Raw genomic sequence first — 52,014 nt, 5'->3', positions numbered from 1 at the left:
CCACAAAAAAGGTTCCAAGCAAATTTTTTATTGCTTGAAACCTTTTTATTTACTATTTTTGGCTAGTTATGTCCCAGCCTCTTTTTGACAAGGGAAATTACTTCTCCTCTTGTCGAAATGATTCCATCTACTTTTACATTATTCGTTAAAAATTCTATCCCATATTTATCTGCTTTTAATCCACTAATCAGATCCGCATGCACATATATCTTTTTTCCATATTGATGAGCATATTTAACTAAATTTTGCAATTGGGAGACACGACTTTCTAATAAAATAATAGTCTCGTGGCCGCTCTCTAGGACTTTTTCAAAATCTTTGATCTTTCGAATTGCTGGTATAACTTTGTCTTTAAACAACATGAAAACCCCTCTGGATCGATTTTTATTTGTTTTTTCTTATCCCCTAAATAAGCTTCCTAATCCCGATAATTTTTTTCAGCAGCCGCTTGCACTTCTTCTAGTGACTTACCCATGCCCGCTTCTACAGCTGCCACGAAAGCACCTTCAAGAATTGGGGCTTCTACGACATGGACATTTTTATATTCGTTCATTTCCACTGCTAACTCGGCATTCATCTTAGCACTGCCGATGTCGTAAAATAGGAGAACTCCCTTTTCTCCCTGAACCTCTTCTATCGCCTGCTTTATTTTATCAATGTTCGTACCAATTTCTCCTTCTTCCGTTCCGCCTGCTACTCCAATCGAAACAGCTGGTACCATTTGCGTGATGATATCTCGAATCCCTTCCGTTACTTTCGAACTGTGAGATACGAGCACAATACTTACATTTGCCAATTTTTATTAGTCACCTTCCTTCAACACTTCAGCAAGGCTTGAGAAAATATAGAACGATGAAACCGAGCCAGGATCCAAATGACCAATCGAGCGTTCCCGCAAGTAGGCCGCTCTACCTTTCTTCGCCTCAAGGTCTTTCGTCGCTTCCATTGCTTCTTTCGCTACTGATTCAAAGCCTGCTGCATTGAAGCTATTTTGTCCATTCAAGTAATCGACAAGCGGCTCCCAGACGTCGACTAGTGTTTTCTCGCCCTTTTCTGCTTTACCTCGCTGCTTTATTCCTGCAAGTGCCTCTGCCAATCCGCTCTTGAACTTCGGAAAATCTAGCGTCTCACTACCTTTTACTGCCATCGATAGCTTTAAAAAAGCTGTACCATATAGCGGACCAGCCGCACCACCAACTTTCGATAGCAAAGTCATGGAGACACCTTTCAGTAGATCAGAAACATTATCATAATCAGTGGCAGTAATTTTCGCCTCTACTTCCTGAAAACCACGTGCCATATTAATTCCATGGTCACCATCCCCAATTGCCTGATCCAATTCAGTTAAATACGTTTTATTTTCCTGGATTTTTTCATTTGCTAACGTCATCCACTTCACTGTATTTGCTACATTCAATTCCATCTTTTCGCCCCCATTTCAGCGCCGGAATGCCGGTGCCTTTGATTTAGCATCCAACAGTTCCTTTAGTTCGTCATCAAGCTTTAATAAAGTTACGGAAACACCCGCCATTTCTAAAGATGTCATGTACTCTCCAACGAATGTATCATAAATACGGATGCCCTTACTCGTTAAAATTTCATTCACTTTTTTATTAACGATGTATAGTTCCATTTCTGGCGTACCTCCTAAGCCATTCACCATAACCGCAACTTCCGAACCTGTTTCAAGCTTAAGATCATCCAGTACCTTTTCCGTAAGTTCTGCAGCAATATCATCAGAACTCACAATCGCTTTCCGTTCAATACCTGGTTCCCCGTGAATACCAATACCAATTTCCATCTCATTTTCTTCCAGTGTAAAGCTCGGTGTCCTAGCGGCTGGTACGGTACACGGGGTAATCGCCATCCCGATGGAACGTACATTTTTGACCGTTTTTTCAGCGACTGCTTTCACCTCAGCAAGTGTTCCGCCCGCTTCAGCCTTTGCACCAGCTAACTTATGGACGAAAACGGTCCCGGCAATCCCTCTGCGACCGGTCGTAAATGAACTATCCTCTACCGCAACATCGTCATTTACAATAACCTGCTCTACACGAATTCCTTCCGCTTCAGCCAGTTCAGCTGCCATGTCAAAGTTCATCACGTCACCCGTATAATTTTTGATAACGAGTAACACACCCTCACCAGCGTCAACTGCTTTGATCCCTTCCAGCACCTGATCTGGGGTAGGTGAAGTAAACACTTCTCCAGCAACTGCAGCGTCAAGCATCCCCTCACCGACGTAACCAGCATGGGCCGGCTCGTGACCGCTCCCGCCACCACTAACTAAGCCAACCTTATTTGCAGCCGGGGCATCAACCCTTGCAATAACTGTTGTCCCGGGCAATAATCTAACTTCCCTTGGGTAAGCAGCAACAAACCCATCCAACATATCCCTAACAACCAAATTCGGATCATTAATTATCTTCTTCACAACCACTACCTCCTATTCAAAAATAATAACTAACCCCATTGTAGAACGGCACATGGGGTCAGAGCAAGTGTCCCAGCGTGGGACATAGGGTTGGGACACGGGGTCAGTGTAAATGTCCCAGTACAAAACTTTTACCCAATATGGGCAATAATCCCACGGCAAATCGTATATTTTATATTTAATTCAGCATCCACAATCAATAAGTCCGCATCTTTCCCCATAGTAATACTTCCTTTACGGTCATACACACTGGCTTGTTTTGCAGGGTTGACGGAAGCCATTTGAATAATATCCCGTATTCCAATCCCATCAAGAAGCTTAAACATTTTCTTGACTGCCTCTTGCATCGAAAGAATACTCCCAGCTAGCGTACCATCCGCAAGCACTGCCCGGTCCTCAGTCACTTTTACCGGCTGACCACCTAGTTCATAATCGCCTGGAGGGAGCCCCTTCGCACGCATCGCATCCGTAATCAATGTGAGTCGTCCGCTCCCCATATTATGGTATACCAATTGAAGCATTTCATCCGAAACATGGATACCATCCGCAATCAGTTCCGCATGTAATTCTTCCAGTAATAAAGCTGCACCGACCGCTCCAATGTCCCGATGATGAATTCCGTTCATCGCATTACATAAATGCGTCAATTGTCGTACCCCTTGTCGGACAGCTCTTTTAAGCTCTGAAAAACCTGCATCCGTATGTCCTGCTGAAACCGTAACACCTGTTTCATTTAAATATCGAATGAAATTTCCCTCTGGATCATGTTCAGGCGCAAGAGTTATCATTTTAATCTTATTCCCCGCAAGCTCTTGCCATCTATTGAAAAGTCCCATGTTTGGTTTCTGAATATATTCTACCGGCTGAGCACCAGCTTTCGTTTTTTCTACAAAAGGACCTTCCAGATGCACACCGATTACTTCCGATTTTCCTGGTTTGCTTTTAAAATTTGCGATATTTCGAAGTGCTTGCCCGATTTTTTCAGTTGCTTGCGTAATTGTTGTCGCAAGGAAAGCAGTTGTACCCTCCTTAGGCAAAAATTCAGCCATTATCTGAAGTGCATCAGGCATCGCGTCCATCACATCTGCCCCTGCTGCTCCGTGAATATGAGTATCGATGAAACCCGGAATAAGATATTCATGCTTAGCATCAATAACTTGTGCTTGCGGCGGAATATCCTCAGCCAAACCATCCTCTGCAACAATCTGCTCAATCAAGCCATCCCGGATAACTACCCTCGCCTCAGGGATGATCTCACTTTCCGTATACACTTGTGCATTCTTAACAACAATCATTTGTAGCTCTCCTTCCTGCTGCGGGACATTGGGGTCAGAGCACTTGTCCCGCCCTAGTGGGACAAGTGCTCTGACCCCGATGTCCCGTTCTTCCTATACTAGTGGTCTATACATCCTTACAATTATACATGTTGTCGTCTTTTTGATACAATTAGTGAAGATAAGTAGGGGGGTTTTTAGTATGATTGATAAAGATTCACCAATCCCAATTTATTATCAATTAGAAGTACGAATCAGGCAATTAATTGAAACGAACGAGCTAAAACCTGGTGATTTATTGCCATCTGAGCGAGAGTTCACAGAGAAATATAATATTAGTCGGATGACTGTAAGACAAGCGATCAACAATCTTGCAAGCGAAGGACTTTTATACCGTCAAAAAGGAAAAGGCACCTTTGTCGCGGAGAATAAGTTCGAACAAGATCTTTCCGGTTTAACTAGTTTCAGTGAAGATATGAAAAGCCGCGGACTCATCCCATCGAATAAACTGATCAGTTTTAAAACTATTTCAGGAAACACCGAGCTTGCCTCTATTTTAAAATTAAATGCAGCGGATACCATTTACGAAATCAAACGAATCCGCCTTGCAAACGATGAACCCGTTGCCCTTGAGACAGTGTATACTCCCAAAAAACTTGTCGGGGAAATGACGGAACAAGATGTCACAACCTCATTCTATCACTATTTGGAAAACAAGCTTCAATTGCAAATAGGGTACGGCACCCAGAGCATCGAGGCTGTACTTGCCACAGATAATGAAATCAACCATTTACGCATCAAAGAGGGGAATCCGATATTACTCATGAAACGGACAAGTTATTTACAAGAAGACTTAGAAACCCCTGTTGAATACGTGAAGTCCGCTTACCGTGCAGATAAATATATCTTCCATTTACAGATGAAACGGGAACCCTAAGGTATCCCCGTTTCATCTTTTTTTCGCTATTTTTTATTTCGGATGCTTCTTACCTCATCTGCCACTGCTTGAACCTGGGTACCAACGATAACCTGAACATTGTTTTTCCCAACAATTTGGACGCCCGGCACACCAGTTGCTTTAATTCTTGGCTGATCTACCTGTTGTGCGTCTTTAACTTCCAGCCTGAGCCGCGTCGCACAATTATCAACGGAGAGAACATTTTCATCCCCACCAAGACCTGCGTAAATTTCACGAGCCATCACTGCAAAGCGATCACCTGCACCAGAGGCTGATTCAGTCGCCGCTTCCACAACTTCATCATCATCTTCCCGGCCCGGCGTTTTCATATCGAACTTAACGATTAAGAAACGGAACAAGAAATAATAAATTACCGCAAACACAAGACCCTGCACAATAAGCATCCATGGCTGATTCGCAAGTGGCAACCGCGAACTCAAGAAAAAGTCGATTGCTCCGGCACTGAAACTAAAACCTGCCGTCCAGCCAAAGGCCGATGCAATAAATAAGGATAATCCTGTTAAGGCTGCATGCACAACATACAAGAATGGAGCTAAGAACATGAAGGAAAATTCAATTGGTTCGGTTACACCTGTCAGGAAAGCTGCAAAAGCCGCGGCCATCAGTAGAGAAGCAACTTGTTTTCTTCTTCTCGTTTTAGCCGTATGATACATTGCTAATGTTGCTGCTGGCAAACCAAACATCATAATTGGGAAAAATCCGGCCTGATACATTCCAGTTATCCCTTTTTCCCCTTGACCGGACCAGAAATTAGCAATATCGTTAATCCCAGCCACGTCAAACCAGAATACAGAGTTTAGCGCATGATGCAGTCCAGTTGGAATTAATAGGCGATTAAAGAAGCCATAAAGCCCAGCACCAACAGAGCCTAAGTTACTAATTGCCGTACCGAATGCTACTAATCCAGAATAAGCAATTGGCCAGATGAACAAAAAGAGTAAAGACAAAAGAAGCATCGTACCAGCTGTCATTATCGGAACAAGCCGTTTTCCACTAAAGAAAGCGAGCGCATCAGGAAGTTTCGTCTTACTAAATCGATTATACATCGCGGCAGCAATAAGACCTGAAATAATACCGACAAAGACGTTCTCAATATTGGCAAAAGCCGCATTCACACTTTCCGCTTCAATCCCCTGAAGGAGAGCCACATTATCAACAGAAAGCACTGTAGTAACAATCAAAAAGCCTACCAAACCACTAAGCGCTGCAGATCCATCCTTTTCCTTCGCCATACCGACTGCGACACCAACTGCAAATAAAACAGGGAGGAAATCTAAAATAGCACTACCGGCACTAATGAGGAAAGCTGCTACCTTATTCGCCTCACCCCATCCTTCCGGGTCAATCCCGTAACCGATCCCCATCAGGATCGCTGCAGCCGGCAGTACAGCTACAGGGAGCATGAGCGATTTACCAAGGTTTTGTAAATACTTCATCATAATAATCATCCTCTTCTAGAATTTAATGATGATAAAGCTTGTTCTTGGTCATTTTCCTTTCATCTTTCATGTTGGATTAATAAAAAACGCAATATGATAGCGCTGTCATTTAAAAGGAAAATTTATCTTTTGCTACTGCCCCCCTTCCATCTTCAAACTGATTGGTAGCACGTAAAAAAAGATTTATTCATATTTATTTTATCAAAATACAGTATGGTTGTCTATACATCTATACGTATGCAAATCCGTCATTATACCTAAGAAAACAGCTCTTTATGCTTTTTCATTAATTGCTCATTATGCTCATCAGCTCCATCCACATTCCCACTAAGGAAAACAGGCGGAGTAATCCCTTTCTCTGCCAGTGAGGCGATAGCTAGTGCGATAACACTATTTATAATCGCGGCATATGAATCATCCTAAATCCCCTTTCCATTTTCAAGGAGGGACATTGGGGTCAGAGCACTTGTCCCGCCCTAGTGGGACAAGTGCTCTGACCCCAATGTCCCACTTCTAAATCCTCGGTTTAATACTTTCGACAAACTTGGCTGCGGCGCGGGAGAGTGGGACTGTTTTTAAATGGACAATACCGATATACCGGCTCGGAATTTCCGCTTCCAGCAATACTTCATGGACAATACCGCGGTTTAAATACTCACGAGAAAACTCGCGAACAACACAAGATATGCCTAAGTTCCCTTTCGCAAAATCCATAATAAGATCATATGAACCAAGTTCGAATACCGGAGACAGTTCATATCCTCTTTCTTTAAAAAACGCATCCACATAATCACGGGAGACCGTATTTTTTTCAAAAGAGATGAGCGGTAGTTCCATTAAATGATCATAGCTGATCCGATGTTTCGAAATCCGTTTATATTTATCTCCGCAAACGAAAATATCATGGATTTCCATACAAGGCGTAACTTCAAACTGCTCATCATCAATCGGTAAATTACATACACCGACGTCCGCTTCCCCAGCTTTCAAAAAACCTAATATTTCCGGAGTCGTGCCATTTAACACCTTCAGCTTAATACCAGGAAATCGCGCATGAAACTCTTCCAAATAAGGTAATAAAAAATAACGGGAAATTGTATCTCCAACCGCAATTCGCAACTCACCGCGCCGGATTCCCTTATACGCTTGAATCTTATCTTCCGCAACATCAAGAATCCCGAGAGCTGAGCTGACATGCTCCTGCAGCACTTTCCCCTCTGTCGTTAACATAACGCCTTTTGGAGTCCGATAAAACAGCTGGACTTCGAGCCCCTTCTCCAGCCGGGAAATTGCTTGGCTCACAGCAGATTGAGTCATAAATAATTCTTTTGCCGCTTGGGAAAAGCTCTTATTTTGACTGACGATCTGAAAAACTCGATATAAATCCAAGTTCTCTATCATATAAATTCTCCTAATACTAGGTATAATAATTATTAATTTTACTTATATCACGAATTACAGGTATAGTAAAGAAGGAAAATCAAAAATTAATAGATATGTACATCATATATTCTCATGAAGATTAGGAGAGATCAGATTGGTAAGAGTAGTAGGTACAACCGCACGTGGACTCAGAGCACCGATTATCAATGAAGGCGATGACCTCGAGGAAATCGTCGTAGAAACCGTCTTACAAGCAGCGAAAGTCGAGGGCTTCCAAATTCGAGATCGTGACATCGTTTCCTTGACCGAGTCGATTGTTGCCCGGGCGCAAGGAAATTATGCTAGCATCGAAGCAATTGCTGAAGATACCAAGCGGAAATTTGGCGATAAAACGGTCGGAGTCGTCTTCCCAATCCTGAGCCGGAATCGTTTTTCCAGCATTTTAAGTGGGATTGCCCGCGGGGTTAAAAGAATTGTCCTCATGCTGAGCTATCCAGCAGATGAGGTTGGCAACCATTTAGTCAGCATTGATGACTTAGATGATAAAGGAGTCAATCCGTGGACAGATGTACTAACGGAAAAGGAATTCCGCGAGTTATTCGGAAATTGCAAACATCCATTCACTGGCGTCGATTATATTGAATATTACAGGAGCATTATCGAAGCAGAAGGAATTGAATGCGAGATTATTTTTTCCAATAACGCGAAATCAATCCTAGAGTACACGAAGCATGTCCTCACTTGTGATATCCACTCCCGTCACCGGACGAAACGGATCCTAAAGAAACACGGTGCGGAAACGATTTACGGACTGGATGATATTTTAACAGAACCGATTAATGGCAGTGGTTATAACGAAGCATACGGACTACTCGGTTCTAATAAAGCGACCGAAGAAAGTGTGAAACTCTTCCCGAATAATTGTCAGGAATTAGTAAACGGGATTCAAGCAAAAGTTAAACAAGCTACTGGAAAAACAGTTGAAGTAATGGTGTACGGCGATGGTGCATTCAAGGATCCGGCTGGAAAAATATGGGAACTAGCAGACCCTGTTGTATCCCCAGCTTATACGTTAGGTCTGGAAGGTACACCGAACGAAATCAAATTAAAATATTTAGCTGATAATAACTTTAGTCACCTGCGCGGAGATGAATTAGACGAAGCAGTTGCCGCGTTCATTAATAAAAAGGGTGATGACCTTGTCGGATCTATGGAGGCACAAGGAACAACTCCACGAAAACTAACCGACTTGATCGGCTCTCTATCTGACCTCACGTCAGGCAGCGGTGACAAAGGAACACCTTTTGTCTATATTCAAGGATATTTTGATAACTACACCGATGGAAAGTAATGAATTCAACTTTTGCACTGGCAAATTTCCTATCACTGCACGGAGAAGATTTTAAATAATACTGTTGACGGCTATAATAAACGGACAGCTTCACTGCTCGAATTAGAGTTGTTTTCAAGTGTTGATTAGATCTCTCTGACCAAACGAGCTGGAATCAGGAGGCGCAAAAGGGTGATCAAAAAAACATCCCTATTTATCCGAACGAAATCGAATTTAGCCAAATCGATTAATTAGAGCACTACTAATCGACTGAATGAAGGCTATTCTAGCTCGTTCGGGTGATTAGGACCCTTATAATCGACCGAACGAAGGAAAGTCTAACTCATTCGAGTAATTAAGACATCTCTAATCGACCGAACGAAATCTAACCTAATTCAAACGGACGATTAAAGATTAAAACGCCCCTATTCACTCGGCTAAATGTAGTCATCCACAGTATCATTACCATACAGTTCCCAAAGCAATTACAAAAAACGGGTCGCCAAGGAAAATTTTCACTTGGGGACCCGTTTCTATTCAACTTCCCGGCGAAGCGGCAGCTGCTGATTGATCTGCTTTCACGCAATCAATCGCGACAACGAGGGCAATCATCAGGCTTTCTTCGGATTCATCACTTATTTTAACTTGGTAACTATCGCCCCGAGTAAACCATTTTTTCTTCACTTCTCCAATAAACGCTCCGTGCTGATACACTTCAAAATCCATGCCCCACCAATCTCCTGTCACCTCTAAGCCAATCGCATCAATCGAATAGCGCGGTTTAAAAAAAGAAAATTCCTTTTTTATCGTAATGACTTCTTCACCGGCAACAGCAATGGTGAACTTCGGCATCCAGGTAAGCATTCGCTTCGTAATTCGGGCGACTTCCGCTTCTCTCTCATCCTTAATCGTATAGACTTTCGGGATTTTCATGAAGCTACCCTCTACGGTATATACATCCCGTTCATCTGCATCTTTTACCGTAAACCTGCCGCTTAAGCTAAGTATTTTTTGCTTTATATACAGTTCCTTCATAAGGTATCCTCACACTTCTTCGCCAGTTTAAAATTCTTCATACTCAGCTGGATCTTGGTTTTTCATTCTCCCGTCCGGACGACTCAATTCGCCGATCTTATTCATTTCTTCCTGTGATAATTCAAAATCAAAGATAGCAAGATTCTCCCGCTGACGAACCGGTGAAGTCGATCTTGGAATAGCAACCGATCCCAACTGATAATGCCAGCGCAGAATAACTTGAGATACGGACTTATTATGGCGTGACGCAATTGCCGTTAGAATATCGTTATCAAGCACGTTGTTTACACGTGCAAGCGGACTCCAGGATTGTGTCTGAACATCATTTTCTTCATGCCACTTCCGCTGCTCCTTCTGATTGAAGAACGGGTGCAATTCAATCTGGTTCACACTTGGCTTCACACCGGTTTCTTTTTCCAGCCGTTCAATATGTTCAGGCAGGAAATTACTCGTTCCAATTGAACGAACCAAGCCCCATCTTTTTGCATCAATTAACGCCTGCCAAGCTTCGACATACACGTCCTGCTTCGGATTCGGCCAGTGGATGAGGTATAAATCATAATAATCGAGATTCGCCCGGTACAAGGACTCTTGAATCGTCTGCACGGCCAAATCGTATTGATGGTATCTCCCTGGCAGCTTCGACGTGATGATTAAATCTTGACGCTGTACACCAGTTTTACGGACAGCTTCCCCAACTGTACCTTCGTTTTCATAGTTATAAGCGCTATCAAGCAGACGATACCCATTGTCTATCGCACTTATAATCGACCGGACCCCAGCGTTACCATTCATTTTATACGTCCCTAGTCCAATTGCCGGGATTGATAGTCCATCATTTAATGTAATTTCAGGAATCGATCTAATCATGTAAAACATCTCCTTTTCTATTGATTTCTCCATTTAAATGAGTGATTAAATTTAGTATAACACACTCACCGACCGGAATTCTGTTCCTTCCTTCTCCAACAGTCTATAATAGATCTAATGAAAGTCATCAGGGAAGGGAGGTGTTTCGGATGGTTGGTATGGGATACCGAACGATTAAAACAGCAGTCGGTGCAGGTATTGCGATGTGGTTTGCAAGTCTTGTTGACATTCAATTTGCAACCTTTGCAGCGATTCTTGTCATTATGTGTATTGAACGGACGAAAAAACGAACCATCTACACGATTAAGGATAAATTTTTCGCTTGTCTTCTTTCACTCGTTCTCGGTATGGTGGTCTTTGAATTATTAGGCTATCACCCGATTGTATTTGCGATTTTCATTCTTCTGTTTATACCGATCTTAATGAAAGCGCGGATTCAAAACGGATTTATCACAAGCATGGTTGTCCTCTCCCATATTTATATGATTGGAAATGCAAGTTTTGAAGTTTTCTTCCATGAACTATTTATCATTCTCACCGGGATTGGAATTGCATTCATTGTAAACAGTGTTATGCCGAGTATGAGAAAAGACATTGATAGGTTCAAATATGAAATTGAAGAAAAGTATGCAAAAATCCTCTATGAATTCCATGCTTTCTTAAAAGATAATCACCGGAATTGGGACGGACAAGAGATTAATGAAGCGGAAGAAATTATTAATCAAGCGAAATCGATGGCCATCCAAGATATTGAAAACAATTTATTACAAGAAAAAAGAACAGACTATCATTATTTCAGATTGCGCGAAGAACAGCTCGCCATATTGCGACAAATGCTGCCAATTATAGGCATCGTTTCCCTCTCAGAGATCCATGTGGAACAACGCGAAATGGTTGCCGACCTATTATTGAACATTAGCGAAAACGTCCGCACGAAGAACATTGATCCTGTTCTCGAAAAGTTAGAGTCTTACGAAGAAATTTTCCGTGAAAATGAACTACCAAAGACAAGAGAAGAATTCGAAGTGCGGGCCAATCTCTTTTACTTGCTTTTTGAAATTAAGAATTATTTGCTAGTGAAGAAGAAAGTGATGCGGCAACGCGAACCTTTTTCTAATCGCGCAGGTGTACGAGTGTAAAGTCTAAGTAAAAAACAAAGAACAAGATTGAATTTGGAGGAAATGAATCATGAAATTGACAGAGATCACCATCCGCCATTTACAAATGAAATTAAAATCTCCTTTTGCAACAAGTTTCGGAACGCTAGAAAATCGTGACTTTCTACTGCTAGAGGCAAAAGACGAAAGTGGAACGATTGGTTGGGGAGAATCGGTCGCCTTCCGTGCCCCCTGGTACACCGAAGAAACGATGATGACGAACTGGCATATGCTTGAGGATTTTCTTATTCCACTCCTCCTCAATAAAGAATTGCAGCACCCGGATGAAGTGCGTGACACTTTTTCCCCCATCCGGAAAAATAATATGGCAAAATCCGCGATTGAAGGTGCAGTTTGGGATATCTATGCCCAGCAAACGAACCAATCTCTTGCAGCGGCACTTGGCGGGAAGAGTGAACAGATTGAGGTTGGCATCAGTATTGGCATTCAGCCTACTACCGATGACTTGATCCAATTGGTTCATGGATATGTGAAAGAAGGCTATAAGCGTATGAAAGTGAAAATCAAGCCTGGTAAAGATGTCGAAGTAATCCGGGCGTTACGCGAACACTTCCCTGATTTGCCGATTATGGCAGATGCTAATTCAGCTTATTCATTAAAGGATCTTGATACGTTAAAACAACTTGATGAATTTAATCTCATGATGATTGAACAACCACTCGCTTCTGACGATATTATCGACCATGCCAAGCTGCAAAAAGAGCTGGAAACTCCGATTTGCTTAGATGAAAGCATCAATTCGTTGGAAGATGCACGAAAAGCGGTGGAACTCGGAAGTACGAAAGTTATAAACGTGAAGATCGGCCGTGTTGGCGGATTATCTGAAGCGAAAAAAATCCATGATTACTGTGCGGAGAAAGGTATCTCTGTCTGGTGCGGCGGGATGCTTGAATCAGGAATTGGCCGGGCCCATAATATTGCGCTAACATCGCTGCCGAATTTCACCTTGCCTGGTGACACATCCGGCTCCGACCGCTATTGGGAAAAAGATATTATCGCACCAGAAGTTATCGCGAATAACGGTTATATTACGGTTCCTAAGAAAGCTGGCATCGGATATGAAATCGACCGGGAAGCAGTTGATGCATTCACGTTCAGTAAGAAACATTATCGTTAAATTGAGAGCGAACGTTTTTCTTGTCAGTATTTAGGGAACGATTGAATATAGGTAATTTCGCTTCCCCATATAATCGACAACAATGAAAAAGGAGTGTTTCCTAAGTGACGACGTATAATAAACTTGTCCGCGACGGTATTCCGTCAATATTGGAACAAAACGGTCAAGCCTTCAATACCGAAACCCTTAACCAGGATCGTTATATTATGGAGCTAAAAAAGAAACTGAATGAAGAAGTGATGGAATATCAAGATGCAGCAAATGACGAAGATGCATTAGAAGAACTTGCCGATATCCTCGAAGTCATGCAGGCCCTTGTCGGTATCCACGACACCACGATGGAAGATGTAGAAAAACGTCGGGCCAAAAAGGCAGAGGAATATGGCGGGTTTGAAGAGAAGATTTATTTGGTTGATGTAGAGGAGAAATAGCGATGAGGTACTTAGACTTTCCCTAAGTGCCTCATTTTAACATGCCTTTTTTCCGGACTGCTCGAGCTTCCTCGCCCGGACATTCCCCTTATATATAAATTTCCCTGTCCAAAGAAAAGCACCAGTATCGCAAGCAAACCTGTACCAGTCAGAAAAGAGATGAGTGCACCTTCAATCGTCCCAATTCTCCGACCCAGTGAGGCGTTGACGGACGATTGACTGCCTACTAAAAGCCCACCCATCATCATACTTATTTGATTTACCAACTAAACTAAATGTCATTTCATTAATACCCAACCTCAACGACTGCATTCACAATATACATTAAATCATTTTCATCCTGTTGATCTTCAAGGAAAATACCGCTCGTTGTCGCCATGCCTCCAGCAACGGTTTCTACCGTTACCGTTCCATAAGGAAGCAAACTTTTAATTTTTTCATGGTCAAGCTTTTCCTCGTCTTTTGGTACAGCGAGCTTAACGTTCACCCGCATATTGTTCAAGTCTTGACTTGGCAGCATTTTCCTTATTCCTGGCATGGAATTATAATGGATCGCATCCATAATCGCACGTTCGGCAGCTACATTTATGTCCTGGCCGTGGAGATCAATTCCCATTCCTGCTTCGATAAATAGAATTTCTTTCAATTATATTTCCCCTTTCCATTGTTTTTTTACTTCAACTGCGTGAACAACTTCTGCAAATGTTCCTTGGAGTAACTCTAATGCGTCGTGATGTAGTTTTTCATTATCCGAGACGACACAATTAGAGGGAACCGTTACGAAAAAATCTCTCATAGAAGCATCACGAGCAGTCGTGTCAATACACACATTCGTGTAAGCTCCAATAATCGTAAGATGGCTTATACCATTTGAGCGTAATAAAAGCTCAAGATTTGTATGGACAAACGCACTATACCGATGTTTTACGACAACTTTTTCTCCTGGAAGCGGAGTGAAATACTCATGAATTTCCGCTCCCCAGCTTCCAGGTTCACAGTAGGATAAATTACTTTTCTGATTGCTTCGGCCGAATCGTTCATTTGCAGAAGGGGATTCCGTCCAAGCACTATGTTCCGAGATCACATGAATCACTGGAATCTCACATTCTCGTGCTGCTTCTAGCAAATCCTTCATCTGTTTCATTTTTTCATAAAAAGCATGAATATCTTTCCCGCGTTTACCTGCGGTGCCTTCCGGATGGCAAAAATCATTTTGTAAATCGACTAGAAGTAGAGCTACGTTCCCGTTTGTTGTATTCATTCTAAATCTCTTGCAGCTTTTTATACGTATTCACCGTCTCCTGATCCAGCAGATAAAGCTGATCAAGCAAAGCAGGGATGAACGTGCCCGGCCCTTCCGCCTTTTTCATCGCAAGTTCCGCAGCTATCCCGTAAGCTGCAGTCACTTCCACACTCGCCTCATACAAGTCTTCGGCAACACTTAAATAAGGCCCAACGAGAGACGAAAGCAGGCACCCGCTTGCCGTAATATTTTGTAGCATGGTATGCCCATTATTACAAAGACTCATGCGCGTTCCGTCTGTAATGACGTCTGTTTTCCCTGTTGCAATAACAACCGTATCATATTCTTTCGCTACTGTTTGAGCAATTTTCGGATCAATCGATTCAACCGTAGAGTCAGGGCTTTTCATAATATCAAGCGCTCCGCCAAGTACGGAAATTTCCCCAGCATTCGCTCGGATAGCAGCGAATTTCACCTTTTCCAATAATTCATTAATCACTTTCGTACGGAATTTTGTTCCCCCTGCTGCGATGGGATCAAGAATGACTGGAATTCCTTTTTCATTCGCTTTAAGGCCAGCAAGCAGCATCGCCTCGGCCCGATCCTCGGTTAAAGTTCCGAGATTCAATACGACAGCATCCGCATGACTCGCATTCTCCTCCGCCTCTTTTGGTGTATTCGACATGGCTGGAGACGCACCAATCGCAATTAAACCATTTGCCGCAAAATTTGTCGCAACCTCATTCGTGATGTTATAGATAAACGGACTTTTTTCTCGAATTTTAGCAATATAGTTCATGTAAACTTCCTCCTTTTTAGTAAATTGAAATAGATTAAGGGCGAGGTAGTTTTTAAAAAAGAAAAACCACCCCGGGAATTGGAGTGGTTATTAATACAATTTAAGTATGTATACCAACTCCACTTTCCTACGCTAGTATGAACTAGATCAGGTTCAAAGGGATTAAGAAAAAGTCTTATCTCAGCCGACTGGCACCCCTAGTGGAAAAATATCTATTCTTTATGACTAGTCTATCTTATTTTTAATATAAAAGAAAGGGTTTGCGTGCGTGCACCCAAACCCTTTCTTTTATATTAAAAACCACCATATGGCACGAATCCGGGACCGTACTGCCAAAATCCCGGGCCGGGTCCGAAGCCAGGACCGTAACCAAATCCGGCCCCTGGACCGAACCCAGGACCGTATCCCGGTCCAAAGCCAAAACCTGGTCCTCCAGCGATTAAACTGCCACCTAAAAATCCTAGTCCTGCTCCTATTAATCCAGCTGCAAGCGGATCAATACCGCCACCTGGCCCAAACGGACCCGGCGGACGAGCCCGGTGCATTTCTGGATATGGTAATGGCGAATGATGCATCGGTACATGATTTACAAATCCATGCATGTATATGCTCCTTTTCAAGAAAAATTTTATCCTGTTCTTTCCCTTCCCTACAGCCTATGGCAGAGTACAGGAAACCGCACTAGACAAATCCCTATTTTTGACATGAAATTTGGGTCGGAAAACGAGATGAATCCTTTTTCTCAGGTGACTATGCATTCAGAATATCGAAAATACAAATTCCGTGAGCAACATGACAGTATTCCGGGCATATAGAAGGTTATCAATCCCTATTGACCAGCTCATTTCGCCTAAGAGGAGCTATCAACGTCAGGATGTTAAGATTCCTAAATACCCCACTTCCCGCTTAAGACTTGCTCGGAAAAATGGTGTAAGACCACGAATAAATGAAATCAATAATAAAAACAATCCCCCAAACCATTGAAATGTTATACATCATTTCATTTGCATAAGGTGATGCCAAGTAATTGTCATCACCAATCCACGAAAGATCAGTCAGGTAATTCATCGCCTGATTGAGATCCTTTATTCCATAGCTCCAGAAAACAATCTGGACGGCTGCGAATATAAGTAAATGGAAAATGGAGCTGTATCGATTGATTTTGGCAATATATTTCGGGTCTTTTTGTCTCCTGATGATTTCTTTATCCCTTTCAGTAAGTAAGTCGATACCGCGCAAATTACCAATCTTCAAGCGCATCCAACGGTCCAACTTCCGGAAATCATTGATGCCAAAAGTGCACGCATACAAAATAAAAATCAAAATAACAATTTGAAACATCGAAATCTCGCCTGTTTCCCGGTAAATAAGGAGAGCAAGCACTCCCTCAACGATAAATAAGCCGAGAAAAGACAGCAGAAAGATAAGACTTAAATTCCGTTTGTTGAAAAAATAGCGGATGACCCCGAATAGAATTAATGAGATAAAGGACAGTATCTCTGCAGCGATAAAAATTTCCCATTGATGTTGGATTAGAAAGGTCATTTGGTGGCTCTCCCCTTTTGGAATTGGTTTAGGTTAATATGAAAAACACTCACTTGTAGTTTTACGGCGGAAGTGAGTGTTTGGTTTCAATGATTGCGCCTATAAATTCTCTTAAAACCATCGGATATGACTAAGTTGTATTTTTAACCTGTCTAGCTTTCTCTTGAATTTCCCCCGTTTATCGGTGATTAGTTGGATTTCAGATTTCAAAGCAATCTTTTCTGCCACGGTTTCGATTGTCAAGTTCTCTGTATTAATCCGTTCCTGGAAAATATCATGCGATAGTCCTGCGATACATCGATTGAAACATGAGGGAAACCCAATATATGAAGGTTGGGATATACAGTCCGTAATAAATCCATGATTCTGTTCAACTAACATTCAGTGGGAGAGGTAAGGATATCCCCACTGAATGAGTTTCACTTTATGGCACGGGTTGCAATATCGGCGGTCCACCTAAAGACGAATCTTTAAGTCTTTTATAAGCAACATAAAAGGAGATCATTGCACCGATAACAAAGAACATGGCTGAAACAAAGGAAAGTTCTTCTAAAGATATTATCTCATTTGATGAGTTTGTTGATTTTGATTCTTGTGGTGATGACATAATGAGTACACCTCCAAATATCTTTTCCTTCTTTAATGTATTCAAGCGGAGAAAATATTTTACTCTTTTTAAAGGAAGACAGCCTTCAGATAATAACCTACCCGCCGATTGCCTTCCAGCCATGCGAAAAGTATTAATTATAAACTCGTATAAAGATAAGAATAATCATGTTAAAATACTGTTATAGAAAGGTTTTAAAAAAGAGCATTTCTAAGAAAGGAGTTAAAAGGTTATGGATATCCATCTATTCGTCCTAATTTTCACCATCATTTTCATGCTCCACAACCTAGAAGAAATCATGACAATTGAAAAATGGTTCAACAAAACGTATCCAAGAATTCGCAAAAGAATCCCTGCTTTTGTAGAAGAAGAACTCAGGAAATTTGAGACAATGAATGCAGCCAGATTTTCTTTCGTTGTATTTTTACTTTCTATCCCAGTAGCTATTCTGATTGTAATTACAACAATAACTGAGCACTATCCTCTATTTCTCGGGTTAAATCTGTTATTTGCTTTAAATATTTTTACCCATCCCGTACAATCCTTATACTTACGCAGCTATACTCCAGGTCTTTGGACTTCTGTATCACTGATCATTCCTTATTATATTATTCTTTCTTATCATATATCTAATACTGGTTTATTAACATTCAACAATTTATTAGGTGCAGTCGTAATTCTAATCTTGTTTATTCCTATTTTTCTCCTCAGTCATAAAGCAGCAGAAAAATGGAACTAACTCCTCGAGACAAAATTCAACAGTAGCAAATCTTGTCCTTTACTTAGCATCCGACGAATCCAGTTATTCCACTTGTTCTGAGTTTATCGTGGATGGTGGAATTACCGCAATATAATAAAATTTTCACACCAAAAAAACGACAGAGATTATCTAAAAATATTCCCTGTCGCTTTTTATTAGACGAAATGTGCTCTTACTCAATCCCCTCTGCTATTTGCAGAAACAATTCTTTCGGCATTTCAGATTCTTCGCCAATTAATTCAAGAAACACATCTTCATGTTCCCAAGTGAGACACATGAAACCATCATCATCAACCGCCAGATTACCTTCATTACCATTAATAGTGATTGTCTCCGTCTCTTCCCCTTCAAACATTCCATCATAATCCTCTTGTGAAGGATAGATGCTAAATACGAAGCCGTTCCAATCTTCATCCTCATAAATGAGATAGACCATCTCTGACTCATCATCCGAGGAATAATAGGATTCCGTCATTTCATAGCCCTCCGGTACGAATGTAACATCGGGAATCGTATAATCTACATTTTCCTTAATTTCCTCAAGTGACATTTCTTCCTCGAGAAATGCAAAATCTTCTTCCCATTCCTCTTCCGTTACAGCATTTTCTTTTACTTCTTCTGGAACTTCAATTGGCTCAACTTCATTCACATTCGACACCGTAGCTTCCGCTGTAACTTGAATAGATTCACCGTCCATTTCAAATTCCGCCTGAACAGTTTGTGATTGGATCAACATTGACTCTTTATCAACCTTCATTTCGGTCTCAAAACTGTTAATCGTAATGTCGGAAAGGTCTTCTTCCAAGTCAATATCCATCGTCAAATCTCCCATTGATGTATCGAAATATGGTTCGATTAATTCCTCAAATTCTTCTCCCTCACCGGTTAACGCAAGGATATACTGATCCTCTTCCTCCGTCATTTCAAATTGATCAGCAAACGCCTCTAGTTTTTCAAGTTCACCTTCATTTAATTGGTCAAAGCTCTCTAGTCCCATTTCTTCTTCATCCGTAATGAACCATTCACCGAACATGTTCATATACACTTCTTCACCAACGATATATGTCTCCACATCCATAGAAATTCCAGTCATCCCCATCGTCATGTCTAAATAAAGTGTGTCCGGATCATGTGTGACGTCAGCCGTACCTTCAATCGATACAATCATATCCATAATCTCTGTATCGATCTTCATCTCTGTCGTATAACTTTCTAAATCAGCATTCGCTTGAATTGCCTGCTCCAACACTTGGCCTTCTGTTAACGGCTCCTTATCTTCCCCACAAGCGGCAAGCAGTAAGAAGCTTGCCATTATCAATAAGGCAATGGTTTTTCTCATCTCTTTTTCCCCCTTTTACTTATGCAACATCTTTAAAAATAACAATTGAAAAAGTGACCCCTAACTCCTCTCTCATGTAGACATGTATAGGAAAATCCCTTTTGTAAAACTAAAGAATATTATACCCCAATACTTGGTAAATGGGGATAGTTATTTAGATGGATATGAATTTTATTTTTTAGTAAAATGAAACTTAATTACTTGCCACTCGTATGTAAGATATAAATGTATGAATCGGAGGATATTTAATGAAAAAGTATCTTGTCTTTATCATTAGTTTTATTGTAATGTTCACCGTATTCCAGGTACTGTCTGGCATGTTTCTAACATGGATATATACTCCGAATATTAGTTCAGCTTGGAGCATGAGTACTGGTCTCTCCCAGGAAACCGTTATTACAGGCAGCAATTCATTTGGGCTACCATTGCTTACTGCTGCGCTTGCTGCTTCTGTTGCTTATGTGACCTTGGTGAAGTTTGCGAGGGGTAGGAAGGGAAATAGTTAAATGATGATGGGAAAGAGGCAGGATTCTTTCTTACCTGCCCTCTGAATACTCTCGTATCTGCATCCGTCGACTTTTCCTTATTTGCGCACTTTGAAACAGACGCTTCTCCTCCTCCGTTTCCGGAATCACGCCACTCACTTTGGTTGGAATTCCTTCACTATTAATTGCAACCATCGTCAGAATTGCAGTAGTAGTCGTTGTTATTTCGCCTGTATCCAAATGCTGGCATTCCACTTTCACATACACTTCCATCGAGGTTCTGCCTGTAGAGACGACGACCGCCTCCAATTTTAATATGTCACCTGCCTTAGCAGTTGAGAGAAAATTCACCGTATCGATCGATGCCGTGACGACCACACTCCCGCTATGCTTCATAGCAGCAATCGCCGCTATTTCGTCAATTGATGCTAAAACAGTTCCTCCAAAAATTGTTCCCATATGGTTTGTATCCGGAGGTAAAACAAGCTTCGTCTGAATTGTTCTCGAAATTGTCGCTGGTAATTTTTCTTCCATTTCATAACCTCTTCTCTGTTCTTTGTAGTGACCGTTTAAGAGACTTCGGGAGAGTTTTTAAGGAAATGAAAAAACCCATCAAAACTGATGGGTATAATAAAGATAGCATCCTCAATAAAACAGTAATCTTTTACCGTTAAAAGTCAGAATAAACCTCATTATACCTTCCCAGCTCCCGAAGAAGATAACTTTCATAATAATGGCAGGTCTCCTGACTTATGCTTCATCCTACTCTAATTCCTTCCCGTCCAAGACAGTGGATTTACTTATTTCGTCAGCATTTACAGTTGCGGGTACAGTTCTGGTTTCACACCAGATTCCCTATTAAGTCTCCTTAGACACCATAATTACGGGTCTTATCGTATGTAGTTATTTTCCAATAAAAAAAGAATTATTATATCAAGCATAGTATAGATTGTTTAAGTTAGCAATTTTATTTGCAGTTTAGTTTATTAAAAACGAAACATATAGTAAACCTGGATCGTAATAATAAATAATTGGAATTATTCAAGTTAAGTGATCTGGAATGTGGAGATTCATACAGAAAGATTAAAACTCATTCCTTGTTCTTACGATTCGCTATCAATCTATGCAACGGCAGAATATGACCTTGGCCCCCACATTTCAGGGTATCTAGAAGATTTAAAGGCAGATCCGTCTCTTTTGAAGAATATAATTAACGGGACAAAAAATGACTGGAAAAAATAAAGGAACAAACTGACATTTTCCTTTTGAAGCAATCTCGGATCACCGAAAACAATAAATGCAGTAATAACCGCGATACAATAAGAAAGCATCCCGATGCCCCAATGGGAAGAAAGCTTAGGTTTACTGAGTATAATGAATTTGTTAACCTCCTAATCTCCTGTTTCTCCAGCTTTGTGCTCTGCTCAATTTTAATGGGACATTCGGAAACTAAACTCGATTCAAATGTGTTTCTTTGAAAGTGTTTGTATATTTTAATCCGTACCCGACCATTCGATCCATTCCGATATGAGCTGCCCAAATCAATCCGACTGCAAGAATCGTTTCATTTATTAATAGAAAGCTCAAGAATAGAACAAAGATGACGGTTGTGTAGGTATGAAAGACGTTATCCCAATTATTACGGACGTAAATTTGAAAGACAGAAAAAGATTCGCTAACTTTAAAAGAGGAGTGATCTGTTGAGCGACTGGATTCCAAGACTTATATTGCTCATTGTCGCAGTACCCTTTGTTTGGTATTTTGTTGCATTAAGTAAGAATGTAAGTAAAACAGAGAAAGAGCATGATCGGGATATGTCATATGAGATCAATCCGTTTACAGGATTGAAAATGCCATCAAGTGATTCAAGGAAAGATAAGGAAAAAAGAGAATAAACCGCTTAACAAAATTAGGGGGGAGCGACAAGCACTCCCCCATTACTCTCTTATATCGGCCACATCTCAATATTTTCTGCCATTTCCCAGAACATGTATTCAAATTTACTTGTTTTTACAACAATATCTTCAAGCGCTTGCAACTCTTTTTCAGATTTTCCTGCTGCGTAATCGTTAATGAGCTTCTGGCAGTTTTCGGCAAGCTCGGTGAATCCTTCTGAGGAATACATTTGAATCCAATTACCGTAAAACTCATGCTCTAATGACTCTGGGTTTTTCGCTAATTCTTTTCCAATATAGTTATAGCTCCATGCACAGGCCAGCACAGATGCAATCGCATTCTCTACACCGCCAAGCTGGGAAACATTCAGCATATAACTTGTATAAGCAGTCATCGTTGCTGATGGTTCAGTTTCCTCGAGTTCTTCACTTGTAATACCAAAGCGGGCTGCATATTCCCTGTGTAATTCCATTTCCATGTTCAATGTCCCGTGCAATAGATTCGCAAACATCGTCATCGTATGTAAATCCGGTGACTTTGCGCTCCCGATTGCAAAAACTCTCGAATACTCAATTAAATAGACATAGTCCTGCTTCATATAATGCTTGAACTTTTCCTTATCGAGCGTCCCATCCCCGATTCCCTTTACAAACGGATGCTCCAAGTAAGCTTCCCAAATTGGCTGGACCTTTTTCCACAGACGATCTGTAAACTGTTCACTCATGATTTATTCCTCCCTTTTTGGTATAGAACCTCTCTACACCACAAAGGGTATGTCTCGATTTGCCGAAAGCCTTTCGTTACATGTGTATGAAACACTTTTACCTTTCCCATTAAAAAAGACCGCTCTTTTTATAATGGAAAAAGGCGGTCTGCGCGTAACATGTTGATTTGTCGCTATCAAACACCGCTTTCTTTCGCTAGTATCAACTAGATCAAGTTCGAAGGGTTGAGACAGTTTTCCACCTGACTCTCTCAGCAAATAATGCACCCCTAGTGGTGAGAAATATTCTATTAATTCTACTATTACATATTTAAAGGACGTTAGCAAGGAGAATGGACATTCAACCTCCCTTAAGCCACGCGATAGGTCGTTCTAAAGTTTCCTAATTTCAACCAAGTGCACTCTTCGTTCACTTACTTCTAAAATTTTAAATTCTAAGTTTTTAAAAGTGAATACTTCCCCTTCTTCCGGCAAATAACTGTATCGATTCAAGATAAAACCAGCCACATTATCCGCTTCCTCCGGGATATCAATTTGGAAGACATTATTAAGACGGTGCAACGAAAGCCGTCCATCACAAATAATGAACGTTTCCGTTTGCTCATGGATGAGTGCGTCGTCCTCATCCATCTCATCTTCAATATCCTCGCCAATCATGGTCTCGATTAAATCTTCATGGGTGATCAACCCTTCTGTTCCACCATATTCATCGAGCACGATAGCAATATGCTTCTTAGCGTCCGTCATCTTTTTGAAAACTGCATCAACCGAATTGAATTCGTAAATAAATAAGGGATCCATATCAGAGAACTCCCGAATCCCTTTTTCCGGTTGAATGGACCAAGATAAAATAAATTTCGAATGGAAGACACCTACAATATTATCGCTATCCCCTTCGTAAATCGGGTACCGTGTATGATGATTTTCCAATAAAAACTCCTTTGCTTCTTCAAAAGCGATATCAGTCGGGATGGCCTTCATCTCTACCCGGTGCGTTTTCAATACATCCGAAACATTTAATGTCTGGAAATCAAGCATCGATTTCAATCGGTACGTCTCATCATTTTTAAACGTACCTTCTGTGTGAGCGATATCAACCATTGCTCGCATCTCCGCCTTCGAAATGGTGACCTCTTCGTCCCCCTCTTTTCCGAGTAAGCGAATTGTTGTTTTCGTGAGCAGATTAAGTAACCAAATAAATGGCTTTAAAATGTGTAAAATAATCATCGTCGGATAATAGACGATGTAAGAAATTCGCTCAGGAAAAGCTGCAGCGACCGATTTCGGCATGACTTCAGCAAATATAATAATTAATACAGTCAGCACCGTTGTCGTAATACCGATATTCCATCCGTACTCGAGCGCGACAATTGTTACAAGGGAAGGAAGCACGATATTCGGAACATTATTAGCGATTAAAATACCTGGGATAAAGAGATCCGGATTGTTGACGAGCTTGAGTAAGCGCTCTGCCTTTTTATCCCCGTTGGCCGCTTTTAATTGCAGCTTCATCTCATTCGTTGCCGTAAGTGCCGTCTCACTACCTGAAAAATAACTAGATGCGATAAAAAGGATAATGATACCAATAATTAAAAACGTCACAAGCATTCACCTACTTTGCTTCAAAAATTCCTCGTTAAAAAACCATTCGACACAATTTGGGAAATGGTACCGTTAGTATTCCCTTATTTGACTGGGAATCAACATATTTTCATTAATTTGAAGCTACAACTTTCGTTATGAGAAATCTGGGAATTTTCTTGAATTTGACTAAGGTCAATGGTATATTTAAAGAAATCTCATAATCGGGAAGGAGTGAAGGAATGAAATTAATCGTAAAATTACTAGTGGGTATTGTTGCCGGTATTCTTATCGGGTTAGTTATCCCAGATTTCATCGTGAAGATTATCGTGACATTCAAAGAACTGTTCGGACAATTCCTCGGATTTGCGATTCCGCTCATCATCATTTTTTATATTGCCAGTGGGATTGCGAGCTTCGGTAAGCATTCCGGGAAAATGCTTGGGATCACCGGGGGACTTGCTTATATATCCACAATTTTAGCGGGCACGTTAGCATTTATCGTTGCTCTTTTTGTTATACCAAAGCTCGTTGGAAATGGTGGAGCGTCCGCGGAAGAAGCCAGTGGCTTCGAGCCTATATTTGAACTTACAATTGATCCAATTACAGGTGTGATGACGGCTTTAGTTCTAGCGTTCGTCTTCGGAATCGGGATCACGAGGGTTGAAAGCCCAACGTTAAGAGCTTTCTTTGATGAAGGAAAGGAAATTATTGAACGCCTCATCTGGAAAGTCATCATCCCGATTTTACCGTTTTATATTGCGAGTATTTTTGCCGAACTTGCTGCAGATGGAACGGTATTTGACACGCTTCAAGCATTTGGACTCGTACTTCTTATGGCAATTGCAATCCACTGGGTATGGCTTATCGTGCTTTATATTGTCGCAGGTACGCTTGCCGGGAAAAATCCTTTTACTTCGCTAAAAACCATGCTTCCAGCCTATTTTACCGGGCTCGGAACCATGTCCAGCGCAGCCACTATTCCGGTAACGGTCCGCTCTTCCAAGAATAATGGAGTAACAGATGGTGTAGCTGATTCGGCTGTTCCATTATGTGCGACCATTCATTTAGCGGGAAGTACGATTACACTTGTCATGTGTTCCGTAGCAGTTATGGTGCTTTCCAGCGGGATGTCTCTCCCAACGTTCGGAATGATGATTCCCTTCATCTTAATGCTTGGAATTATTATGATTGCTGCTCCCGGAGTTCCAGGCGGTGCCGTCATGGCAGCGTTAGGACTGCTTAGCACCATGCTCGGCTTCGATGAAACAGCACTTGGATTGATGATTGCATTATACATGGCGCAGGATAGCTTCGGTACTGCAACAAACGTGACTGGTGACGGCGCAATCGCGATGATGGTCGATAAAATCATTGGAGCGAAATCAGAAGATCCAGCCGCATAAAAATAAAGGTGCTAGACAATTTTTTGTCAGCACCTTTTCCTTTTCATATGCGAGCTATTAGGATTGCTCCCTAGTTCCGGCTGAATTGGTCAACTGCTATAATCGCGTGTGCTACATCCTCCGCGGTAATGTCTGGAGATAGATTCCTCATTGTTTCTCCCGCTTGTGTCGCTGCTTCACCTATTTTAACCAAGTCTTCAAAGGACACTTTATCTAAATGCATTTCTCTTAATGTAGTTGGTAAGTTTAATGCACGATAGAAATGGATGTATTTTCTTAATTCTGCTTCCGAATGCAATTCAAGCATTAACTGAACCAATGTTCCATAAGCAACTTTTTCACCATGGGTTAGCTTATGAATATCACCTTCGAGAACGGTAAACCCATTATGGATTGCGTGCGCCGCTGCGAGTCCTCCAGTTTCGAATCCTAAACCAGATAATAATGTATTCGCTTCGACAACTGCTTCCACTTGTTTCGTGACGAGACCCTTTTCTACCGCATGATAAGCAGGGATCCCATATTTAAATAACGTTTCTTCACACGTTTTTGCAATGGCTTGTGCTGCAATACTTGGCTTCCCGCCAGCCATCGTCTCCCCGTCGCTCTTGATCGTTGCTCTTGCTTCTACCCATGTCGCCATCGCATCTGCAATCCCAGAGGCGAAAAAGCGTGGTGGAGCCTTTGCCACTACTGCCGTGTCAATCAATACAAGATCCGGGTTCTTATTATAAAATTTATACGACTCGAATACGCCGTCATCACTATAAATAACGGATAAGGCACTTGTCGGTGCGTCCGTCGAAGCAGTTGTTGGGACAATCACAACGCCAACATCGAGGCCATCCGCACTTGCTTTAGCAGCATCCAACGTTTTTCCGCCGCCTACACCTATAACAAGATCGACCGTCTGACTTTTACCTTCTTCTACAACTCGATTGATTTCATTAAGAGAAGCCTCGCCTTTGAATTCAACAAAATGATAATCCAAACTCGTTTCCTTAAAGCTTGCTTCAATCTGTTCGCCCGTGATTCCCCACACGACTTCATCAGACAAAATCAGCGGTTTATTTCCTAATTTTTTTACATGCTCACCAATTTCATTTAATACGTGGACTCCTTGAATGTACTTACTCGGTGATTGAAAAATAATCGCAGCCATATGACTCGCTCCCTCATGTTTGATTATACCTTTAGTATACCCTATATTTTTGCATGGATTCCAATTGGATATGAGGTAAAGTATAAAAAGCTGGCACCCCTAATCTAGGAAGCCAGCTGATCATGTATTGTTTGCGTAAGTAATATAGCTATCGGAAAAATTTAACGTGGATAAGGGTTCTCTACGGTATATTCCCAGTATATCATTTCGCCAGTCAAGAGCATTTAATTTACGTAGTTCATTGGATCCTGCAGGGCACCATTCTTATATACTTCAAAATGTAAATGAATACCCGTTGAATTACCAGTGTTACCCATTATCCCAATTACTGTCCCAGTAGTTACTTGTTGGCCAACCGATACATTGATGGACGATAGGTGTCCATAAACTGTTTTTAATCCATCACTATGTTCAATCTCTATTCTATTTCCTAAGCCACCAGCAGAACCTGCTTTCGTTACTACCCCATCTGCAGCAGCCAAAATATTATAATTGCTTGGTCTTGCTATATCAATACCTTGATGCATTCTACCCCAGCGCGGTCCAACATAACTTGAAATGTAGCCTCCCACCGCTGGCCATGCTAGATAACCGCCACTTGATCCAACACTCTCTGAAGCAATTTGAGTATCCGGCGCCGGCTGCGTTAATGCTGTCATATTTTCTTTCACATCTTTTTCAAGTGCTGCTAGCTTATTATCTTCAAGTTTTAGTTCCTCTACTTTAGCAACAAGCTTTTCTTCTTTTTCTTCTAAGTTAGCTTGCTTGACCTTCGCTTCTTTCTCCTGATCCTCAATCAGTGCTTGCATTTCTTCTAACTCTAGTTTCAAATCTTTTAATTCTTCAAGTTTAACAACGACTTTTTCTCGCTTCTCTTCTACAATTTCTTTATCCGCTTCAATTTGTTCCATCAACCTTACATCCGATTCTGTAATCTTATTTATCGCACTAATACGGCTAATGAAATCACCGAAGCTTTGAGATCCGAATAATACTTCCAGGTAAGAGATATCTCCACCGCTTTTCTGGTAAGCAGATGCCCGTTCTTTTAAAATGTCAAAGCGTTCCTCAATCGCTTCTTCTAGCTTGGCAATTTCCGTTTCAAGTGCATCTATCTCTTCTTCTGTATTCGATATATCTTCTTCATTCTTCTTCAATGATGCTTTGTTTTCATCGACTGCTTTCTTAATTCGACTAATTTCAACATTAATTTCTTCTAATTCAATTAAAATATCAGCTATTTCCTCTTCCGCTTCAGAAAGGTTAGCTTTTATGTCTTTACGGTCTTGCTGCAGTTCGGTTTCTTTATTTTTTAGATCTTCTAATGAATCTGCAGATGCTGTTGTACTGAAAAAAGCGCTACCAAAACCAACCACTGCCATAGTGGCCATCACTACGATCTTTCTCTTCAATTTCTCGTTCCCCATTTCCCTCACATTTATTGCTAAACAAGCTATATTTAACGTCCTCTATGTAAAAACACTAACGTGAAAATTTATCACGTATCAGCGGTCTGTAATACACCCACTGAATAAGTTTCACTTTATATGTTTACTTTTGATAATCTATGGGTACTTTAGCATATCTCCATTTCATAGAAGTTAATATGATATTACAGTTGTATATCAAATATCGACATAATATTCTGTTATTCGTGGAACAATTTGGCTTGGGAACTGACAAGTTGCCTATTCATACACGCTTCCCTTGCTACTTGCCCGGCTTCTTAGTAGAATGAATGCTTGATAGATTGATAAATATGTTTAGAGATGGAGTGAAGTTGTAAGATTGCTGGAAAGAAAATTTGATGAAATGCTTCAAGTAAAGACAAACGGGCTTAGGGAATGGCGTGGACAGACGGATGACTATAATCGGTATGAGGCGACACCCTACGCTGCTCTTGAACAATTGTTCCGCTCGTATAAACTGAAACCCACTGATCATGTCGTCGATTTTGGCAGTGGAAGGGGCAGGGTGCCATTTTACATCCATCATCATTTCGATGTGCCTGTAACAGGTGTGGAAATGAATGATCTTACTTTCGAGGAATCACAGATCAATAAAGCATTATATACAAGGAAAAACAAACATCTGAAAGCACCAATCCGCTTTGAATTCGGACTTGCCGAACAATATAAAATCAAACCTGAAGAAAATGTATTTTACTTTTTTAATCCATTTTCCGTCACGATATTCAAACAAGTCGTAGAAAACATTCTGCAATCCGTGAAAGAACATGGACGGTCTGTAGACATCATCTTCTATTATCCCCTACCTGAGTTTAAAAAGTTCCTAAAAAAAGAAACACCTTTCCGATTAATTAACAAAGTGAAAGCGTATAAAAAACATGGGAAACATGGGAAATTCCTGATCTATCGCTTAGATTAATTCGTTATCTAGTGTCTGGTTTTCATTGCGGAATGAAGACTAGACATTTTTTGTTTGATAAAACTATCAGACTATAAAAATCCTAAAACGCGCTGGGACATTGCTCATCAACCGAAAATCTCAGGTCCCCAATTATTCGATAGTTTAAATTCGACGTATGCCAAGCTCCGCGAACCAGCTGTGCTATTATTAAGTAAAAATAAACTTTTAATTGGGTTATTATATTGTGAATTATACTGTAGACAGAGAAGAGGGAGAGCCATGACAGAAGAAATTAAAATTCTCATTGTTGAAGATGATTATGAAATTGCCCGGATTATGCGTGATCATTTGGTGAGAGAAGGATTCCAGGTCACTTGGGCTTCAACCGGGGTTGAGGGCTGGGAAGAATTTAAAGAAGGTAATTTTTCCCTCGTACTTGTTGATTTGATGATGCCGGAAATGGATGGATTTGAATTATGTAAACAGATTCGGTTGGAAAGTGATATACCACTCCTCATTGTCAGTGCGAAAACGGAGGATGACAGTAAGGTTCTTGGACTTGATCTTGGAGCGGATGATTATTTAACCAAGCCATTCAGCCTAAAAGAGCTGACCGCCAGGGTCCATTCCCACCTAAGAAGATACCATCGTTATACAGGAAAACATCAGCAAGAGAAAATGATTCGTTATAAACACGGTTTAGCAATTGATTTTCTAAATGAGACTGTATTTATAAATGGAGAAGTTGCTGTACTCACGGCTAAAGAGCAAGAGATTTTATTTTTGCTTGCTAAGAATCCTTTTATCACATTTGAAAAGGGAAAAATATATGAGCATGTCTGGCAAATGATGAATGTAGATGGCAATAACACGATTACCGTCCATATTAAAAGCCTCCGCACGAAGCTGAAAGATACCGGAAAACATCCAACATTCATCCAGACTGTCTGGGGCGTCGGGTACCGCTTTATCGGAGAACAATCAGGATGAAGATTAAATATTGGTTAATGATTAGTTATCTCGTTGTGATGGTATTGCCAATCGTAGCAGTTTATCTTTTATATATCAGTCTAAGCAACTATGATCAAAAACAAGATTTACAGGAGTTCCTACACTTTCAAGAAATCGTTGCGGACTTGGAAAGTGTGCTGAAGGATGTTTCCCTGTATCAAGGCCAGCCTAAAGAAAATTATCGGAATCTGAAAAGTCTTACCGATGATCATTTAAAAATTGATTTATATCGTTCCGATGGCCTTCATTTATTTTCTTCGATGAACACATTAGGTACCGAGCAGTTTCAGTGGACACCTCAAGAAAACTTATTTCGCAATTTAAATGAGTTTCAGAAAAATCCACGTACTTATACGATGAAGCAACTAGTCTTTGATGAGCAAAATCAGCCAATCGGACTATACGAAATCACACTCAGTCGAAATAAATGGGCGGAAGCAACAAGTACACGCACCAACATGATGTTCATCCTTTTAGCCGGGTTCTTCCTTATTCTTTATATTATCGTGCTTCTAGCGATTAACCGAAAATTGAACCAGCCCTTGAATCATTTGCAACAGCATATGAGAGCATTCGCAGACGGGAAAAAACCAACGAAGCCACTCGCCCAACCAAAGGATGAAATTGGCATACTTATTCATCACTTTGAACAGATGAAAGCTCAAATCATGGAAACAAACGAGGCGCTCCTTAAGCAACAGCGGGAGAAAGAATATATGGTCGCTTCCCTTTCTCATGACTTAAAAACACCATTAACCGCCGTTCGCGCATATACGGAAGCATTGGAAAATCACCATTTAACGGAAGAAGAACAGAAAGAATACCGCCACATCCTTTATGAAAAGCTCGATCACATGAAAGATATGATCAATGATTTGTCTGTCTTTACCGCGCTACAATCCGCGGAAAACATATTGAATAAAGTGTCAGTCAATGGAAATGAGTTTTTCGAAATGTTGTTTACTGGTTATGAAGAAGCTTGTTCTAGTAAACAGATTACACTTACTACAGAAATAGCTGTTAAAAACGGTTACTTGCTTGACCCGAAGCAAATGGTGCGGCTCCTTGATAATCTCATGGATAATGCGGTTCGTTACACACCAAGCGAGAAACAGATTTGGTTAGCCGGAATATCTGCAAAAAATCCGCTCCCCGAATGGGTATTCCCAGCGTTTAGAAATGAAGTGGATACATGGCGGGATGATGGCACCGTCATCCTCATTCAAAATGAGGGGAAAGGCATGAAACAGAGGCAGCTTGCTAATGTGTTCCAGCCTTTTTATCAAAATGAATCTTCCCGTGGTAAAGGATCCACGTCCGGACTAGGCCTTAGTATCGCAAAAATGATTATGGAAAAACATGATGGAAAAATAAAAATTTGGTCAACAGAGGATAAAGGAACATTAATAGCTTGTTGGCTCAAGGAAAGGGGTTCATAATGAAACGTAAATGGAAGAGATATCTTATTCTTTTAAGTGTATTAACGTTAGTACTAGGAGGTTGTTCCCAAAACATGAAAGTTTCTGCAGAAGAAATCATCCACAATGCGATTGGATCGGATAAGGATATAACAAATTATGCAGGTGTATCGGAAACAAAAATATTTGAAGGAGAAGAATTAATCGAACATTTCACTATGGAAGAGAATGTGGAAGGACAAAAAAGAAAAATCATTTCTAATGACAAATTGCTCGGGAATCAGTCGGAAGTTTTAAACGATGGTGAGAAGATGCTTATGTATGACAAAGAGAATGGAATAGCTCATGAAATGGATTTATCCGAGCTTGGAGGTTTCACAACAACTAGTCCGAGAGAACAATTCACAACCGTGATGGATATAATCCAAGACTCACATACGCATGAGTTAGTTGGTGAAGAAAAAATTCTCGGGTTTGACACGTATCACATTCAAATCGAGGCAAATGAATCCGGTGGTTTAATCGGTGACATGGAGGTATGGATTGATAAAAAAACATGGTTTATCGTAAAACTTATCTCTGAAACAGGAGATAGCCGAACCGAATCAACATATACAGAGCTCGACTTTTCACCGAAATTTACCGAAGATGTGTTTACAATCGATATCCCAGATGACGTTGAAATCGAAACATTGGACGGAGATTTAGGAGAGACAAGCGTCACTTTAGAAGAAGCTAAGGAAGCATTAGGCCAAGATTTCCTTCTGTTTTCTCATGACAATACAGAATTATTAAGTGTGGAGCTGTATGATTTCTCCGGCGGGGAGTTAGACCGGAATGAAATTGTGATGAATTACGGTTCCAAAGAAGGCACACCTCTAGCCTCTCTATCCGTTTTCCCTACTCCAGAGGATATGGAAATTGAAGCACCTAATTTAGAAATTCGCGGAAATCCTGCTGAGTACGAGGAAATTATTAATGGATATACATGGGATGAAGATGGTTTACGCTACTCGCTTCTCGTTGAAGATCCTAGTGTAGATGAAGAAGAAATTTTAAATTGGACTGAGAATATGGTATTAAGCTCTGAAGAATAACCGAATGATAATGACAAGCGGTGCCTGGCATAGTTTAGTGCCAGGCACTTTCCCTTACTTCTTAAACAACCTCGTAAAAATCCACGGCCTCTCTTTCGTACTAACACTTTCCTTTTTCCTTTCTTGCATATCATTCATCGTTTTCATCAAATACTCATCCCGCTTCCGTTCATAGTCCCTTTGTTCTTTTTCCCGTTCATCCACTTGTTCACTTGGAAAACTATGCTGCTGTAATAATAGCTCCTCATACCCGTCCATCCGTTCATGCATTTGGTGCAGCATCGTCAACAACTGCTTATTCTGTTCTGTCAGGTTCTGTAGCTCTTCCATCATTTCCTTGTACATTGGACTTTGATTTACCAAAGCCCCTTCTTTATTCTCTCTTTTCGCTGGAATAAAAAACTCAGTCGAATTATCCAATAGGTGCTTCACCTGTCCATGCTGATGACCTTGTTCCAACAATGAACGGATTCTTCTAATCGTAGCAAACGAACTTTCATGGATGAGATATGCCTTCTTCTCGCCTCTTTTTATATTCAAAAAATCCCTATACTGCCTCGCATATCTTCTAACTGTTTCTGGAGGTATATTCACTTGTTCGGAGACACTTACAACTGGAAACCATTCATTATTTTCATGCATACCGTTCATCCCCCATTCATGTCTTCTCAATTCAATCCGTTACTTATATCAATACAACTTTTCAATCGTTAATTCCTTCTTAATTGTCCATCTTTTCATCGTAAAAATCCGACAAATTATGCATAAAGGTGTAGCAACGATTCATTTGGCAGACACTCTAACAAATGGTATACTACTTTTTTATACTATTAGAAAGTAGGTATAATATGGAATTCTCTACCGGAAAACAAAAAGTTATTATTGTTAGCAGTCTAGTATTATTCTTGCTCCTTGCTATATTCAGAGAGCAACTCATACATATGGATGAAGCCATCTATTCATGGCTGACAGCATACGAATTACCAGGTATCTTTTCAATAATGGAAGGTCTTACGGAAATTGGCTCTGGTGAAATGATTTTAATTATCACTTTCATTATCGCAGCTATTCTTGCGTTCAAGCGGTTATGGGGCTATGCCTTTTTTTCACTTGTCGTGACATTCGGTGGCATTTTCATCAATTTGGCTTTGAAAATGACGATTCAACGAGGCAGGCCTGGAGAATCAAGAGATCTGGAAGTGTTCGGCCACTCACTTGATCTAACTTCCTATAGTTTTCCAAGTGGTCATGCGATGCGCATCGTTCTTTTGGCTCTCATTTTAATTTTTCTAGCTGTTCAGTTCATAAAATCGAAAAAGTTGAAAACAATTACGGTTGTTTTATGCATCGCCCTTCCCTTGCTTGTATGTGTAAGCAGAGTCATAATTGGCATGCATTATTTCACGGATGTCTTAGCAGCCGCATTTATTGCGATTTTTTGGTATCAGGTATGTTATTTGTTCTTCACAGAAAGATTCAGTTCAAAAAAGAAAGTATATCAGCGCTATTAAATCTAGCCTTCCTGTTAGCGGGAAGGTTTTTTTATTTTTTAAAAACCTAAGCTACTTCTAATCGGCGGAATACTACTAGTTCGCGGTATTATTCCTTTCTATTACTCGTATCATTTACGAAAGAAAAATCAGGATGAAATCAACACAACGGAAAACTCTACCACTTGCATTAGTAATCGCAAGCACAATATAATAGAAATAGTTCTAGGATTGTTACTGGTTAGTCAGGCAAAACCTGGGAAAGATACATAAGTAGACTAATTTTATGTCTATTTATGTTCTTTTCCAGGTTTTTTTATGGATAACATAAGGAACATTACCAAACGGCGGCGCCCCCCATCATTATTACGAATTCAGCTGATTATTTGGATATTATCCCAGAAAAACCAAGAAAAGTTGGTTTAGAAGATAGCATATTAACTGTCGCAAAATAGTAGATTTTCCGAGGCGACAGCTAATCATAAATAATATAAAATTAAGGAGAGATAGCATAGCTACATTCAAATCACAATTTCCAATGATAAAGAAGAAAATTCGATGCAAGTGAAATATCAAGGATTGCACCATCAATTCGTGAGCTAGTTCCCTTGCAACGAAAAAGATTCATGAAATTATTCCAGATGGGAAAATGGGTTGTATGCTTGAATGAGCTATTATCCGAACACGCCAAACCCAGAAGACGTACTCAAGGCACAGCAAGAAAACAGCCGCTCTTCCTTGTAGAAAATGGCTTAGGGGCTTATGATAAAGTAGAAGATGATGGTTCCATCCATGATGACTACCGGATCGATTAGCTACCGGTATAAGAAAGTCATAGAAAGCAATGGAGAAGAACTATAAATCATCATTTTAAAAATATAAATTGGAGATGAGATAAATGGTAGAAAAAAAGTTTACAATCATTGATAAAGTAGGATTACACGCACGTCCGGCTTCAGCCTTAGTACAGGTTGCCGGGCAATTCACATCAGACGTTCAGTTAGAGTACAACGGAAAATCTGTTAACTTGAAATCCATTATGGGAGTTATGTCACTCGGAGTTGGTCAAGATGCTGAAATTACGATTCGCACAGAGGGCGATGACGAGCAGGAAGCATTGGACAAATTAGAGGAAACATTGAATAAAGAAGGTTTGGCAGAATGAGTATGCTACATGGTATCGCAGCTTCAAGTGGTATCGTGCTTGCGAAAGCGTATCGGTTAATCGAACCTGATCTCTCCTTTGAAAAAAGACAAGTAGAAGATACGGAAAAGGAAATCGAACGTTTCCAGCGTGCACTCGCTATCTCGAAAGATGAACTTGAAGCAATTCGTGAAAAGGCAAAAGTTGACCTTGGTGAAGATAAAGCTGCCATCTTTGAGGCACATTTACTTGTATTGAGTGACCCAGAACTGATTTCTCCTATCGAGGAAAAGGTGAAAACCGAACAAGTAAATGCCGAACAAGCTCTGAAGGAAACGGCAGATATGTTCATTACAATGTTTGAACAAATGGATAATGACTATATGAAAGAACGCGCTGCAGATATTCGTGATGTAACGAAACGCGTGCTTGCCCATCTACTTGGAGTGCAAATGGTAAATCCAAGCATGATCTCTGAAGAAGTGATCATTGTGGCGGAAGACTTAACACCATCAGATACCGCTCAATTGAACCGTGAATTTGTCAAAGGCTTTATAACAGATATTGGTGGCCGGACTTCCCATTCGGCAATCATGGCCCGCTCCATGGAAATCCCTGCGGTAGTCGGAACAAAAACGGTGACAGAAGAAGTTCAAGATGGCGACTTTCTTATTGTTGACGGGTTAAAAGGTGAAGTACATATTAACCCGACAGACGAAAAAATCGCTTTTTATAAAGAAGAACAAATTCGTTATGAAGAACAAAAGGCAGAATGGGCAAAACTTGTGAATGAGAAGACCGTAACAGCGGACGGCGAACACGTCGAATTAGCTGCCAATATTGGAACACCTGACGACTTGACCGGTGTTAAAAACAATGGCGGAGAAGCTGTCGGACTCTACCGTACCGAATTCCTTTACATGGGACGCGACCAATTGCCAACAGAAGAAGAACAATTTGAAGCATATAAAGCAGTACTAGAAGGTATGGACGGAAAAGCTGTCGTCGTTCGTACGCTTGATATCGGAGGAGATAAGGAACTTCCTTATCTGGACCTACCGAATGAGATGAACCCATTCCTTGGATTCCGTGCGATTCGTCTTTGTTTAGAGGAACAGGATATATTCCGTGTTCAACTACGTGCACTTCTTCGCGCAAGTGTCTATGGTAACTTAAAAATAATGTTCCCAATGATTGCGACCCTAGCGGAATTTCGACGGGCAAAAGCAATTTTAGAACAAGAAAAAGAATTATTAGTTTCAGCAGGTACAGCCGTTTCTGATGATATTGAAGTCGGAATTATGGTGGAGATCCCTTCCACTGCCGTACTTGCAGACCAATTCGCAAAAGAAGTAGATTTCTTCAGTATTGGAACGAATGATTTGATTCAGTACACAATGGCTGCCGACCGCATGAACGAACAGGTCTCTTACCTATACCAGCCGTACAATCCAGCCATTTTACGTCTTGTAAAAATGGTCATTGATGCCTCCCACCGTGAAGGTAAATGGACAGGCATGTGCGGCGAAATGGCCGGCGATGAGCTAGCTATACCACTCCTGCTTGGACTCGGACTAGACGAATTCTCAATGAGTGCAACATCGATCCTACAAGCCAGGTCACAGATTCGTGGATTGAGTAAGCAGGATATGGTGGAACTTGCTGAGAAGGCTCTAGAAATGGGAACCGCGGAAGAAGTTGTTGCAGAAGTGAAGAGAGTAACGGAAGCGAAGTAAATGTAATGAGCAGCATCTTTAGGCGGTTAATTCCGCTTCAAGATGCTGCTTTTTCCTACGATTTGTCGTTTTTTTGACCCTGTCATCGCAAAAAACTCCACTACGTTATCTGCGGAATATTTTTCATTATATTATTCATATTGAACGATATGCAACTAATTGTTGGAGATGTAATCGTCTGTTCATCCTAGTAAACATCGACAAGTTAATAGCGTTTATTTTTCAATATATATTGCTCAAGTACTTCAATAACTAGCGGTGTACCATTTTTTAAATCATTATATCATTTACCAGCATGAAATTAAACAAATGCAAGAACATTAGTTCTCATCATGTAAACATACACAAAGATAATCAGCTTGCTGAAATGCCTATACTTTAGATCTAGCAAAATCATCGAAGTATGCATACTCCTTGAGTATTAACAACAAATGCTTAATAATTAGTGCAAATGCTTTATTTTTGCTATCCATTTGAGAATAACTTCAATCGCCTTCATATCAAAGAGATAAAAGAGCGAGATGGTAGCGACAACTAGGAGGAGGAGATTATCTTGAACAAATTACAAGGGAAAACAGCAATCGTTACAGGGGCCAGTGCTGGAATTGGTGCTGCTATTGCTAAGGAATTAGCAATAGAGGGGGCGAATATCGTCCTCGCCGCCCGCCGAATGGATAAGTTGAACGAAGTAAAGAATGAAATTACGGAAATAACAAATAGAAAAGTGAAAGTCATTGCTGTCCAGGCGGATGTATCCGTTAAGAATGACGTTAATCAACTCGTGGAACAGGCACAAACGGAGCTAGGAAATGTGGACATTCTTGTCAATAATGCTGGGCAAATGCTATCAGCCACCGTCCAATCTGGACAGGTGGAGGAATGGGAAAAAATGATCGATGTGAATGTGAAGGGTACCCTTTATAGCATTGATGCTGTCTTACCTTCCATGCTATCCCGTTCTACTGGCCATATCATTAACATTGCTTCTGTTTCTGGCCTTGAAGTAACAAAGACAAGTACCGTCTATAGTGCTACAAAACATGCTGTTCGGGTTATCTCTCAAGGGTTAGAAAAGGAACTCGCCAAAACAGGTGTAAGGATAACCAATATTTCACCAGGTATGGTTGATACGAGCTTAAGCAGTGATAACAACTGGAATGGCCGTAAAAAGCTTGAGCCAACTGATATCGCAAAGGCTGTCGTCTATGCTGTTACCCAGCCTAGTTATGTGAATGTTAACGAGATTACGGTGCGACCGGTGTAAAATAGAGGGGCCTATGAAGGTCCCTCTTTTGATTGATTTTTAGTGTAGATGCTTTTTACTTACAATGCCTACCACCCACAGTCTCTTTGCAACAGGCCTCCTCCCTCATCATCTCCTCCACTAATTCCTGATTCCTCTGCCTGAAAAGATCATTATGCGACGATACCATCGCATATTCCTCGGCCTGCGGTTGAATATATTGCTTCGCCCGGTTCACGGCATTCGCAGCATCTTGGAAACAACCGGCAATCAAATTTAGTTTACCATCGAAAGCTACAATATCCCCCGCCCCATATAAACCAGGAACGGATGATTCACAATGTGTATTACCAGCAATGAAAAAATCATCCTTCATTTGAATATTCAAATCGCTCTCTTGTAGTAAACTCGCATCCTGTTCATAGCCGTGATTAATGATCACATCGTCAACAGTAACTTCAATTTTCTCCCCTGTCAATCGATCCGTCAGTTCCACAGATTTGATTTTTTCATGGTTTTCACAAGCGACTAATTTCGTAATCGTCGTTTGCGAAAGCTGCGTCACAGAGCTGTTCCGTAACTGGGTCACTTGTGCTTCATGACCAGTCGGTTCACTCTTTCGGTAGGTCATATATATTTTTTTCGCGATTGGTTCGAGTTCATTCGCCCAGTCAATCGCCGCATTGCCACCTCCTGAAATAAGCACAGTTTTACCTTGGAATCGCTTAAGTGACGTAACTGCGTAATGAATATTCGCGGCTTCAAATTGTTCCGCTCCTTCAATCTCCAGTCTTTTCGGATTTAGAATTCCTGCCCCAACCGCAACAATTACTGTCTTTGAATAATGCATGTCTCCTAAAGCGGATCGCAATACAAAAATTCCTTCTTCATTACGAGAAATCGCTTCTATTTTCTCATTCAACACTACGGCTGGTTCAAAAATCAACGCTTGGTCGACTAACTGTTCCATCAGCTTTTCTCCTGGAACGGGCGGCACTCCACCGACATCCCAAATCATTTTTTCCGGATAGACATGGATCTTTCCGCCAAGACGCGGCTGATATTCAATCAGCTTCGTCTTCATTTCCCGTAAACCGCTATAGAAAGTGGAATAGAGCCCGGCCGGACCTCCACCAATAATCGTTACATCAAACAGTTCCTCTTGTTTCATCGTCATCCACTCCAACCCCACATTATTTTAATCTTGAATAGACATTGACACATTGAAAATTTAATTATATATTAACATATATAATTGAAATTGATAATCATTATCAGTGAATATCACTAATTTAGGATGGAGGTAATACAAATGACCCGCCTTTCCGGTGAAGATTTATATATTGGCTATGGGGATCAATCAATCGTTAAAAATCTCAGTTTAACCATTCCAGATAAGAAAATTACAACGATCATCGGATCCAACGGTTGTGGAAAATCTACTTTATTGAAGGCTATTACACGGATTATCCCTCACCAAGGAGGCTCCGTCCTGTTAGATGGGAAAGATATTGCAAAAGAAAATACGAAAACGCTCGCGAAAAAAATGGCAATACTTCCTCAAACTCCTGAAAGTGCCGACGGGTTAACAGTTGGAGAATTAGTATCCTACGGGAGATTCCCTTATCAGACCGGTTTCGGACGTTTAACGAGAAAGGATTTGGAAGTCATCGATTGGGCACTTGAAGTTACAGGTATAGCGGACTTTAAATACCGGCCCATCAGCTCCCTTTCCGGCGGTCAGCGCCAACGAGTTTGGATTGCAATGACACTCGCACAAGAAACGGAAATTATCTTTCTGGACGAGCCAACAACTTATTTAGATATGGCGCACCAGCTCGATGTTTTAGAGTTATTACAGAAACTAAACGAAGAACATAACCGGACGATTATTATGGTGTTGCATGACTTAAATCAAGCCGCTCGATTCGCCGATTATATCATTGCATTAAAGAATGGAGAGATCGTGAAAGCCGGGGCTTGTGAAGAAATTATAAATTCGGAAGTGCTCCGGGAAGTTTTTCAAATCGATGCCGTCATCGGACGGGATCCGCGCACGAATAAACCTATGTGTATGACGTACAACCTACTGAAAGGGGAAAAACAATATGAAGAAACGAATCATCCCATTTTTGCTGCTGCTCATTCTCATTAACGCATGCAGCAATTCCAATACAACGAAAGAAACAAGTGACGCACCAGAAGGCGAAGGGGAAACAATTACATACGAATCGGAGACAGGCCCGATTGAGGTTCCCGCCAATCCCGAACGGGTCGTCATCCTCTCTGGCTATACAGGGAATGTCATCCATTTAGGGGTGAACGTTGTCGGTGTAGATGTTTGGTCTAAAGACAATCCGACCTTTGAAGAAGAATTGAAAGATGTAGCAGAAGTTTCAGAGGATGATCTGGAAGGGATCTTGGAATTAGAACCAGACCTAATTATTGCGCTATCAACGGTGAACAATCTCGATAAATTAGAAGAAATTGCACCAACTGTAACCTATACATGGGGAAAAGTAGATTATTTAACCCAACATATCGAAATTGGCAAACTTCTTGGGAAAGAGGAAGAAGCGACAGAATGGGTTGAAGACTTTAAACAGCGCGCGGAGCAAATCGGGGAAGACGTCCGTGCCAAGATTGGTGAAGATGCAACCGTATCGGTTATGGAAGCCTATGGCAAAGATCTTTATGTTTACGGTGAGGACTTTGCCCGTGGAACAGAAATCTTATATGATTCAATGAAACTTAAAATGCCTGAAAAAGTAAAAGAACATGCATCCGAATCAGGTTATTATACATTATCGGCAGAAGTGCTCCCGGAATTTGCAGGGGATTATATCGTGCTAAGTAAATATTCCGAGGCAGACACCGCCTTCCAGGAAACGGACACCTACAGGAACATACCGGCTGTGAAAAATGGTAATGTGATTGATATGCAAGGGGAAGGTGCATCATTCAGCGACCCGGTTACATTGGAGAAGCAGCTCACACTCTTTGAAGAAGGATTTCTAGGAAAGTAAAATTATGAAGGAAAAAGCTTTAGCATTCAAATTTATTCTAGCCATTCCCATCTTTATCTGCATGTTTCTTCTTGCAATGAGCTTTGGTGCAGCAGAAATTTCAGTTCAAGATGTGTGGCTCGCGCTCACAACATCCAATAAGAATGACGCAATTTCCATTATCCGTGATATTCGCTTACCCCGGGAAATTGCCGCAATTGCTGTTGGAGCAGCGCTTGCTGTATCTGGTGCGATCATGCAAGGTTTAACCAGGAATCCGCTTGCCGATCCTGGACTCCTCGGTTTAACGGCCGGTGCGAATACGGCTTTAGCAATTACGATTGCCCTCCTTCCTACAGCCAACTACTTTCTAACGATGGTTGCCTGTTTTATCGGAGCGGCAATCGGTGCCGGATTAGTATTTGGCATTAGTTCCATGAAAAAAGGCGGGTTCTCTCCCTTTCACATTGTACTTGCCGGAGCTGCCGTCTCCGCATTTCTAGTTGCCATTGCTGAGGGAATTGGAATTTATTTTAAAATATCAAAAGACATTTCCATGTGGACAGCAGGCGGAATGATCGGCACGAATTGGAAGCAACTGCAAATTATCATGCCCTTTATCCTTATCGGGATTGTGCTGGCCATCTTCCTTTCCAAGCAGCTGACGATTCTCAGTTTAAATGAAGAAGTAGCGATAGGCCTTGGACAAAATATTTTCAAAGTTAAAATCCTGCTCTTTATCGCCATTATTATCCTTGCAGGCGCATCCGTTGCCCTGGTTGGGAATATGACGTTTATTGGACTGATGATCCCGCATATCGTCCGAGCAATCGTTGGGACGGATTATCGGTTTATTTTACCAATGGCTGCGATTGCAGGGGCTACGTTCATGCTGTTCGCTGATACGGTTGGGCGTACGTTGAATGCACCATTTGAAACGCCTGTTGTCGCTATCATCTCTGTGATCGGCTTACCATTTTTCCTCCTCATCGTTCGTAAAGGAGGAAAAGCATTCGTATGATACATCCGGCATTAATTAATAAACAGCGCATCATTTTAGTTATTTCACTATTACTTATTATAACGACGGTTATAATAAGCATGGGCATCGGTTCATCCAGCTTAACCTTTGACCGACTCATTCAGACGCTTCTCGGATCTGGCAGTAGAAATGAGGAATTCATCTTATATTCGATTCGCTTGCCACGGATATTGATTACCCTTCTAGCTGGGATGGCACTCGCTCTGTCTGGATCAATCCTGCAAGGAATTACGAGAAATGATTTGGCTGATCCTGGTATTATCGGAATTAATTCCGGTGCGGGAGTCGCCATTGCCGTTTTCTTTTTATTTTTTCCGATTGAAGCTGGACGCTTTGTTTATATGATTCCAGTTGTTGGATTTCTCGGCGCAGTTATCACTGGTTTCCTTATTTATCTATTTGCTTATAGTAAAAAAAGTGGCTTGCAGCCTGTAAATCTCGTGCTCATCGGAATCGGATTTTCTGCGGCACTGTCAGGTGCGATGATTGTGATTATTTCCTCTGCCGAGCGGGAGAAAGTAGATTTTATCGCCAAATGGATCGCAGGGAATATCTGGGGAACCGACTGGCCATTTATTGTGGCTCTCCTTCCCTGGCTTGTCGTTTTGATTCCATTTACTTTATATAAAGCGAACCGGTTGAACCTGCTTGGGTTAAGTGAACCTGTTGCAGTTGGTGTTGGGGTTTCCATTGAGAGAGAACGCGTCACGCTACTTTTAACAGCTGTTGCATTAGCAGCTGCTGCCGTTTCTGTCACAGGGGGGATCAGCTTTATCGGACTGATTGCACCACATCTTGCGAAATCCCTAGTCGGACCGAGGAATCAATTGTTTATCCCGGTTGCGATTTTACTTGGTGGCTGGTTGCTGTTGGTTGCGGATACAGTTGGAAGAAATTTGATTGATACAACGATTCCGGCTGGAATTATGGTTGCTTTGATTGGTGCGCCATATTTTGTTTATTTGTTGGTGAGGGATTGAGGATGAAACGATTAAAATAAAAAATGGCTGCAAATGGATAACGATTTGCAGTCATTTCATCTTCAATTATTCCACACCAGGATGATTCCCGGAAAAACCCAAACAGTATGATGAAGATATAAACTCCAATGATTATAATGAGGAACATATAAGAGATAACGAACCGATCCGATTTTTATCGATTTCAGTTAGAAGACTTAGAGAAAGAAACATCCGTAATTAGAAGGATTGCACCTGTTGCACAACCTCCTTATAAATCTTTACTTTTGGAAAAAACTGACTTCTATATTATCTATATGTCTGACTAAATAGCAAAACAGCATCGGATTTTAACTACCAATGCTGTTTTAATTATTTATATTTGGAACTATGAACGAGTCTAGCATAGATGACTAGATACTCACACTTCAAAAAGATTTAACATAGTAGTCCGTAATAATGGGAAATGCAAGAAGTGCACGAACGAAATTGTCACAATCCCAGATCAGTTAATATACTCTCCATTTTTTCACTTCTGCAAAAATATGAAATTCACCCATTAGATATTTCAATTCGCTTTTAGAACCTTATATGAGACTGTTTCACGAATTTAGAGCTGTTTTATCTAATAGAACCCTGCTATAAGACAGATTCAAATCCTTTAAGTCTCATAATTCATAACTGCTGAGCATACCACTTTTTCATTGATGGACATCGTTCCTTTTACGATTTTGTTTTCCTTTGATTCGTCCACTCATAGATAAATTGAATCATTGTTTTCGTAAATTGAAGAAGTTGTTGAATAGAAACCTCCTCATTGACCGCATGTGCATGCCTGAACTCACCCGGTCCATAAATCGCTGCCGGTATCCCCATATGCCCAAACCATCCTCCATCGGTAACAGAAGGGGAAACATCGATGACCACCTTACTATCGTGTACCATTTCATGAGACGCGGCTAGCGCATGAACCGCAGTATAATTCTTATCGACTTCTAATGATGGGAAGATTTCCCCGCGTTCTTCAATCATCGAAGTTCCACCCCATTCAAAAGTAGGCGGATGATGGCACAACCAAGGATCTGCTTTGGCAATGCGAAGAATATAGTCTTCTATTTCTTTACTCACTTGTTCATGCGTCTCATTCGGATAATAATGCACCGTGATCCATAAACGACACTCATCAGCAATAAATGCCGCATGGCGTCCCCCTTCAATTACAGCAGGATTAATCGTATTCGTTCCCGCCGGATATCCTTCATACTGTTTCGTTACAGCCCAATAGCGCTCCAGCTCTTGTAAGCCTTCTATAACTTTCATCATCTTTTCAATTGCACTCGCTTCAGGCAGACCACCGCCAGCATGTATCATGTTCCTTCTCATCGCATCATGAAACGTACGCGGATTTTTTACCGTAATCCACCCAGTTATTACACCGCCTTGACCTTGGATATGTAAATCACTCGTATCTACTACAAGCGCAAAGTCTGCATTATACCCTCGCTCGCAACATTGCAACGTACCCGCCTCACCAACTTCTTCACCTATAACAGATTGGAAAATCAGATCTCCTGGCAATTCGATATCCGCTTCATTCAATAGTTTCGTTGCGAATAATGCACTAGCAAGCCCGCCCTTCATATCAGCGGCTCCTCGACCAATAATCCGATCTTCTTCGATAATCGGCTCGAATGGATTCGTTTTCCACACTTCATCTTCACGAGCCTCAGCTACATCAATATGACCATTGATGATGAGACTATTATGTGTAGTAGATTTTATTCCCTTTTTCACACCAACAACATTCGGGTCATTTGGATACACGTCCCACATGTCGATTTCAAAGCCCATTCGATGTAAATAATCAGCGATAAAATTCTGTGCATCTTTCGTATTCCGAGCAGGAGGCGCAGATGTATTATATTCAATGAGCTTTGATAATAAATCAATTAATTCCATTTTTCTTGCGTCGACTTGCTTTAATAAGTGTTCAACCGTTATATCCATTAGATAACTCCCTCTCTAATTTATTTTAATAGACAACTAGTCATTCACCTCCCTAAACAAAAAAACCACTCCTAGAAAATAGAAGTGGTTAGAATAAGACACAAATTAGTTACATGAAAAAACATGTTCTTCAATCTGTTCTATTCACCGCTTCCTTACGCTAGTTCAAACTAGATCAAGTTCAAGGGTTGAGGATTACCTCTCTCAGTTTTTCAGTAAAACACCCCTAGTGGTGATTAAATATGGATTTTTCAGACATTAAGTTTAGTATGTCATATTGATTGTTAAACTGCAACCTCTGTTTGATGTACTCTCTTCTATTTTGATTTCTTATGATAAAACGAAATGTATGCAGGACTATTTAGCTCATTTTTTATCATAATTAATTATCATTAATTAAAAATAAAATTTCAGTTATACTAAAAAAAAGATTCGACGGTAAGTAAGAAAAACCCTCTAATACAGGCATATTCAAGTGTCTTATTAGGGGGTTTTATTTAGATTACATATATAGCGTCATCATGTTGAAATTACTCTTCAAAAAAAGAAAACAGCTTAAAGTGTATGTCAGCAACATTATATTTGCATCTATAAACAAACATGTCTATTTTAGTTATAAAAGTATCCCCTTGTCCGGTTTTTGGTTTTACTTAACTAGCATTGAGCTACCATAATGACTCGCGGGCAAACGATCAGATATGGTACCTCAAATTCAAAAACTAATGATGAAAGCGCTAATCGGAGCTACATTAGCAAATCTTCTGAACGGCGCCATTGTTGCAATGCTTATTTTCTAATAAATCTATACTTGAATACCAATAAGAATATTATTTAGTATCAATTTTCTAATTAAAGGATGTTTGCTTCAAGCGAATAACAACGATTGATGTATGTTTGTTTGAATGATATCCTTTTTAATATTGGAATATAGATTGAAAGAAGGTCTTTCATGAAGAATACAGATCATACTATCAATAAAGGTCCTTTTAATTTACAGAACCTTATTTTAACAATTGGAATTATATTCGTAGCTTTTAACTTACGACCCGCTATTACGTCAGTCGGTCCTTTAATTCGTTTAATCAGAGATGACGTCAATATTTCCAATGGAACGGCAGGGTTATTGACGAGCTTACCCCTGATTACATTTGCCATTGTATCACCAATTGTCCCAAAGTTATCTAGAAAATTAACAAACGAAATTGCATTAATCATTGGTTTACTTTTAATCATTATCGGTATTCTAATTCGCTCTTTCGCAATTCTTACCCCGTTATTGCTAGGAACACTTATTATTGGTTCGGGTATTGCAATATGTAATGTCTTATTACCAAGTATAATTAAGGATAATTTTCCGTTAAAGGTAGCACTCATGACAGGTGTTTACTCAACAGCTATGAATATATTTGCAGCCTCTGCTTCGGGGTTAAGTTATCCATTTACAAAAATGTTAAATGGAAATTGGCAATTATCTCTGCAAATCTGGATGATACCTGCAATCCTAGCTATCCTTATTTGGATATATATAACAAGAAAAAATAAAGTAAACAATGAAGGAAAACAGATACAACTAGAAAGTAATAATTCGGCTAATAATCGAATGTGGAGTTCCGCCTTAGCATGGCAGGTTGCAACCCTTCTAGGCTTACAATCATTCTTATTTTATGTGACGATATCTTGGTTACCTGAAATGTTGATTTCAAATGGAGTAAGTTTAACGACAGCTGGTTGGCTTCTATCTTTCGCACAGATTATTGGGCTTCCCGCTAGCTTTTTAGTACCGACCTTTGCCGGTAAAGTGAGATCCCAAAGCCTTATTGCTGTATCGATGGGATTATCAGCTTTCTTTGGTTATAGTGGACTTCTACTAGGCAGCTCGATGCCTATATTGATTATAAGTATTACATTAATTGGCATCACGTTAAATGGCGGGTTCGCATTAGCTTTAACTCTACTAGGCTTACGTGCAAAAAACTCTGAACAAGCCTCAGAGTTATCGGGTATGGCCCAGTCGATTGGATATTTATTAGCTGCTGCAGGTCCTTTTGCGATAGGTATAGTATTTGATTTGACAACGAGTTGGACGGTGCCGTTAATTGTATTAATTCTAATATCTACATTAATAATGATCTTTGGCTTTCTAGCCGGGAGAGATAAATACGTATTAAATTAAATATGCAACTTTTGCACTGAGGCAACATTCCAAGCTTTGACGTTCATGATTTCTTTTTCCACAATGATCATTGCGTTAATCGCAGTCGTTGCCTCTATTTTTCTTTGTATATTAGATAGCGTCGCTCCCTGTTATGAGAATGCTTATCCTTTAAGATAAGCACCCCATCAGTGAAAAATCTATTTGACGTTGTTAGTAGTGCTTGTAAATTTATTCGGGATAAAATATGCAATTGAAGCAGAAAGAAAAGCAATAAATATCGCTGGTAGTACAGAACTATCACTACCTACAATAAAAGTTTCTTGGGATAGAAACGTACCCATATTCCGAGCCACTTCCATATCTGGCGTATATGTAAATGTAATAAATATTCCAGATACAACTTGGAGTAATGTAAATGCTACAATAAAACTGATGGAAAAAATAATATACTTTTTCACTATTAACCCTCCATAATATTATTCTTATAATTACATACGTATCCCGAGGTAAAAGGTTTCATTATGTAATAGCAATTTCCCCTCTGAACCTAAAATAAAAAATATAGAATAAAAAACAATAAAAGTGTCCATATAAAGGAAATATGTATAGATCTTTGGCTCAGTTGAGAAGCTCTTTGTCTTTTGTGTTCAAATGAAAAAATAAACAGGAAAATTATAAAAAGGAAATATACAAGAAACATATATAATAAGGAACGCCATTGTTCCGCCCAAATCATAATAGGTCCAATAGTTCCACCCACTATAAACAGGATAACTGATAAAATACCAACAATTGCAGAGATTTTTGGCATGTTTGTCCAAATAGGGTGATTAAGTAAACTTTTATCTTTTTTAGCCTCAAATAAAAAGATAAAGTAAATAAAAGTTACAACCAATGCAACAATGAAAAAACTACTGTATGAAGAGATTACAGTAGTCCACTCTCCAGATGTTGATTGAACAGTACTACCTTCACTTGTATATTCTAACAACCACATAGACACTACAATAAATAAAATCATTATTATCTGATATAAAGACCACTTCACACTTTCTTCCTCCTTCCTAATTTATACATATTATACAACAATCACAACGTCCAATAACAAATTAAACGTATAAAAATAAGCACTAGCGTTGCATTAAAACCATTTCTTAAAGTCAATCATCTTGATTAGCTACCCAACCCCAATTGAGTGAATATCCTGTCATATATTCTTTCTATAAAATGAAAAAAGAACAATGAGGGTTTAAAGGTAGCCCTTCATTCATGGCCCGGAACCTCAACTCCAGAGAAGATGCGCATGCCTGGCACACCAAAAAAATGACTGCAAATTGTTATTCATTTGCAGTCATTTTATCTTCTGTTATTCTGCGCCACGGTTTTTGTCGAATTCCTTGTTACTGCCTTTTTGAAGTTCCATATCTGATTCTGAACCTTCATCATTGTTTTTAGTTGGTTCTTCATCCCTTATATAGTCCTCATTAAAATCATCCGTGTCCGTATCTTCATCATACTGTTTAGGTTGTTCTCCGGAATCGTCCTGTTCAATATTATTATTGTCGTTATCCTTATTCTCGCTATCTCCCGTATTACAACCAGCTAGAAAACTTAAAGAAAGAAATATCGTCATGAGTAGGAGTTTCCACTTTTTCCTCACCTGCTGCAGCCTCCTTTTAAAAAATTGCTGTTCTTTTTACTGTACCCTAAGACTGTAATTCTATTCTAAAAGGGGCCAACGCTCCATGGTTTATACAAGCGAGCCGCCATCTTTAAGGTACTTTGCAATTCCTTCCGAAGCTCGGTAAGACAAGGCACCTATCGTACCAGTTGGGTTGAAGCAGCTATTATGCGGGAAAGCACTAGCACCGATAACAAACACGTTATTTGCATCCCACATTTGCATGTAATTGTTTACAGCGGACGTCTCCGGATCACTCCCCATAATGACACCGCCAGTGTTATGTGTGTTTGTATCAACATTTACATTAAAGGGTGCCTGCTCATCGACTGTATCAATATAGTCAGCTCCCATTTTCTCACCAATTTCACGCGTGACTTTAGCCATGTATTTGACTAGTTCTCTATCTTGTTCCGTGTAATCGTACGTCATGCGTAATAATGGCTTACCGTAAACATCTTTGTACGTAGGGTCAAGGTCAAGATAGTTTTGGGTGTGTGGTAAGCTTGCACCTTGAGATTTAACTTGTAAAACACTGTTGGCATATTTAACCGTTTGCTGTTTAAATTCTGACCCCCATGAAGGTGTTCCGACCGGTACTCTGTTCGTTGCAATTGGACGATCTCCATATTGGGTTGTACGAATACCTGCACCATGCAAGAAATTTAAATCAGAATGGTCAAAGTTATCACCAGCAAACTCCGGAATTTCAATTCCCAACGCACCAGCACCAGCATAAAGGTTCCACTCTTTATCCTCATAGAAAAGCGTGGAATAACCGGAACTTACTTGGTAGCAATAGTTCTTCCCAATAACTCCTCTTCCTGTATCCGGATCATACGGTGTTCCGAGGTTAGAGTTTAGTAACAATCTTACATTATTAAATACATAACTTGTCACAACGACAACTTCAGCAGGCTGTTCATATTCCTCGCCTGTTAGTGTGTTTACGTATTTAACACCGCTTGCCTTTTCACCATCATTTAAAATTTCTATAACATTGGAGTAGGTACGAAGATCTAAATTACCTGTATTTTGAGCAACTGGAATCGTCGTAACAATCGGATCCGCCTTCGCACCATATTCACAGCCAAAGTTCTCACAATAAGCACAATACTGACACGCAGCACGTGAAATACCATCCGGGTTTTCATAATTCTCCGATAGATTGGCAGAAGGTATCATATACGGACTATAGCCAAGATCTTTCGTTGCTTTTTCAAATTCTTCTAAAACGGCTGTTTTTAACATTGGACCTGTTGGATACGGATTGCTTCGTGGTCCATAAAGATCAACGGTTTCACCGGAAATTCCCGCCATCTTCTCGAAAGTATCATAATAGGGCTCCAATTCGTCGTATGTAATGCCCCAGTCTTGGAGTGGTATTTCAGGTTTAATTTTTTCTGCACCATAGCGTTCTTCAGTCATTGATTTAATTTCAAAGTCATACGGGAGAAAGCGATAAGTTTGTCCGTTCCAATGCGTTCCAGCACCTCCGACCCCCTGTCCCAACAACAAAAGTTCCATACTGCCGCATAGGTAGTGCGCGCATATCCCGGTTATTACGCGATGTAATTGTTTCTTTTGATAAATCTTGCATTAGTTCCGCTCGATGTTGGAAACGGAGCTCATCATGAACCATTGCGAAATCACTTAATTTCCTATCCTTCCCTCGCTCTAAGCCGACCACTTCAATGCCAGCCTTTGTTAATTCTGCAGCAATAATACTGCCTGCCCAGCCCATTCCAACCACAGCAACTGGTACTTTAGGTAACTTCTCCACCACACCTATCAATCCTTTCCTTTTAAGTCATCTTTATTAGATAGGAAGACACTTCCAGATTAAGATTGTATATCTAGTGTCCATTTCCCATATAACTAGTTAAGCTCTCTGGGCTAAGCTCGACAAACTCTTTACTCTGAAGTTCATTGACATAGCTCATTCGTGTACCAGGGTATTTTCTCATTGCCCAGCCTTCCATTCTGTTATTTCCACCATACATCGGATCTGCATAAATGCCTTCGATAGTCAATGTTCGAAGTAAATTAAAAAACTCAGATGAAGGTACACCTGATAAATCATTTGCTTCCCCCTGCTCAAATGCGATTAATACCTCATCTTGCTGACTAGGTTCTAAATCAACGAACTTCTGAGAAAACTCTTTGTTGCTGTGATTATCCAGTTCTTTTAAACCTGAACGGAATAAGTCTTTTCGGAAAAGCTTGATCTGTTCTCCTTGCGTTTCCTCCGGTTCATACCATGGACCCAATCGATAATCACTGCCGTTGATCCCCCATTGACTGGCAAGCTGATGATCAATATAGATTGCTGCATTTAAATCTTTTGCGCCTGGTCCTAAGTCATCCGCTGGGAAGATACGTTCACAAGCGGCTACTGTAGTCTGATACTCATCTGGATAGAAAAACATCAATGCAATATTTGGATTTTCCTCGGGTGCTGCTGGTGCCACATCGGTTTCTGTATTTTTATTACTACCAAGTAAACCCCCGATTGTACCACCAACAACAAGGCCTCCAACGGCTATGCCTGAGTTTCTTAAAAATGTACGCCTCGAACGGTCTGTACCTTGTTTTTCACCTGTATTATTTTTCTTTTTGTCGTCTGACATAGAAATAAC

General features: G+C 40.5%; 53 protein-coding genes, 3 pseudogenes and 4 riboswitches. Of the genes and pseudogenes, 26 read left to right on the top strand and 30 right to left on the bottom strand.

Annotated features, from left to right (window positions below):
* Window positions 1–62: 62 nt before the first annotated feature.
* The 5 genes from SPD53_RS11810 to nagA form a co-directional block, all read right to left on the bottom strand.
* The gene (locus tag SPD53_RS11810) at window positions 63–359 is read right to left on the bottom strand and encodes a glycerol-3-phosphate responsive antiterminator (RefSeq protein WP_336252685.1); all 297 of its coding nucleotides are present in this window, start codon (window positions 357–359) and stop codon (window positions 63–65) included.
* Between the two features lie 59 nt (window positions 360–418).
* Window positions 419–796 (bottom strand): dihydroxyacetone kinase phosphoryl donor subunit DhaM, encoded by a 378-nt coding sequence (gene dhaM / locus SPD53_RS11805; RefSeq protein WP_188855893.1) that lies wholly within the window; start codon window positions 794–796, stop codon window positions 419–421.
* Window positions 797–802: 6 nt separating this feature from the next.
* Complete coding sequence (gene dhaL, locus SPD53_RS11800; protein ID WP_336252684.1) at window positions 803–1,423, bottom strand: dihydroxyacetone kinase subunit DhaL; 621 nt, start codon at window positions 1,421–1,423, stop codon at window positions 803–805.
* Window positions 1,424–1,438: 15 nt separating this feature from the next.
* Window positions 1,439–2,434: a dihydroxyacetone kinase subunit DhaK gene (dhaK, locus tag SPD53_RS11795; RefSeq protein WP_238472578.1), complete on the bottom strand. Its 996-nt coding sequence runs from the start codon at window positions 2,432–2,434 to the stop codon at window positions 1,439–1,441.
* Window positions 2,435–2,565: 131 nt separating this feature from the next.
* Entirely contained in the window at window positions 2,566–3,729 is a 1,164-nt protein-coding gene (gene nagA, locus SPD53_RS11790; RefSeq protein ID WP_336252683.1) for an N-acetylglucosamine-6-phosphate deacetylase, read from the bottom strand.
* A gap of 181 nt (window positions 3,730–3,910) precedes the next feature.
* Here nagA and SPD53_RS11785 point away from each other — a divergent pair, with 181 nt between their 5' ends.
* Complete coding sequence (locus SPD53_RS11785) at window positions 3,911–4,645, top strand: GntR family transcriptional regulator (protein ID WP_156856172.1); 735 nt, start codon at window positions 3,911–3,913, stop codon at window positions 4,643–4,645.
* A 26-nt stretch (window positions 4,646–4,671) separates the two neighbouring features.
* Here the strand turns inward: SPD53_RS11785 and nagE are convergent, their stop codons facing one another.
* Entirely contained in the window at window positions 4,672–6,126 is a 1,455-nt protein-coding gene (gene nagE, locus SPD53_RS11780; RefSeq protein WP_336252682.1) for an N-acetylglucosamine-specific PTS transporter subunit IIBC, read from the bottom strand.
* A gap of 513 nt (window positions 6,127–6,639) precedes the next feature.
* The gene (locus tag SPD53_RS11775; protein WP_336252681.1) at window positions 6,640–7,527 is read right to left on the bottom strand and encodes a LysR family transcriptional regulator; all 888 of its coding nucleotides are present in this window, start codon (window positions 7,525–7,527) and stop codon (window positions 6,640–6,642) included.
* 136 nt (window positions 7,528–7,663) lie between these two features.
* Here SPD53_RS11775 and SPD53_RS11770 point away from each other — a divergent pair, with 136 nt between their 5' ends.
* A complete protein-coding gene (locus SPD53_RS11770; RefSeq protein WP_336252680.1) occupies window positions 7,664–8,860 on the top strand; it encodes a coenzyme F420-0:L-glutamate ligase in 1,197 nt (398 codons plus the stop codon).
* 516 nt (window positions 8,861–9,376) lie between these two features.
* Here SPD53_RS11770 and SPD53_RS11765 read toward each other — a convergent pair.
* On the bottom strand, window positions 9,377–9,874 hold the full coding sequence (locus tag SPD53_RS11765; protein ID WP_336252679.1) for an LURP-one-related/scramblase family protein: 498 nt from the start codon (window positions 9,872–9,874) through the stop codon (window positions 9,377–9,379).
* Window positions 9,875–9,901: 27 nt separating this feature from the next.
* Window positions 9,902–10,744 carry an aldo/keto reductase gene (locus SPD53_RS11760; protein ID WP_336252678.1) on the bottom strand — a complete coding sequence of 281 codons (843 nt, stop codon included), beginning with the start codon at window positions 10,742–10,744 and terminating at the stop codon, window positions 9,902–9,904.
* A 149-nt stretch (window positions 10,745–10,893) separates the two neighbouring features.
* Between SPD53_RS11760 and SPD53_RS11755 the strand changes: the two genes are divergently transcribed.
* The 3 genes from SPD53_RS11755 to SPD53_RS11745 all read left to right on the top strand — a co-directional run bounded on the left by SPD53_RS11755 (window position 10,894) and on the right by SPD53_RS11745 (window position 13,470).
* Window positions 10,894–11,883, top strand: a complete 990-nt coding sequence (locus SPD53_RS11755) for an aromatic acid exporter family protein (RefSeq protein WP_156856163.1) — start codon at window positions 10,894–10,896, stop codon at window positions 11,881–11,883.
* A gap of 49 nt (window positions 11,884–11,932) precedes the next feature.
* Window positions 11,933–13,039 carry an o-succinylbenzoate synthase gene (gene menC / locus SPD53_RS11750; RefSeq protein WP_188855903.1) on the top strand — a complete coding sequence of 369 codons (1,107 nt, stop codon included), beginning with the start codon at window positions 11,933–11,935 and terminating at the stop codon, window positions 13,037–13,039.
* Window positions 13,040–13,143: 104 nt separating this feature from the next.
* Window positions 13,144–13,470: a nucleoside triphosphate pyrophosphohydrolase gene (locus tag SPD53_RS11745; protein WP_336252677.1), complete on the top strand. Its 327-nt coding sequence runs from the start codon at window positions 13,144–13,146 to the stop codon at window positions 13,468–13,470.
* A gap of 11 nt (window positions 13,471–13,481) precedes the next feature.
* On the opposite strand, the gene SPD53_RS19850 is transcribed toward SPD53_RS11745, so the two are convergent.
* The 7 genes from SPD53_RS19850 to SPD53_RS11715 form a co-directional block, all read right to left on the bottom strand.
* On the bottom strand, window positions 13,482–13,712 hold the full coding sequence (locus SPD53_RS19850; protein WP_442946271.1) for a DMT family transporter: 231 nt from the start codon (window positions 13,710–13,712) through the stop codon (window positions 13,482–13,484).
* Between the two features lie 44 nt (window positions 13,713–13,756).
* Window positions 13,757–14,116 carry a Lin0512 family protein gene (locus SPD53_RS11740; protein WP_156856159.1) on the bottom strand — a complete coding sequence of 120 codons (360 nt, stop codon included), beginning with the start codon at window positions 14,114–14,116 and terminating at the stop codon, window positions 13,757–13,759.
* Window positions 14,117–14,731 carry a cysteine hydrolase family protein gene (locus SPD53_RS11735; protein ID WP_188855906.1) on the bottom strand — a complete coding sequence of 205 codons (615 nt, stop codon included), beginning with the start codon at window positions 14,729–14,731 and terminating at the stop codon, window positions 14,117–14,119.
* Between the two features lies 1 nt (window position 14,732).
* Window positions 14,733–15,512, bottom strand: a complete 780-nt coding sequence (thiM, locus tag SPD53_RS11730; protein ID WP_188855907.1) for a hydroxyethylthiazole kinase — start codon at window positions 15,510–15,512, stop codon at window positions 14,733–14,735.
* 107 nt (window positions 15,513–15,619) lie between these two features.
* Window positions 15,620–15,721: riboswitch (TPP riboswitch) on the bottom strand.
* 84 nt (window positions 15,722–15,805) lie between these two features.
* Window positions 15,806–16,114 carry a hypothetical protein gene (locus SPD53_RS11725; RefSeq protein ID WP_188855908.1) on the bottom strand — a complete coding sequence of 103 codons (309 nt, stop codon included), beginning with the start codon at window positions 16,112–16,114 and terminating at the stop codon, window positions 15,806–15,808.
* Between the two features lie 304 nt (window positions 16,115–16,418).
* Complete coding sequence (locus SPD53_RS11720; RefSeq protein ID WP_156856155.1) at window positions 16,419–17,057, bottom strand: hypothetical protein; 639 nt, start codon at window positions 17,055–17,057, stop codon at window positions 16,419–16,421.
* 424 nt (window positions 17,058–17,481) lie between these two features.
* Complete coding sequence (locus SPD53_RS11715) at window positions 17,482–17,787, bottom strand: hypothetical protein (protein ID WP_188855909.1); 306 nt, start codon at window positions 17,785–17,787, stop codon at window positions 17,482–17,484.
* 109 nt (window positions 17,788–17,896) lie between these two features.
* Here SPD53_RS11715 and SPD53_RS11710 point away from each other — a divergent pair, with 109 nt between their 5' ends.
* Complete coding sequence (locus SPD53_RS11710) at window positions 17,897–18,403, top strand: HXXEE domain-containing protein (RefSeq protein WP_336252676.1); 507 nt, start codon at window positions 17,897–17,899, stop codon at window positions 18,401–18,403.
* A gap of 22 nt (window positions 18,404–18,425) precedes the next feature.
* Window positions 18,426–18,518 (top strand): annotated as a pseudogene (locus SPD53_RS11705) (SDR family oxidoreductase); the annotation flags it as partial.
* 78 nt (window positions 18,519–18,596) lie between these two features.
* On the opposite strand, the gene SPD53_RS11700 reads toward SPD53_RS11705, so the two are convergent.
* Window positions 18,597–19,763, bottom strand: a complete 1,167-nt coding sequence (locus SPD53_RS11700; RefSeq protein WP_188855911.1) for a DUF4367 domain-containing protein — start codon at window positions 19,761–19,763, stop codon at window positions 18,597–18,599.
* 248 nt (window positions 19,764–20,011) lie between these two features.
* Here SPD53_RS11700 and SPD53_RS11695 point away from each other — a divergent pair, with 248 nt between their 5' ends.
* On the top strand, window positions 20,012–20,269 hold the full coding sequence (locus SPD53_RS11695; protein ID WP_336252675.1) for a hypothetical protein: 258 nt from the start codon (window positions 20,012–20,014) through the stop codon (window positions 20,267–20,269).
* Window positions 20,270–20,299: 30 nt separating this feature from the next.
* Here the strand turns inward: SPD53_RS11695 and SPD53_RS11690 are convergent, their stop codons facing one another.
* Both SPD53_RS11690 and SPD53_RS11685 read right to left on the bottom strand, forming a co-directional pair.
* Entirely contained in the window at window positions 20,300–20,782 is a 483-nt protein-coding gene (locus SPD53_RS11690; protein WP_156856150.1) for an acyl-CoA thioesterase, read from the bottom strand.
* A gap of 184 nt (window positions 20,783–20,966) precedes the next feature.
* Window positions 20,967–21,143: riboswitch (cobalamin riboswitch) on the bottom strand.
* A 554-nt stretch (window positions 21,144–21,697) separates the two neighbouring features.
* Window positions 21,698–21,967 carry a DUF4260 family protein gene (locus tag SPD53_RS11685; RefSeq protein ID WP_336252674.1) on the bottom strand — a complete coding sequence of 90 codons (270 nt, stop codon included), beginning with the start codon at window positions 21,965–21,967 and terminating at the stop codon, window positions 21,698–21,700.
* Between SPD53_RS11685 and SPD53_RS11680 the strand changes: the two genes are divergently transcribed.
* The gene (locus tag SPD53_RS11680) at window positions 21,949–22,143 is read left to right on the top strand and encodes a hypothetical protein (protein WP_188859074.1); all 195 of its coding nucleotides are present in this window, start codon (window positions 21,949–21,951) and stop codon (window positions 22,141–22,143) included. The genes SPD53_RS11685 and SPD53_RS11680 overlap by 19 nt on opposite strands.
* Before the next feature lie 50 nt (window positions 22,144–22,193).
* Here the strand turns inward: SPD53_RS11680 and tenA are convergent, their stop codons facing one another.
* Together tenA and SPD53_RS11670 are read right to left on the bottom strand one after the other, a co-directional pair.
* Window positions 22,194–22,868, bottom strand: a complete 675-nt coding sequence (gene tenA / locus SPD53_RS11675; RefSeq protein ID WP_336252673.1) for a thiaminase II — start codon at window positions 22,866–22,868, stop codon at window positions 22,194–22,196.
* A gap of 171 nt (window positions 22,869–23,039) precedes the next feature.
* A riboswitch (TPP riboswitch) is annotated at window positions 23,040–23,149 on the bottom strand.
* Between the two features lie 91 nt (window positions 23,150–23,240).
* Window positions 23,241–24,470: a hemolysin family protein gene (locus SPD53_RS11670; protein WP_336252672.1), complete on the bottom strand. Its 1,230-nt coding sequence runs from the start codon at window positions 24,468–24,470 to the stop codon at window positions 23,241–23,243.
* A 221-nt stretch (window positions 24,471–24,691) separates the two neighbouring features.
* On the opposite strand from SPD53_RS11670, the gene SPD53_RS11665 reads away from it, so the two are divergent.
* Complete coding sequence (locus SPD53_RS11665) at window positions 24,692–25,855, top strand: dicarboxylate/amino acid:cation symporter (protein WP_188859078.1); 1,164 nt, start codon at window positions 24,692–24,694, stop codon at window positions 25,853–25,855.
* A 70-nt stretch (window positions 25,856–25,925) separates the two neighbouring features.
* On the opposite strand, the gene SPD53_RS11660 is transcribed toward SPD53_RS11665, so the two are convergent.
* Together SPD53_RS11660 and SPD53_RS11655 are read right to left on the bottom strand one after the other, a co-directional pair.
* Complete coding sequence (locus SPD53_RS11660) at window positions 25,926–27,017, bottom strand: glycerol dehydrogenase (RefSeq protein ID WP_188859079.1); 1,092 nt, start codon at window positions 27,015–27,017, stop codon at window positions 25,926–25,928.
* A gap of 224 nt (window positions 27,018–27,241) precedes the next feature.
* Window positions 27,242–28,408 carry a murein hydrolase activator EnvC family protein gene (locus tag SPD53_RS11655; RefSeq protein ID WP_336252671.1) on the bottom strand — a complete coding sequence of 389 codons (1,167 nt, stop codon included), beginning with the start codon at window positions 28,406–28,408 and terminating at the stop codon, window positions 27,242–27,244.
* 397 nt (window positions 28,409–28,805) lie between these two features.
* Between SPD53_RS11655 and SPD53_RS11650 the strand changes: the two genes are divergently transcribed.
* The 4 genes from SPD53_RS11650 to SPD53_RS11635 all read left to right on the top strand — a co-directional run bounded on the left by SPD53_RS11650 (window position 28,806) and on the right by SPD53_RS11635 (window position 32,913).
* Window positions 28,806–29,405, top strand: coding sequence for an SAM-dependent methyltransferase (locus SPD53_RS11650; protein ID WP_336252670.1), 600 nt, complete (start codon window positions 28,806–28,808; stop codon window positions 29,403–29,405).
* Window positions 29,406–29,666: 261 nt separating this feature from the next.
* Window positions 29,667–30,377 carry a response regulator transcription factor gene (locus SPD53_RS11645; protein WP_156856143.1) on the top strand — a complete coding sequence of 237 codons (711 nt, stop codon included), beginning with the start codon at window positions 29,667–29,669 and terminating at the stop codon, window positions 30,375–30,377.
* Complete coding sequence (locus SPD53_RS11640) at window positions 30,374–31,837, top strand: HAMP domain-containing sensor histidine kinase (RefSeq protein ID WP_156856142.1); 1,464 nt, start codon at window positions 30,374–30,376, stop codon at window positions 31,835–31,837. The genes SPD53_RS11645 and SPD53_RS11640 overlap by 4 nt, the downstream gene beginning before the upstream one ends.
* Before the next feature lie 74 nt (window positions 31,838–31,911).
* Window positions 31,912–32,913 carry a LolA family protein gene (locus tag SPD53_RS11635; RefSeq protein ID WP_336252669.1) on the top strand — a complete coding sequence of 334 codons (1,002 nt, stop codon included), beginning with the start codon at window positions 31,912–31,914 and terminating at the stop codon, window positions 32,911–32,913.
* Between the two features lie 54 nt (window positions 32,914–32,967).
* Here the strand turns inward: SPD53_RS11635 and SPD53_RS11630 are convergent, their stop codons facing one another.
* The gene (locus SPD53_RS11630; RefSeq protein ID WP_336252668.1) at window positions 32,968–33,555 is read right to left on the bottom strand and encodes a MerR family transcriptional regulator; all 588 of its coding nucleotides are present in this window, start codon (window positions 33,553–33,555) and stop codon (window positions 32,968–32,970) included.
* A 164-nt stretch (window positions 33,556–33,719) separates the two neighbouring features.
* On the opposite strand from SPD53_RS11630, the gene SPD53_RS11625 reads away from it, so the two are divergent.
* The 5 genes and pseudogenes from SPD53_RS11625 to SPD53_RS11605 all read left to right on the top strand — a co-directional run bounded on the left by SPD53_RS11625 (window position 33,720) and on the right by SPD53_RS11605 (window position 38,547).
* Window positions 33,720–34,424: a phosphatase PAP2 family protein gene (locus tag SPD53_RS11625; RefSeq protein WP_336252667.1), complete on the top strand. Its 705-nt coding sequence runs from the start codon at window positions 33,720–33,722 to the stop codon at window positions 34,422–34,424.
* Between the two features lie 546 nt (window positions 34,425–34,970).
* A pseudogene (locus tag SPD53_RS11620) lies at window positions 34,971–35,215 on the top strand (6-phospho-beta-glucosidase); the annotation flags it as partial.
* Between the two features lie 86 nt (window positions 35,216–35,301).
* Complete coding sequence (locus SPD53_RS11615; protein WP_156856135.1) at window positions 35,302–35,568, top strand: phosphocarrier protein HPr; 267 nt, start codon at window positions 35,302–35,304, stop codon at window positions 35,566–35,568.
* Window positions 35,565–37,283 (top strand): phosphoenolpyruvate--protein phosphotransferase, encoded by a 1,719-nt coding sequence (gene ptsP / locus SPD53_RS11610; protein WP_156856134.1) that lies wholly within the window; start codon window positions 35,565–35,567, stop codon window positions 37,281–37,283. Before SPD53_RS11615 ends, ptsP begins: the two co-directional genes overlap by 4 nt.
* Window positions 37,284–37,836: 553 nt before the next feature.
* A complete protein-coding gene (locus SPD53_RS11605; protein WP_336252666.1) occupies window positions 37,837–38,547 on the top strand; it encodes an SDR family oxidoreductase in 711 nt (236 codons plus the stop codon).
* Window positions 38,548–38,602: 55 nt separating this feature from the next.
* On the opposite strand, the gene SPD53_RS11600 is transcribed toward SPD53_RS11605, so the two are convergent.
* Window positions 38,603–39,697, bottom strand: a complete 1,095-nt coding sequence (locus SPD53_RS11600; RefSeq protein WP_336252665.1) for an NAD(P)/FAD-dependent oxidoreductase — start codon at window positions 39,695–39,697, stop codon at window positions 38,603–38,605.
* 141 nt (window positions 39,698–39,838) lie between these two features.
* Between SPD53_RS11600 and SPD53_RS11595 the strand changes: the two genes are divergently transcribed.
* From SPD53_RS11595 to SPD53_RS11580, 4 genes are read left to right on the top strand one after another with little or no spacing between them, the layout of a single operon-like run.
* Complete coding sequence (locus tag SPD53_RS11595; protein ID WP_336252664.1) at window positions 39,839–40,681, top strand: ABC transporter ATP-binding protein; 843 nt, start codon at window positions 39,839–39,841, stop codon at window positions 40,679–40,681.
* Window positions 40,635–41,552, top strand: coding sequence for an iron-hydroxamate ABC transporter substrate-binding protein (locus SPD53_RS11590; RefSeq protein ID WP_336252663.1), 918 nt, complete (start codon window positions 40,635–40,637; stop codon window positions 41,550–41,552). Before SPD53_RS11595 ends, SPD53_RS11590 begins: the two co-directional genes overlap by 47 nt.
* A 4-nt stretch (window positions 41,553–41,556) precedes the next feature.
* Window positions 41,557–42,552 (top strand): FecCD family ABC transporter permease, encoded by a 996-nt coding sequence (locus SPD53_RS11585; RefSeq protein ID WP_336252662.1) that lies wholly within the window; start codon window positions 41,557–41,559, stop codon window positions 42,550–42,552.
* Window positions 42,549–43,553 carry a FecCD family ABC transporter permease gene (locus tag SPD53_RS11580; RefSeq protein ID WP_336252661.1) on the top strand — a complete coding sequence of 335 codons (1,005 nt, stop codon included), beginning with the start codon at window positions 42,549–42,551 and terminating at the stop codon, window positions 43,551–43,553. The genes SPD53_RS11585 and SPD53_RS11580 overlap by 4 nt, the downstream gene beginning before the upstream one ends.
* 702 nt (window positions 43,554–44,255) lie before the next feature.
* On the opposite strand, the gene SPD53_RS11575 is transcribed toward SPD53_RS11580, so the two are convergent.
* The gene (locus SPD53_RS11575) at window positions 44,256–45,539 is read right to left on the bottom strand and encodes an acetylornithine deacetylase (RefSeq protein ID WP_156857340.1); all 1,284 of its coding nucleotides are present in this window, start codon (window positions 45,537–45,539) and stop codon (window positions 44,256–44,258) included.
* Window positions 45,540–45,674: 135 nt separating this feature from the next.
* Window positions 45,675–45,777: riboswitch (TPP riboswitch) on the bottom strand.
* A 711-nt stretch (window positions 45,778–46,488) separates the two neighbouring features.
* On the opposite strand from SPD53_RS11575, the gene SPD53_RS11570 reads away from it, so the two are divergent.
* Genes SPD53_RS11570 through SPD53_RS11565 form a run of 3 tightly spaced genes read left to right on the top strand, consistent with a single transcriptional unit; the run spans window position 46,489 to window position 48,168 of the window.
* Window positions 46,489–47,712 (top strand): CynX/NimT family MFS transporter, encoded by a 1,224-nt coding sequence (locus tag SPD53_RS11570; protein ID WP_336252660.1) that lies wholly within the window; start codon window positions 46,489–46,491, stop codon window positions 47,710–47,712.
* Window positions 47,713–47,871, top strand: a complete 159-nt coding sequence (locus SPD53_RS19845) for a putative holin-like toxin (RefSeq protein WP_442946227.1) — start codon at window positions 47,713–47,715, stop codon at window positions 47,869–47,871.
* Between the two features lie 30 nt (window positions 47,872–47,901).
* Entirely contained in the window at window positions 47,902–48,168 is a 267-nt protein-coding gene (locus tag SPD53_RS11565) for a hypothetical protein (protein WP_336252659.1), read from the top strand.
* Between the two features lie 73 nt (window positions 48,169–48,241).
* Here SPD53_RS11565 and SPD53_RS11560 read toward each other — a convergent pair whose 3' ends face one another.
* The 4 genes and pseudogenes from SPD53_RS11560 to SPD53_RS11545 all read right to left on the bottom strand — a co-directional run.
* Complete coding sequence (locus SPD53_RS11560) at window positions 48,242–48,742, bottom strand: hypothetical protein (RefSeq protein ID WP_336252658.1); 501 nt, start codon at window positions 48,740–48,742, stop codon at window positions 48,242–48,244.
* A gap of 318 nt (window positions 48,743–49,060) precedes the next feature.
* Window positions 49,061–49,354, bottom strand: a complete 294-nt coding sequence (locus SPD53_RS11555; RefSeq protein WP_336252657.1) for a hypothetical protein — start codon at window positions 49,352–49,354, stop codon at window positions 49,061–49,063.
* A 90-nt stretch (window positions 49,355–49,444) separates the two neighbouring features.
* Window positions 49,445–51,161: pseudogene (locus SPD53_RS11550) on the bottom strand (GMC family oxidoreductase).
* Window positions 51,162–51,231: 70 nt separating this feature from the next.
* Window positions 51,232–52,014, bottom strand: a 783-nt coding sequence (locus tag SPD53_RS11545; RefSeq protein ID WP_336252656.1) for a gluconate 2-dehydrogenase subunit 3 family protein, incomplete at its 5' end; no start/stop codon positions are given.

It is taken from the genome of Oceanobacillus sp. MO10714A, from assembly GCF_037072045.1.
Classification (GTDB): domain Bacteria; phylum Bacillota; class Bacilli; order Bacillales; family Amphibacillaceae; genus Oceanobacillus; species Oceanobacillus indicireducens.
Note: the sequence above shows the minus strand (reverse complement) of the source record. Positions and strands in the feature narration are given on the sequence as shown.

Excerpts from the sequence above, each read along its gene's own strand:
- dhaL (WP_336252684.1), bottom strand. The coding sequence starts at position 1,423 with ATGGAATTGAATGTAGCAAATACAGTGAAGTGGATGACGTTAGCAAAT.
- nagA (WP_336252683.1), bottom strand. The coding sequence starts at position 3,729 with ATGATTGTTGTTAAGAATGCACAAGTGTATACGGAAAGTGAGATCATC.
- SPD53_RS11785 (WP_156856172.1), top strand. The coding sequence starts at position 3,911 with ATGATTGATAAAGATTCACCAATCCCAATTTATTATCAATTAGAAGTA.
- nagE (WP_336252682.1), bottom strand. The coding sequence starts at position 6,126 with ATGATGAAGTATTTACAAAACCTTGGTAAATCGCTCATGCTCCCTGTA.
- SPD53_RS11775 (WP_336252681.1), bottom strand. The coding sequence starts at position 7,527 with ATGATAGAGAACTTGGATTTATATCGAGTTTTTCAGATCGTCAGTCAA.
- SPD53_RS11765 (WP_336252679.1), bottom strand. The coding sequence starts at position 9,874 with ATGAAGGAACTGTATATAAAGCAAAAAATACTTAGCTTAAGCGGCAGG.
- SPD53_RS11760 (WP_336252678.1), bottom strand. The coding sequence starts at position 10,744 with ATGATTAGATCGATTCCTGAAATTACATTAAATGATGGACTATCAATC.
- SPD53_RS11755 (WP_156856163.1), top strand. The coding sequence starts at position 10,894 with ATGGTTGGTATGGGATACCGAACGATTAAAACAGCAGTCGGTGCAGGT.
- menC (WP_188855903.1), top strand. The coding sequence starts at position 11,933 with ATGAAATTGACAGAGATCACCATCCGCCATTTACAAATGAAATTAAAA.
- SPD53_RS19850 (WP_442946271.1), bottom strand. The coding sequence starts at position 13,712 with ATGGGTGGGCTTTTAGTAGGCAGTCAATCGTCCGTCAACGCCTCACTG.
- SPD53_RS11735 (WP_188855906.1), bottom strand. The coding sequence starts at position 14,731 with ATGAATACAACAAACGGGAACGTAGCTCTACTTCTAGTCGATTTACAA.
- thiM (WP_188855907.1), bottom strand. The coding sequence starts at position 15,512 with ATGAACTATATTGCTAAAATTCGAGAAAAAAGTCCGTTTATCTATAAC.
- SPD53_RS11725 (WP_188855908.1), bottom strand. The coding sequence starts at position 16,114 with ATGCATGGATTTGTAAATCATGTACCGATGCATCATTCGCCATTACCA.
- SPD53_RS11720 (WP_156856155.1), bottom strand. The coding sequence starts at position 17,057 with ATGACCTTTCTAATCCAACATCAATGGGAAATTTTTATCGCTGCAGAG.
- SPD53_RS11715 (WP_188855909.1), bottom strand. The coding sequence starts at position 17,787 with ATGGCTGGAAGGCAATCGGCGGGTAGGTTATTATCTGAAGGCTGTCTT.
- SPD53_RS11710 (WP_336252676.1), top strand. The coding sequence starts at position 17,897 with ATGGATATCCATCTATTCGTCCTAATTTTCACCATCATTTTCATGCTC.
- SPD53_RS11700 (WP_188855911.1), bottom strand. The coding sequence starts at position 19,763 with ATGAGAAAAACCATTGCCTTATTGATAATGGCAAGCTTCTTACTGCTT.
- SPD53_RS11695 (WP_336252675.1), top strand. The coding sequence starts at position 20,012 with ATGAAAAAGTATCTTGTCTTTATCATTAGTTTTATTGTAATGTTCACC.
- SPD53_RS11690 (WP_156856150.1), bottom strand. The coding sequence starts at position 20,782 with ATGGAAGAAAAATTACCAGCGACAATTTCGAGAACAATTCAGACGAAG.
- tenA (WP_336252673.1), bottom strand. The coding sequence starts at position 22,868 with ATGAGTGAACAGTTTACAGATCGTCTGTGGAAAAAGGTCCAGCCAATT.
- SPD53_RS11665 (WP_188859078.1), top strand. The coding sequence starts at position 24,692 with ATGAAATTAATCGTAAAATTACTAGTGGGTATTGTTGCCGGTATTCTT.
- SPD53_RS11660 (WP_188859079.1), bottom strand. The coding sequence starts at position 27,017 with ATGGCTGCGATTATTTTTCAATCACCGAGTAAGTACATTCAAGGAGTC.
- SPD53_RS11655 (WP_336252671.1), bottom strand. The coding sequence starts at position 28,408 with ATGGCCACTATGGCAGTGGTTGGTTTTGGTAGCGCTTTTTTCAGTACA.
- SPD53_RS11645 (WP_156856143.1), top strand. The coding sequence starts at position 29,667 with ATGACAGAAGAAATTAAAATTCTCATTGTTGAAGATGATTATGAAATT.
- SPD53_RS11640 (WP_156856142.1), top strand. The coding sequence starts at position 30,374 with ATGAAGATTAAATATTGGTTAATGATTAGTTATCTCGTTGTGATGGTA.
- SPD53_RS11635 (WP_336252669.1), top strand. The coding sequence starts at position 31,912 with ATGAAAGTTTCTGCAGAAGAAATCATCCACAATGCGATTGGATCGGAT.
- SPD53_RS11630 (WP_336252668.1), bottom strand. The coding sequence starts at position 33,555 with ATGCATGAAAATAATGAATGGTTTCCAGTTGTAAGTGTCTCCGAACAA.
- SPD53_RS11625 (WP_336252667.1), top strand. The coding sequence starts at position 33,720 with ATGGTATACTACTTTTTTATACTATTAGAAAGTAGGTATAATATGGAA.
- SPD53_RS11615 (WP_156856135.1), top strand. The coding sequence starts at position 35,302 with ATGGTAGAAAAAAAGTTTACAATCATTGATAAAGTAGGATTACACGCA.
- ptsP (WP_156856134.1), top strand. The coding sequence starts at position 35,565 with ATGAGTATGCTACATGGTATCGCAGCTTCAAGTGGTATCGTGCTTGCG.
- SPD53_RS11600 (WP_336252665.1), bottom strand. The coding sequence starts at position 39,697 with ATGAAACAAGAGGAACTGTTTGATGTAACGATTATTGGTGGAGGTCCG.
- SPD53_RS11595 (WP_336252664.1), top strand. The coding sequence starts at position 39,839 with ATGACCCGCCTTTCCGGTGAAGATTTATATATTGGCTATGGGGATCAA.
- SPD53_RS11590 (WP_336252663.1), top strand. The coding sequence starts at position 40,635 with ATGAAGAAACGAATCATCCCATTTTTGCTGCTGCTCATTCTCATTAAC.
- SPD53_RS11585 (WP_336252662.1), top strand. The coding sequence starts at position 41,557 with ATGAAGGAAAAAGCTTTAGCATTCAAATTTATTCTAGCCATTCCCATC.
- SPD53_RS11580 (WP_336252661.1), top strand. The coding sequence starts at position 42,549 with ATGATACATCCGGCATTAATTAATAAACAGCGCATCATTTTAGTTATT.
- SPD53_RS11575 (WP_156857340.1), bottom strand. The coding sequence starts at position 45,539 with ATGGATATAACGGTTGAACACTTATTAAAGCAAGTCGACGCAAGAAAA.
- SPD53_RS11570 (WP_336252660.1), top strand. The coding sequence starts at position 46,489 with ATGAAGAATACAGATCATACTATCAATAAAGGTCCTTTTAATTTACAG.